Source organism: Capnocytophaga genosp. AHN8471, assembly GCF_016806945.1.
Taxonomy (GTDB): domain Bacteria; phylum Bacteroidota; class Bacteroidia; order Flavobacteriales; family Flavobacteriaceae; genus Capnocytophaga; species Capnocytophaga periodontitidis.
This window is the reverse complement of the sequence record NZ_JAESPJ010000006.1, coordinates 229,154-286,824: the sequence shown is the minus strand read 5'-3', so window position 1 is coordinate 286,824 and position 57,671 is coordinate 229,154. Positions and strand designations below refer to the sequence as shown.

General features: G+C 40.2%; 56 protein-coding genes and 1 pseudogene (1 of these 57 cut by a window edge). 45 read left to right on the top strand and 12 right to left on the bottom strand.

Annotation, left to right across the window (positions count from 1 at the left end; all coding sequences use genetic code 11):
* Positions 1-119: 119 nt before the first annotated feature.
* The 3 genes from JMN12_RS03080 to JMN12_RS03070 all read right to left on the bottom strand — a co-directional run bounded on the left by JMN12_RS03080 (position 120) and on the right by JMN12_RS03070 (position 4,154).
* Positions 120-683: a hypothetical protein gene (locus tag JMN12_RS03080; protein ID WP_198465772.1), complete on the bottom strand. Its 564-nt coding sequence runs from the start codon at positions 681-683 to the stop codon at positions 120-122.
* A gap of 301 nt (positions 684-984) precedes the next feature.
* Positions 985-2,028, bottom strand: a complete 1,044-nt coding sequence (locus JMN12_RS03075) for a hypothetical protein (RefSeq protein WP_203137036.1) — start codon at positions 2,026-2,028, stop codon at positions 985-987.
* Positions 2,029-2,189: 161 nt separating this feature from the next.
* Complete coding sequence (locus tag JMN12_RS03070; RefSeq protein ID WP_203137034.1) at positions 2,190-4,154, bottom strand: alpha amylase C-terminal domain-containing protein; 1,965 nt, start codon at positions 4,152-4,154, stop codon at positions 2,190-2,192.
* Positions 4,155-4,498: 344 nt separating this feature from the next.
* Between JMN12_RS03070 and JMN12_RS03065 the strand changes: the two genes are divergently transcribed.
* From JMN12_RS03065 to JMN12_RS02985, 17 genes and pseudogenes are all read left to right on the top strand, one after another.
* Complete coding sequence (locus tag JMN12_RS03065) at positions 4,499-5,521, top strand: BtrH N-terminal domain-containing protein (protein WP_203137026.1); 1,023 nt, start codon at positions 4,499-4,501, stop codon at positions 5,519-5,521.
* A gap of 14 nt (positions 5,522-5,535) precedes the next feature.
* On the top strand, positions 5,536-6,900 hold the full coding sequence (locus JMN12_RS03060) for a tetratricopeptide repeat protein (RefSeq protein WP_203092897.1): 1,365 nt from the start codon (positions 5,536-5,538) through the stop codon (positions 6,898-6,900).
* 89 nt (positions 6,901-6,989) lie between these two features.
* On the top strand, positions 6,990-7,436 hold the full coding sequence (locus tag JMN12_RS03055) for a hypothetical protein (RefSeq protein ID WP_203137024.1): 447 nt from the start codon (positions 6,990-6,992) through the stop codon (positions 7,434-7,436).
* A gap of 74 nt (positions 7,437-7,510) precedes the next feature.
* Positions 7,511-9,982, top strand: a complete 2,472-nt coding sequence (locus JMN12_RS03050) for a DUF4982 domain-containing protein (RefSeq protein ID WP_203137022.1) — start codon at positions 7,511-7,513, stop codon at positions 9,980-9,982.
* Between the two features lie 58 nt (positions 9,983-10,040).
* Positions 10,041-10,847, top strand: a complete 807-nt coding sequence (locus JMN12_RS03045; RefSeq protein WP_203137021.1) for a toxin-antitoxin system YwqK family antitoxin — start codon at positions 10,041-10,043, stop codon at positions 10,845-10,847.
* Between the two features lie 179 nt (positions 10,848-11,026).
* On the top strand, positions 11,027-11,908 hold the full coding sequence (locus JMN12_RS03040; RefSeq protein ID WP_238423794.1) for a hypothetical protein: 882 nt from the start codon (positions 11,027-11,029) through the stop codon (positions 11,906-11,908).
* A gap of 46 nt (positions 11,909-11,954) precedes the next feature.
* Positions 11,955-12,164 (top strand): hypothetical protein, encoded by a 210-nt coding sequence (locus tag JMN12_RS03035; RefSeq protein WP_238423793.1) that lies wholly within the window; start codon positions 11,955-11,957, stop codon positions 12,162-12,164.
* Positions 12,128-12,506, top strand: a pseudogene (locus tag JMN12_RS03030) (IS1595 family transposase); the annotation flags it as partial. The gene JMN12_RS03035 and the pseudogene JMN12_RS03030, both read left to right, overlap by 37 nt.
* Before the next feature lie 29 nt (positions 12,507-12,535).
* Positions 12,536-13,327 (top strand): superoxide dismutase, encoded by a 792-nt coding sequence (locus JMN12_RS03025; protein ID WP_238423792.1) that lies wholly within the window; start codon positions 12,536-12,538, stop codon positions 13,325-13,327.
* A gap of 451 nt (positions 13,328-13,778) precedes the next feature.
* Positions 13,779-14,669: a fructose bisphosphate aldolase gene (locus JMN12_RS03020; protein WP_203137019.1), complete on the top strand. Its 891-nt coding sequence runs from the start codon at positions 13,779-13,781 to the stop codon at positions 14,667-14,669.
* Between the two features lie 25 nt (positions 14,670-14,694).
* A complete protein-coding gene (locus JMN12_RS03015) occupies positions 14,695-15,684 on the top strand; it encodes a hypothetical protein (protein WP_203137017.1) in 990 nt (329 codons plus the stop codon).
* Complete coding sequence (gene rsmI / locus JMN12_RS03010) at positions 15,684-16,355, top strand: 16S rRNA (cytidine(1402)-2'-O)-methyltransferase (protein ID WP_203137014.1); 672 nt, start codon at positions 15,684-15,686, stop codon at positions 16,353-16,355. The genes JMN12_RS03015 and rsmI overlap by 1 nt, the downstream gene beginning before the upstream one ends.
* A gap of 192 nt (positions 16,356-16,547) precedes the next feature.
* Positions 16,548-17,183, top strand: coding sequence for a tRNA (adenosine(37)-N6)-threonylcarbamoyltransferase complex dimerization subunit type 1 TsaB (gene tsaB, locus JMN12_RS03005; RefSeq protein WP_203137003.1), 636 nt, complete (start codon positions 16,548-16,550; stop codon positions 17,181-17,183).
* A gap of 78 nt (positions 17,184-17,261) precedes the next feature.
* A complete protein-coding gene (menA, locus tag JMN12_RS03000) occupies positions 17,262-18,173 on the top strand; it encodes a 1,4-dihydroxy-2-naphthoate octaprenyltransferase (protein ID WP_203136993.1) in 912 nt (303 codons plus the stop codon).
* A gap of 32 nt (positions 18,174-18,205) precedes the next feature.
* The gene (locus JMN12_RS02995) at positions 18,206-18,886 is read left to right on the top strand and encodes a metal-dependent hydrolase (protein ID WP_009412791.1); all 681 of its coding nucleotides are present in this window, start codon (positions 18,206-18,208) and stop codon (positions 18,884-18,886) included.
* Positions 18,887-19,020: 134 nt separating this feature from the next.
* On the top strand, positions 19,021-19,317 hold the full coding sequence (locus JMN12_RS02990; protein WP_009412790.1) for a type II toxin-antitoxin system HigB family toxin: 297 nt from the start codon (positions 19,021-19,023) through the stop codon (positions 19,315-19,317).
* Between the two features lie 4 nt (positions 19,318-19,321).
* Complete coding sequence (locus JMN12_RS02985) at positions 19,322-19,519, top strand: toxin-antitoxin system, antitoxin component, Xre domain protein (RefSeq protein ID WP_009412789.1); 198 nt, start codon at positions 19,322-19,324, stop codon at positions 19,517-19,519.
* A gap of 78 nt (positions 19,520-19,597) precedes the next feature.
* Here JMN12_RS02985 and JMN12_RS02980 read toward each other — a convergent pair whose 3' ends face one another.
* Positions 19,598-20,503, bottom strand: a complete 906-nt coding sequence (locus JMN12_RS02980) for a hypothetical protein (RefSeq protein ID WP_203136991.1) — start codon at positions 20,501-20,503, stop codon at positions 19,598-19,600.
* A gap of 193 nt (positions 20,504-20,696) precedes the next feature.
* Here JMN12_RS02980 and JMN12_RS02975 point away from each other — a divergent pair, with 193 nt between their 5' ends.
* The 4 genes from JMN12_RS02975 to JMN12_RS02960 all read left to right on the top strand — a co-directional run bounded on the left by JMN12_RS02975 (position 20,697) and on the right by JMN12_RS02960 (position 27,261).
* A complete protein-coding gene (locus JMN12_RS02975) occupies positions 20,697-22,343 on the top strand; it encodes an Ig-like domain-containing protein (RefSeq protein WP_203136989.1) in 1,647 nt (548 codons plus the stop codon).
* A gap of 50 nt (positions 22,344-22,393) precedes the next feature.
* On the top strand, positions 22,394-25,180 hold the full coding sequence (gene polA / locus JMN12_RS02970; protein ID WP_203136987.1) for a DNA polymerase I: 2,787 nt from the start codon (positions 22,394-22,396) through the stop codon (positions 25,178-25,180).
* 244 nt (positions 25,181-25,424) lie between these two features.
* Complete coding sequence (locus tag JMN12_RS02965; protein ID WP_203136985.1) at positions 25,425-25,958, top strand: methyltransferase; 534 nt, start codon at positions 25,425-25,427, stop codon at positions 25,956-25,958.
* Between the two features lie 19 nt (positions 25,959-25,977).
* The gene (locus JMN12_RS02960) at positions 25,978-27,261 is read left to right on the top strand and encodes a Na+/H+ antiporter NhaC family protein (protein WP_203136982.1); all 1,284 of its coding nucleotides are present in this window, start codon (positions 25,978-25,980) and stop codon (positions 27,259-27,261) included.
* 3 nt (positions 27,262-27,264) lie between these two features.
* On the opposite strand, the gene JMN12_RS02955 is transcribed toward JMN12_RS02960, so the two are convergent.
* A complete protein-coding gene (locus JMN12_RS02955; protein ID WP_088593049.1) occupies positions 27,265-27,951 on the bottom strand; it encodes a peptidoglycan-binding protein LysM in 687 nt (228 codons plus the stop codon).
* A gap of 245 nt (positions 27,952-28,196) precedes the next feature.
* Here JMN12_RS02955 and JMN12_RS02950 point away from each other — a divergent pair, with 245 nt between their 5' ends.
* The 10 genes from JMN12_RS02950 to ilvA all read left to right on the top strand — a co-directional run bounded on the left by JMN12_RS02950 (position 28,197) and on the right by ilvA (position 36,721).
* Positions 28,197-29,783, top strand: coding sequence for a glycoside hydrolase xylanase (locus JMN12_RS02950; RefSeq protein ID WP_203136980.1), 1,587 nt, complete (start codon positions 28,197-28,199; stop codon positions 29,781-29,783).
* 64 nt (positions 29,784-29,847) lie between these two features.
* Positions 29,848-30,618 (top strand): threonine/serine exporter ThrE family protein, encoded by a 771-nt coding sequence (locus JMN12_RS02945; RefSeq protein ID WP_203136978.1) that lies wholly within the window; start codon positions 29,848-29,850, stop codon positions 30,616-30,618.
* The gene (locus JMN12_RS02940; RefSeq protein WP_203083973.1) at positions 30,605-31,186 is read left to right on the top strand and encodes a threonine/serine exporter family protein; all 582 of its coding nucleotides are present in this window, start codon (positions 30,605-30,607) and stop codon (positions 31,184-31,186) included. Before JMN12_RS02945 ends, JMN12_RS02940 begins: the two co-directional genes overlap by 14 nt.
* A gap of 67 nt (positions 31,187-31,253) precedes the next feature.
* Complete coding sequence (locus JMN12_RS02935; RefSeq protein WP_203136975.1) at positions 31,254-32,075, top strand: mechanosensitive ion channel family protein; 822 nt, start codon at positions 31,254-31,256, stop codon at positions 32,073-32,075.
* Between the two features lie 234 nt (positions 32,076-32,309).
* Positions 32,310-33,107 (top strand): leucine-rich repeat domain-containing protein, encoded by a 798-nt coding sequence (locus JMN12_RS02930; protein WP_203136964.1) that lies wholly within the window; start codon positions 32,310-32,312, stop codon positions 33,105-33,107.
* A 69-nt stretch (positions 33,108-33,176) separates the two neighbouring features.
* Positions 33,177-33,992, top strand: a complete 816-nt coding sequence (locus JMN12_RS02925) for a leucine-rich repeat domain-containing protein (protein ID WP_203136963.1) — start codon at positions 33,177-33,179, stop codon at positions 33,990-33,992.
* Between the two features lie 78 nt (positions 33,993-34,070).
* The gene (locus JMN12_RS02920) at positions 34,071-34,241 is read left to right on the top strand and encodes a hypothetical protein (RefSeq protein WP_009412773.1); all 171 of its coding nucleotides are present in this window, start codon (positions 34,071-34,073) and stop codon (positions 34,239-34,241) included.
* Positions 34,232-34,534 (top strand): type II toxin-antitoxin system RelE/ParE family toxin, encoded by a 303-nt coding sequence (locus JMN12_RS02915; protein WP_009412772.1) that lies wholly within the window; start codon positions 34,232-34,234, stop codon positions 34,532-34,534. Before JMN12_RS02920 ends, JMN12_RS02915 begins: the two co-directional genes overlap by 10 nt.
* 3 nt (positions 34,535-34,537) lie before the next feature.
* Positions 34,538-35,347: a leucine-rich repeat domain-containing protein gene (locus tag JMN12_RS02910; protein WP_203080627.1), complete on the top strand. Its 810-nt coding sequence runs from the start codon at positions 34,538-34,540 to the stop codon at positions 35,345-35,347.
* A gap of 192 nt (positions 35,348-35,539) precedes the next feature.
* On the top strand, positions 35,540-36,721 hold the full coding sequence (ilvA, locus tag JMN12_RS02905) for a threonine ammonia-lyase (RefSeq protein ID WP_203136961.1): 1,182 nt from the start codon (positions 35,540-35,542) through the stop codon (positions 36,719-36,721).
* Between the two features lie 68 nt (positions 36,722-36,789).
* Here the strand turns inward: ilvA and JMN12_RS02900 are convergent, their stop codons facing one another.
* The gene (locus JMN12_RS02900) at positions 36,790-37,497 is read right to left on the bottom strand and encodes a tRNA1(Val) (adenine(37)-N6)-methyltransferase (RefSeq protein ID WP_203136959.1); all 708 of its coding nucleotides are present in this window, start codon (positions 37,495-37,497) and stop codon (positions 36,790-36,792) included.
* A 456-nt stretch (positions 37,498-37,953) separates the two neighbouring features.
* On the opposite strand from JMN12_RS02900, the gene JMN12_RS02895 reads away from it, so the two are divergent.
* From JMN12_RS02895 to JMN12_RS02835, 13 genes are all read left to right on the top strand, one after another.
* A complete protein-coding gene (locus JMN12_RS02895) occupies positions 37,954-40,995 on the top strand; it encodes a SusC/RagA family TonB-linked outer membrane protein (protein ID WP_203136957.1) in 3,042 nt (1,013 codons plus the stop codon).
* A gap of 4 nt (positions 40,996-40,999) precedes the next feature.
* Entirely contained in the window at positions 41,000-42,598 is a 1,599-nt protein-coding gene (locus tag JMN12_RS02890) for a RagB/SusD family nutrient uptake outer membrane protein (RefSeq protein WP_203136956.1), read from the top strand.
* Positions 42,599-42,620: 22 nt separating this feature from the next.
* Entirely contained in the window at positions 42,621-43,757 is a 1,137-nt protein-coding gene (locus JMN12_RS02885; protein WP_203136955.1) for a glycoside hydrolase family 18, read from the top strand.
* A gap of 12 nt (positions 43,758-43,769) precedes the next feature.
* Positions 43,770-44,924, top strand: coding sequence for a DUF1735 and LamG domain-containing protein (locus JMN12_RS02880; protein ID WP_009412764.1), 1,155 nt, complete (start codon positions 43,770-43,772; stop codon positions 44,922-44,924).
* 307 nt (positions 44,925-45,231) lie between these two features.
* Positions 45,232-46,377 carry an acyl-CoA dehydrogenase family protein gene (locus tag JMN12_RS02875; protein ID WP_203136953.1) on the top strand — a complete coding sequence of 382 codons (1,146 nt, stop codon included), beginning with the start codon at positions 45,232-45,234 and terminating at the stop codon, positions 46,375-46,377.
* 19 nt (positions 46,378-46,396) lie between these two features.
* On the top strand, positions 46,397-46,834 hold the full coding sequence (locus JMN12_RS02870) for an RrF2 family transcriptional regulator (protein WP_009412762.1): 438 nt from the start codon (positions 46,397-46,399) through the stop codon (positions 46,832-46,834).
* Between the two features lie 65 nt (positions 46,835-46,899).
* Complete coding sequence (locus JMN12_RS02865; protein ID WP_009412761.1) at positions 46,900-47,163, top strand: SemiSWEET family transporter; 264 nt, start codon at positions 46,900-46,902, stop codon at positions 47,161-47,163.
* 88 nt (positions 47,164-47,251) lie between these two features.
* The gene (locus JMN12_RS02860; RefSeq protein WP_203136942.1) at positions 47,252-47,599 is read left to right on the top strand and encodes a hypothetical protein; all 348 of its coding nucleotides are present in this window, start codon (positions 47,252-47,254) and stop codon (positions 47,597-47,599) included.
* Between the two features lie 40 nt (positions 47,600-47,639).
* Complete coding sequence (gene serS, locus JMN12_RS02855; RefSeq protein WP_203136940.1) at positions 47,640-48,911, top strand: serine--tRNA ligase; 1,272 nt, start codon at positions 47,640-47,642, stop codon at positions 48,909-48,911.
* Between the two features lie 212 nt (positions 48,912-49,123).
* The gene (locus JMN12_RS02850; protein WP_088593031.1) at positions 49,124-50,035 is read left to right on the top strand and encodes a site-specific DNA-methyltransferase; all 912 of its coding nucleotides are present in this window, start codon (positions 49,124-49,126) and stop codon (positions 50,033-50,035) included.
* A 2-nt stretch (positions 50,036-50,037) separates the two neighbouring features.
* Positions 50,038-51,162 carry a DNA methyltransferase gene (locus JMN12_RS02845; RefSeq protein WP_088593030.1) on the top strand — a complete coding sequence of 375 codons (1,125 nt, stop codon included), beginning with the start codon at positions 50,038-50,040 and terminating at the stop codon, positions 51,160-51,162.
* Positions 51,159-52,964, top strand: coding sequence for a hypothetical protein (locus JMN12_RS02840; RefSeq protein ID WP_088593029.1), 1,806 nt, complete (start codon positions 51,159-51,161; stop codon positions 52,962-52,964). Before JMN12_RS02845 ends, JMN12_RS02840 begins: the two co-directional genes overlap by 4 nt.
* Before the next feature lie 368 nt (positions 52,965-53,332).
* Positions 53,333-53,503, top strand: a complete 171-nt coding sequence (locus JMN12_RS02835; protein ID WP_009412753.1) for a hypothetical protein — start codon at positions 53,333-53,335, stop codon at positions 53,501-53,503.
* Positions 53,504-53,752: 249 nt separating this feature from the next.
* Here the strand turns inward: JMN12_RS02835 and JMN12_RS02830 are convergent, their stop codons facing one another.
* The 6 genes from JMN12_RS02830 to JMN12_RS02805 all read right to left on the bottom strand — a co-directional run bounded on the left by JMN12_RS02830 (position 53,753) and on the right by JMN12_RS02805 (position 57,210).
* Entirely contained in the window at positions 53,753-54,349 is a 597-nt protein-coding gene (locus JMN12_RS02830; protein ID WP_088593027.1) for a ribonuclease HII, read from the bottom strand.
* Positions 54,350-54,361: 12 nt separating this feature from the next.
* Entirely contained in the window at positions 54,362-55,558 is a 1,197-nt protein-coding gene (locus JMN12_RS02825) for a beta-ketoacyl-[acyl-carrier-protein] synthase family protein (protein ID WP_203136938.1), read from the bottom strand.
* A gap of 2 nt (positions 55,559-55,560) precedes the next feature.
* The gene (locus JMN12_RS02820; RefSeq protein ID WP_002674344.1) at positions 55,561-55,818 is read right to left on the bottom strand and encodes a phosphopantetheine-binding protein; all 258 of its coding nucleotides are present in this window, start codon (positions 55,816-55,818) and stop codon (positions 55,561-55,563) included.
* A gap of 191 nt (positions 55,819-56,009) precedes the next feature.
* Positions 56,010-56,369, bottom strand: coding sequence for a type II toxin-antitoxin system RelE family toxin (locus tag JMN12_RS02815; RefSeq protein WP_002677648.1), 360 nt, complete (start codon positions 56,367-56,369; stop codon positions 56,010-56,012).
* Positions 56,359-56,595, bottom strand: coding sequence for a hypothetical protein (locus tag JMN12_RS02810; RefSeq protein WP_203136936.1), 237 nt, complete (start codon positions 56,593-56,595; stop codon positions 56,359-56,361). The genes JMN12_RS02815 and JMN12_RS02810 overlap by 11 nt, the downstream gene beginning before the upstream one ends.
* A gap of 72 nt (positions 56,596-56,667) precedes the next feature.
* On the bottom strand, positions 56,668-57,210 hold the full coding sequence (locus tag JMN12_RS02805) for a 3-oxoacyl-ACP synthase (RefSeq protein ID WP_203136933.1): 543 nt from the start codon (positions 57,208-57,210) through the stop codon (positions 56,668-56,670).
* Positions 57,211-57,361: 151 nt separating this feature from the next.
* On the opposite strand from JMN12_RS02805, the gene JMN12_RS02800 reads away from it, so the two are divergent.
* Positions 57,362-57,671: the beginning of a serine hydrolase domain-containing protein gene (locus tag JMN12_RS02800; protein ID WP_203136931.1), read on the top strand. Its footprint extends 845 nt past the window's final position; the window shows 310 of its 1,155 coding nt (coding positions 1-310); its start codon is at positions 57,362-57,364; its stop codon lies beyond the right edge, outside the window.

Sequence of the window (57,671 nt, the reverse complement as noted above, 5' to 3'; positions counted from 1 at the left end):
ATTAACAATTTAGGTTGTAGTATATACTTTGCCAGCTTCGCTGGAGTGTCTCGCACAGATTTCACCGATAGCGCGAGCTTGTAGCTCGTGCCTAACACACAAAGAGCTTGTAGCTCTTATTATTTATTTTTTCTTTTATACTCCCATCGCCCTAATTCTTTTCGTTTCTCAAGTTGGTGCAAGGCTAATTTTTTTATTTCTACATCGTTAGTTTGAGAAACTAATTGCTCTAAAGCTAAAAAACTCTCAGGTTGTGGCTGGGCACCTATAGCATAAATGATTTTTCGGACATAAGGATACTTAAAATATTCTGGTTCTAAATATTTAGGAACGTTGTCTATTGCTTTTAGTAAGATAGGAATGTTTTCTATATTATTGTTAAAAGTCGACTGAAAAGCACTTGCCATATTCTCGTGTTCAGAGTGAAAATCACATAATAAAAACTCTTGAAATAAAGCTTCATCTTCTTCTTTACTCATACTATTAGGTAAATCCCAAAGAATGGTAGCAAAATACTGATTGTAATCATTCTCGTTTAGATAATCCTTAACACTCAAAAGCAAATATTTTAACTGCTCATAATTAGCTTTAAAAGCAGTTTTTTCTATAAACTTTTCTCTATTGATTTTCCAATCACATAAATCTTTGATGAGTTGTTGGTTTTTTGAACTTATGATTTCCATTTTCTTGTTTTTTGATTACTTAGAGCTGTGAAAAAATATATAGGATATTAGAGCTCTTGTCTAAAAAAACTGTTACTCACTTGTTAATTGATTAGATGGTAAATCAATGATTTCAAATCTTTCATCTGTTATCATTTTGATAATGCCTTTTTGTTCAAGAGTTGGTAGAAATTTTTTCATTACTTCTTTTCGAACTTCATTTTGAGAAAAATCACAAATAGACCATTCACAAGCTCGCGCCAGCGGTGCGTTTACACTACAAACCTTGTTAATTGTTCATTATTAATTGTTCATTGATAATTTAACTTTCGTCTCTCCCAAAATTTGCAATCTTTCCATCGATGATTGTAAAGTAATAGATTACCGATGATTCTACTACTACATCGTGTTCTTTTAAGTAGTAGGAGTACAGCAGATGCAGCGTGAAATCACAGCTTTTGGGGTAAAAACTCAAATAGATTTTGTTTTTTGCATTGCTGGCTTGCTTGGCAAACTCTGGAGGTACTAACTTGTAATGGTATGTTCTTTCAAAAGTTGTTGTATCAGCGACTTGTGTGCTGAGGTCTTTCTCAATATCACTTAAATACTTGTTGAGTATCGCTGGGGTGATATTCACCGTTTCATCTCGGTTTCTTTCAGCGTATTGTTCTGCGGTTGTTGAATTAATCTTTCTAAAGAGCTCGGCTTGCAAGGTTTTGTTTTTTAATGATAAAATGTTCTTTACCTTACAATGATAACTGCTCTCTCGCAAACGTCTTTTTGCCTCTCGGGGTGAAAGTATCTTCTTGTCAGTTTCGAACAAATCATAATTGTTGGTAATGATATCGCAATACCCCCCTCTGTTGTTATAAGTGCGGTGGATGATATAGTCTCTACCAAAAATATCATTGTGATAGTATTTTGTTTCTACAAGTTTGCCGTCTTTATAGAAAAAGCGAGTGCCAACGCCTATTCCTGTGCATACATCTTTATTGCATTCGTCACCCATACAAGTGCGTTCTTCTATTTTGCCATTGTTGTCGTACGATATATGCAAACTATGACATCTTACTGTGTCACAGTCGTAAATGATGCTATCTTTTTTGCTGAAATAATAGATATATTCTGATAGTTTTCCCTCGGTATTGTACCAATATTCTACTAAAGGTTGTAATCCCCACGATTCACGATTGTAAAGCTCTTCTCTATACAATTTGCCATTAGGGTAATAATATTGGCGGAGCTCATTGCATACTAAAGTATCTTCTCTTCTGTAGAAAACACTATCTTTAAAGAAAGTATATTTTTTTCCATAAAGCTCTTCGTTGGTATAGAGGTCTACGCTATACCGATACATACTGATCATATCAGGGCTAAGTTTTCCTTTTATAGTAAAAGTAGCTTTCTCTGTCGTTTTTTGCTCACAACTGAAGCACAAAACAGCTAATAAGAGCAATATGTAATTGACAATTGACAATGAATAATTTTTAATAATAGGTTGTACACCTTTGCTAATTTACAAATTTGCTAATCTACTAATTTCAACACAAAACCAATTCTCGCTGGTATATACAACGACAGCAAATTCTCTTTGCCGGTGTACTGCGTAAAATGCTCTACGCTCTCATCAATGCGGTTATCACCTCCAAAGGCGGGGTTATCGGTGTTGAGTATGGTGGTGTACTTGCCTGCTGGCACATCAAACTGATAATCGGTGTAAGAGGTGGTGGGGTTGAAGCTGAAAACAAATAAATAACCACTGCGCTCGAATATGAGTAGCTGTCGCTCGATGTCGCGCACCAATATATGAGGTTCTCGGTCTAGGAACTTACTATCGGCGGCAAAGTGTATCATCGCGCTATCAAAAGCGTTGAGGTATTTAAACTTCAAGTCGGTATTGTCTACCAAACTCCATAGCCTGCGTGCGTGGGCATAACTCCAACCATTACCTTGGCGAGGAAAGTCAATCCACTCAGGGTGTCCCCATTCGTTGCCCATAAAGTTGAGGTATCCCCCACCTGCGGTGCCAAGAGTTACTAAACGTATCATCTTGTGCAAAGCCATTGCACGGTCGATGATGAGACTGTGGTCGAACACGCTCATACCCGTATACACTTCCTTATCAGTGAGCCAGAAAAATATCGTTTTATCACCTACGAGGGCTTGATCGTGGCTTTCGGCATAACTGATGGTGCGTTCTTCGGCGCGTTTGTTAGTCAGTTCGTAATAGATATTGCCTACGTGCCACTGCTCATCGGGGACTTCTTTGAGGAGCTTAATCCAATAATCGGGAATACCCATACTCAGTTTGTAGTCGAAGCCTACGCCTTTTTCAGCAATAGGCGAGGCAAGGCCTGGCAATCCGCTCATTTCTTCGGCAATGGTGAGCGCTTCGGGGTAGAGCTCGTGTATAAGTTGGTTAGCGAGAGCAAGATACACCAAAGCGTCGTCGTCCTCATTGCCATCATAATAGAAACTATAATTGGTAAAGGCTTTGCCTAAACCGTGATCGTAATAAATCATACTGGTAACGCCGTCGAAGCGGAAACCGTCGAAGCGGAACTCTTCAAGCCAGTATTTGCAGTTAGAGAGTAAGAAGTTGAGTACTTGGGGCTTACCATAGTCGAAACAGCGAGAATCCCAAGCGGGGTGTTTACCGCGCTCACCGCGGTGGAAGTAAAGATAGTCGGTACCATCGAAGAGGCTGAGCCCTTCTGCCTCATTGCTCACCGAATGCGAGTGTACAATATCAAGCAGTACACGTATGCCTAAGCCGTGGGCAGTATCGATGAGTTCTTTGAGTTCTTCGGGGGTGCCAAAGCGGGAACTCACCGCAAAGAAGTTAGCCACCTGATAGCCAAAAGAACCGTAGTAAGGGTGTTCTTGTATTGCCATCAGCTGGAGGGTGTTATAGCCCAAAGCAGCGATACGGGGGAGTACATAGAGGCGGAACTCTATAAAGGTACTCACGCGCTGGTGCTCAGTACTCATCCCGATATGTGCTTCGTAGATAAGCGGATGTGGAGCAGCTTTGGGGCGCGGGTGTTGCCATTGGTAGGGGTGCTCGGGGCACCACACTTGGGCAGAAAACACTTTGGTATAATCGTCCTGCACAGCGCGGGTAGTATGTGAAGGAAGTCGCTCACCACTGCCTCCTTCCCATTCCACAAGTAGTTTGTAGAGCATTTTGTGGCGGAGGATATTGGCAGGGAGACGCAATTCCCAGTCTTGATCGTTGATTTTAGTAAATGAAAAGTGATTGTTTTTTTGCCAGTCGTTGCTATCGCAAAGAAGAAAGATAGCTGTTGCATTTGGAGCCCACTCACGTAGCACCCATTCTGTATGAGTACGGTGCAGACCGTAATAGAGGTGCGAATTACAAGCATCGGCGAGGCGCGAAGCGTCCCCTTGCACTCTATGAAGGACATCGATAAAGTGCTGATGTCTTCCCTGAATAACAGGGAGGTAGGGTAGTAAAAGTGGGTCGTTCATAATGTTTGGTATTCTGGCTACGGAAAAGTCAAGTTGTTGGCTTTTAGGTAAGTCAATTAAATTCGGCGTAAAATTAATATATTTTTTTGAATACTACCAAATTTTTCTGAGAATTTTTTTTATAATTTTAAGTTTATAGGTTGTAAAATGCGGTTTTTCAGGAAGAGAGACTAAAGGAAATGTTAATTATTATAGATTTTTATAGGGATTGTAATAGGTGTTTTTGATAAAAAAGGATAGATTTTTTAAAAAAAAGCACTTGATGGTAGAATGGGCGTTTTTCCATTTGCTAATTTACTAATTTGCTAATTTGCTAATTATCTCCTATCTTTGCCCGATTTTATATGGCAACAATAGATTTTAAACATCGACAATCGGCACACTGTGAGAATGGTGTAGCCTCTAATTTGTTATATTTCAATGGCGTTCAGCTAAGTGAGCCTATGGTTTTTGGTATTGGCTCCGGACTCTTGTTCTTCTATTTTCCTTGGATAAAAGTCAATGAAGCTCCCGCTATTAGCTACCGCACGATGCCGGGGCATATTTTTAGTAAAGTAGCTAAAAGATTAGGTTTTAAGGTGAAACGCCAAAAGTTTTCTTCCCCCGAAAAAGCACAACAAGCCCTCGACGACAATCTGGCAAAGGGTATCCCTACGGGTTTGCAAGTAGGAGTGTTCAACTTGCCTTATTTCCCCGATGAATACCGTTTTCACTTCAATGCTCACAACTTAGTGGTTTATGGCAAAGAAGACGGCAAGTACCTCATCAGCGATCCCGTGATTCCACACGTTACCACGCTTACCCCCGAAGAACTCACCAAAGTGCGCTTCCCCAGTGGAGTGTTAGCTCCTAAAGGACATTTGTATTATCCCACTCATCTGCCTAAAGAACTTCAGTTAGAAAAGGCAATATGGAAGGGTATCAAGCAAACGTGCAGTACGATGCTCGCTCCCGTGCCTATAGTGGGTGTGGCGGGCATTAAGACGGTTAGCAAGGATATACTGAAATGGTACCGCAAGAAAGGTGCGAAAACTACCAATCACTACCTCGCCCAGCTGATACGTATGCAGGAAGAGATAGGCACTGGGGGTGCAGGTTTTAGATTTATCTATGGCGCTTTCTTGCAAGAAGCCGGCAAACTCCTGAAAAACGATGCCTTAATAGAACTCTCTAAAGAAATTACCGATATCGGCGATGCGTGGCGCGATTTTGCAGTAGCCATAGCCCGCGTATACAAGAACCGCAGCACCCAAGCCGATGTCTATAATGCCCTCTCACAGCAGTTGTACGCTATAGCCGAGAGAGAGGAAGCGTTTTTTAAGAAACTGAAAGCGGTAGGTCGTAGCACGACAAACAAACATAAATAATACAAATAAACGATATGAAAAAATGCATCATTTTCTTAGCACTATTTTGTTGTTCTTTTAGTTGGGGACAACGGAAAGTAATCTTGGATACCATTCAGAAGTTCATCAAAGCACGTATTGACGACCCAAAAATTAAAGCCCCTGTTGATGAATTTTTTGCTAATTACCTCAGTGCCAAACCTATTAGTGAGGGTGAATTATGGGAAGACAAAGTAGGTATTTGTATGGATGTACTTAATGAGAAAAACCGTGTGGTATATTATCCCGCAAAGTTTGATGTAAGTTATATCAATATAAGTTTCAATGCTTTTAGCATAGAAGACCAAGAAGACCCTGCAGGAAGAGAACAATATATACAACAATTTCTGAAAAACGAAAGAAGCAAGATACAGAAATCGGCCTACTTTAACCACGTAAAATACCAATATTTAAACTATAAAACTAAGAAATTTGAAATTAATACAGGTGATATTTTGATTGAAAATAAACGCCATAGTACTTTTTTTAGAAGCAAAGGCGACTATGTTTATGGATTAGCCGTAGCTAATACACACCTCGGCAATATGGGTAAGGCTATTTTCAAATTGTATATCTTTGATAAAAAACTACTTTCTCCTGAAGCCCAAAGTGAAATTCAGCAAAAACGAAACACCTCTTCTACAGTTGACAAAACCGATTTCCCTCTGTATCACGACAAACGTATAAACGAATTAATTACGCTGCTCAAAGACCTTCTCAAAAGCGACCCTACCTATAAAAAAGACCAAAAACTGGTAGGTATTTATAACAAACTGAAGGAAGAAGAACCTTTAGATAGAGAGAATATTAGGTTAGTACAAAATGACCTTGTTTACCTCGCTGATTTGAAAATAAAAGAAACCTCAGAAAATAAGTGGTACGTATACGATTTGCGCAATATCGCCCATTTGGCAGCCCACTCATTAGCTGATATCTACTATGGTAATAAGGACTACCCAATGGCTGAAAAGTATTTCTTGAAAGCCTTGTACGATGCCCCTTATGAAGACAGAAGTGCTACCACCGTAAAAAAAGATAACGAACGCATTTTCCTCGATTTAGTGGATATTTATGAAGCACAAAACAAAACAGATGCTGCGATTGCTCACTTGTTGCCTCTCTTAGCATCATATTATTATGAAAAGAAAAGCAATGAAAAATTAATAGCTTATATTCCTAATGAAAAATCATCTCACGCTACATTTGAGAAAGATATACGTAAAGCTCTACTTTCAGCACGCACCACTGATGATGGCAATATCGAAATAACGTTTAGAGGACATAAAGTAGCTTTTTGGTATCATAACATACCACAATTTTTAGAGGTAGTGAGGAATGGCGACTTTTATAAAAATTTGTGATTTTATGCGAGAAAGCAAAAATCAAAAACTTGTAAGTAAAAAATAAATCCTTATATTTGGAGAATTAATAATTTAAAAACATCATAAAAATGAAAAAGCTGATAAGCGTAACGTTTGCATTATTGCTACTCTGCTCAGCAGTTACCTTAGTTTCTTGTGGAAAAGACGATGATAAAAAAGGCGGAAGTGAAGCCCCAGAAGGCACTCGAGAACTCACCCAAAATGGAATTACTGCCAAAATAGATCAAGAGCGATGGGGAGGAGATGGAGGTAACACGGTGTTGTATGTAAACTTGTTATTGACAAAGTCTGATGCCAACTCCAAACCAACAGGAAAAGTTTATGTGCAAGCGAGAACTACCGATGGACAAGTTTTGCAATCTTGGAGCAATGGTGTTGAAGGGCAAGGCGCAGAATTTGGAAGTCGTTGGATTGGAAATGAACACCACCTTGAATTTTCATTTTCCCTCCTCAACGGGAAACAAATGAAAGCAAACTCTGTAACTATTTCAAAAATTGAGGTGTATTCAAATTAAGCGAGGAGTGAAAAGATAAACGAAAGCTATAAGAAGCTTCCAGAACTCCGATTAAAAACTACTGATTTATAAAAATGAATAAAATCAACCTTTTACTTTTATTAGGCGTTGTCGCTACAAGCTGGGCGCAACAACAGCAAACCCTCGAAAAAGGGTGGAAATTTACCCGTGAGGACAAACCGGTGTTCTCGCAAACTAACTACAACGATGCCAAATGGCAACGCGTAACCGTGCCTCACGATTGGGCTATCTATGGTCCTTTTGATATCGAAAACGATATCCAGCGCACTGCCATCAAGCAGGACGGACAAAAAGCAGCTATTGAACACACAGGGCGCACAGGTGGGTTGCCTTTTGTAGGTGTAGGCTGGTATCGCACGCAGTTCAACGTGCCTGAACTTACGTCTGATAAGCAAGTGTTTGTACAGTTTGACGGAGCGATGAGTAACCCCGAGGTGTTTGTAAACGGACAAAAAGCCGGCGAATGGCACAACGGCTACAACACTTTCTTCTTGGATATCACTCCTTACGTAAAAGCTAATAACAACACTTTGGCAGTGCGTCTCAACAACCTTACCCAGATGTCGCGTTGGTATCCAGGGGCAGGCTTGTACCGCAATGTGCATATCATCACTAAAAATAAGACGCATATCCCTATTTGGGGCGTACAGATTACCACCCCCGAAATAACAAATAACTTCGCCAAAGTAGTAGTAAATACTGAGTTTGTAGCTGATAAGAAGACTTCAGTTGCAGCAGAGACTGTTATTTTCGACGAGCGAGGTGAAAGAGTAGCGTATGCTAATACCAAAGCGACTCCTTACACTACCGATAAGATTTCAGCAGAACTGTATATTGATAATCCTCGCTTGTGGGACATCGGTAAACCTTACCTCTATAAAGCGGTTACCAAACTCTATGAAGGCGATACTGTAAAAGATGAGGTAACCACTACTTTTGGGGTTCGCTCTATCGAACTCAAGCCTAATGATGGGCTATACCTCAACGGACGCAAAATCAAAATACAAGGGGTGTGTATGCACCACGATTTAGGGGCGCTGGGCGCTGCCGTAAACGAGAGTGCTATACGCCGACAAATGGTAATCTTGAGAGATATGGGGGTGAATGCTATCCGCACTTCGCACAATATGCCCGCCCCTGAATATGTGCGCGCTGCCGATGAAATGGGTATGCTACTCGCCGTAGAGAGTTTCGACGAATGGGCTATCCCCAAAGTGGAAAACGGTTATCATTTGTACTTCAAAGAATGGGCTGAAAAAGACCTTACAAACCTCGTAAAACACTACCGCAACAACCCTAGCGTGCTGATGTGGTTCATCGGTAATGAGGTAGAAGAACAGAGCGTAGAAAGTGGTTCGCAAGTAGCGCGCTATTTGCAAGATATCATCAAAAAATACGATACTACCCGCCCTGTGAGTAATGGTATGGATAGACCCCACGATGTGCTTAAAAACAATATGGCAGCAACGATGCAGCTAATGGGCTTCAACTACCGTCCGTTTAAGTACAAAGAGGCTTACCGCAAGTTGCCACAACAGCTTATTTTGGGTAGTGAAACCGCTTCAACGGTGAGCTCGCGCGGCGTGTATAAGTTCCCCGTAGAGCGCAAATCAATGGCTAAATACCCCGATATGCAATCGTCGTCTTATGACGTAGAACACTGCGGTTGGTCAAACTTGCCCGAAGACGACTGGATACATCAAGAGGATTTGCCTTATACCGTAGGAGAGTTCATCTGGACAGGCTTCGACTATCTCGGCGAACCTACTCCTTACTATGTAGAATGGCCATCCCATAGTTCCTATTTTGGAGCAGTAGATTTGGCTGGGCTACCCAAAGACCGCTTCTATCTCTACCGCTCGCATTGGAATAAGGAAGCCGAAACCTTGCATATCCTCCCTCATTGGAATTGGGAAGGGCGCGAGGGTGAAGTAACTCCTATATTCGTTTATACTAATTATCCTTCTGCCGAATTGTTTATCAATGGCAAAAGTCAAGGCAAACGCTCTAAAGACCTTTCTATAAAATTAGAAGAGGAAGAAAAAGACGGCAATCCTTCAGATTTAGAACGCCAGAAACGTTACCGCCTAATGTGGATGGATACTAAGTACGAACCTGGTACTGTAAAAGTAGTAGCTTACGATACTAATGGTAAGGCAGTAGCCGAAAAAGAAATCCGTACCGCGGGTAAGCCTTATGCCTTGCGTCTTAGCAGTGAACACAAAACAGTGCTTACCCCTAATAGCAAAGACCTCGCTTTTATCACTGTGGAGGCAGTAGATAAGGACGGCAATCTATGCCCAACAGTGAATGACCTTGTGCAGTTCAGCGTTAAAGGTGCTGGCTTTTATAAAGCAGGTGCTAATGGTGACCCTACTTGCACCGACCAATTCCACTTACCTAAAATGCACCTTTTCAACGGGAAATTAGTGATGATGATACAAGCAGGTGAAAAAGCAGGTGTAATAAACATAGAGGCTAAGACTAAGAAATTGAAAGGGAAAATTGATATAATGGTAAGATAATCTCAGTACAACATATTTACTGATTGTTAATTGTTAATTGTTAATTGTTAATTGAAATATGAAATCTCTATTTTTATCCATTAGTTTGCTGTTTGTCAGCACTTCATTCGCCCAAAAACTACTCCCTGAAAGAGATGTCCGTCAGCAAGTATTTGCAGGTGAGAAGTTTTTCAAACTCTACACTACCGATGAACCTCTTGATGGGACTTACAAAGTAGTGATGAGCGGTGGCGCCTATTATGAAGCTACTTTTGTAGAGGGGCGTATCAATGGTGCTTACAAACGCTATAATGGTGAGGGTAAACTCACCACCGAGGAACACTACAAGAACGGTAAAAACGACGGTACTTGGAAATATTACAACGATAAAGGAAAACTCATATCCCTCAAAAATTACAAGGATGGAAAGCCTTGGGGCAAATGGCAACTTTGGGATGACGATGCCGAGTGGTTGCAGTCAGAATCTGATTACAAAGGCGAAAAAAATTACACCCTGCGCATATATTACGATAATGGCAAACTCTCCGAAGAACACACTTACAAAGAAGGTAAAGAAGATGGCTCTCAAAAGTATTACCAAAGAGAAGGCTATTTGTCAAAAGAACTTTTGAAAGAAAATGGTGAGCTCGTTTTGTATAAAACCTATCATTCCAATGGTAAGTTATATTCTGAAATGCCCTATAAGGATGGTAAGAAAAACGGAAAAAACGTTATCTATTATCCTAATGGTAAAATTACCGAAGAAGGTACTTATAAAAACAACAGAAAAGAGGGTGTTTGGAAATACTATAACCAAGCCGGCCGACTCACCTCTGAAGAAACTTACGACCACGACAATATCGTAAAAACCGTTAATTACAACTAAAAATCCTAACTCCTAACACCTAAATAAATCTTTTGAGGTGTCAAAATAATTTCATATATTTGCACTCTGAAAATACTTTGACACCTCAATTAAATTTTTTGATTATCAAGTTAATGGAATAAAAATAATAACACAAAGGTAAATTCTATTTTATATTGCATAAATATCTTAAAAAACAAATGAAAAAACAAATAAAACAATATATGAAATTATTACTTATTAGTTTATTTTTAATAGGGACAGTGAGTTCTTGTGAAAATGTTGTTAATAATAACACTGAAAAAGATCCACAAAATGAATTATTAAGTATCGAATCTGATACCATATCTGATACCAAATCTGATACCATATCTGATACCAAATCTGATACCATATCTAATGCACAAGAACATTGTGATTTTGAAGATTTTATTAAGGAAGAGATTGGCTATTTAAATGGCGGTTTTAATAGCAAAGGAAGACTTGATTTAGGGAACATTAATATAAGTTCAATGCTCTCTAAACCATCTTTTCCTTATATTGGGTTTATTGATATAAAGATTAAAAGAAGATTAGAGATTAATTTTCTAAAAATAGAAAAATCAACAACAAATGATAGTCTTTATATAGCAAAAGGGAAAACAAAAGTTGGTAAAAATGTAAGATTGTTTGAAGGAGATATAAAAATCAAACATGTATATTTTTTTGCAGAGCATTCTAAAGGTTTAGAGGATGATATGGTGGGGAAAATAAAATCACGAGGAATTATCATTACTGATTATTATTTTAGAGAAGATAAAAAATTATCAGCTACGGGTATCTTTGAAGGAAAGGTTTTATTAAGATGGTATATTAACAATAAAGGAGTGTTTTTATTTGATGATATTGAAGAATATTCAGATGACTATAGCAACAACCAATTTGTAGGGACTTGGACAAGTTATAAGACAGGAGTTAAAAAAGTAGCTAATTGGGGCATTTGTCGAATTCCTTGCTCAGGAGACTTAGATATAGGTGCAGCTGAATTTTTTCCTGCTCCTGAATATAAAAAATATGGCTGGGAAGACTACTATAAACCTTAAATAAAAAAAACCTTACCTTTGCAAAACAAATAAACAAGATAGAACAATGAACAACCTACTCACCCATTATCCTGTGAATTGGATAGACGGAATGAAGCTAAGCAGCAGCCATTTTATTGCTGTGCAGGACTTTGTAACTGATAGTATTAGAGATGCCATAGCCCTGCAAACCACAGACCTTAACTATGGCTTACAGCCTATGGCTGGTGATTCGGTAAAGATGCACGTGCTGTTGGATCACTATTTCATAGACTAAAATTTGGGTTATGTAAAGCATTTTTTATATGTTTTGAAATGACAACTACAACTAAAGGTCTATCAGCCTCACAAGTTGCTCGTCGTTATGAAATTAGTCGTCAGACTGCACATTATTTTATGCAAAAAGAATTTTCCTACATTACATAAGGTAATACATCAAGTAAAGTCTTGGATACGAGGTATATATTCTTGGGTATCAGAATTTAACATAGACCGATATTTAGCGGAATACAGTTTTAGAATTAATCGCTCACAAAATAAAGATACTATCTTTAACAAATTAATGAAAAGAATTGTAGAACGTTCTCCCGTTTCCCAAAGTCAATTAGTATGTAGCTAAATAGACACCTCAATAAATTAATTTATTATATGAAACTCAAAAACGCAATCACACTCAGCGCCGTAGCTTTGGCTACAGCCTTCACTTCTGGTGACCTTTACGCTCAGAAGAAAAAATCAAAAACTAAAAAAGCACAGGAAGAGACTGTTATAGGCATCCAAAGAGGCTCTAACTACGGTGACCCTAAAGATGTAAAAGCCGAAGCAGGTGCCTTTGCTATTGTACCTCTAAAGTACAAATATTTCGGTTTAGAAGAATATATCGATGAGGAAACAATGTTCATCCATTTCTCTAAACACTATGTAGCTTATTTAAACAACCTCAACAAGGCAGTAGCAGGTACTCCTCAAGCGCAAATGAGCATCGAGGAACTCCTTCGCACGCTTGATATGAACAACGCAACCTTGCGCAACAATGCCGGTGGTTACTTCAATCACAATATGTACTTTGCAGGGATGTCACCCAGTGGCGGAAACCCTAAAGGAGCCTTAGCAGCCGCTATCGATCGCGATTTTGGCAGCTTTGATAACTTCAAAAAAGCCTTTGCCGAAGCAGGTGCCAAACGTTTTGGTTCTGGTTGGGCTTGGTTAGTAGTCAATAACGGTAAATTACAAGTCGTGAGCACTGCCAATCAAGATAACCCATTGATGCCAGGTTTAGGTGTATCAGGTATTCCTATATTAGCAATGGATGTATGGGAACACGCTTATTACTTGAAATATCAAAACCGCCGTGGCGATTACATCAATAACTTTTTCAACGTAATCGATTGGGATGTAGCCGAACAACTCTATCAAAAAGCAATTACCCCTAAACCCTAATTGCACAAAACACTATATGTTCCCTCATCAAAAAAGTCACTTTTGCGGCTTGCCCCTTCCCTTCGGGAGGGGAACGAGGTAGGCATTTAATAATCAATTGTTTTTTGAACTATCTTGTGTACGGACGTTTTCCAAACGCCCTTACAAATATCAATATATGTTCCCTCATCAAAAAAGTCGCTTTTGCGGCTTGCCGCTTCCCTTTGCGAGGGAAACGGGGTAGGCATTTGATAATCAATTACTTTTAGAGAATGTTGTGTAGGGGCGTTTTGTAAACGCCCTTACAAATATCAATATATGTTCCCTCATCAAAAGAATTGCTTTTGCGGCTTGCCTCTTCCCTTTGGGAGGGGAACGGAAGTAGTCATTTTAAAACAAGTTGTTGGATTAATTTTTTTTATTTGAAAAATAAGTTGTACCTTTGTAGCATAATTTTAAAAACTTAATAACAATGAACGCAAAACAATTTGAACAAATGAAAAATAGCAAGGGCTTTATTGCAGCTCTTGACCAAAGTGGTGGTAGTACCCCTAAAGCCCTTAAACTCTATGGCGTAACTGAAGACCAATACAGCAACGAGGAACAAATGTTCGACCTCATTCACCAAATGAGAACACGAATTATCAAAAGCCCCGCCTTTTCTCACAAAAAAATTATAGGCGCTATCTTGTTTGAGCAAACTATGGATAGACAAATCGATGGTAAATACACCGCCGACTATCTTTGGGACGAAAAACAAGTCGTTCCTTTCCTAAAAGTAGACAAAGGATTGGAACCCCTCGATAACGACGGCGTTCAACTGATGAAACCTATCACAGGACTCGCCGAACTATTAACCCGCGCTAACGAACGCCATATCTTTGGAACTAAAATGCGATCAGTGATTAAAAAAGCTTCTTCCGAAGGTATCGCACGAGTGGTTGACCAACAATTCGAGGTCGCTAAGCAAATAATAGCCGCTGGTTTGGTGCCTATCATAGAACCCGAAGTAGATATCAACATCCCCGATAAATCTCCCGCCGAGGCTATCTTGCGCGACGAAATTAGAAAACATTTAAATACCCTCCCCGCCACTGCCAATGTGATGCTCAAACTCTCTTTGCCTACCATCAACAATTTGTACAAAGAGTTTACTCACCACCCCCGTGTAGTGCGCGTAGTAGCTCTTTCAGGAGGTTATCCACGTGAAAAAGCCAATGCCATCCTCGCCGAAAACAAAGGGGTAATTGCAAGTTTCTCTCGCGCCCTTACCGAGGGGCTCTCAGCAACTCAAACCGATGAGCAGTTCAACAACACCTTAGCTCACACCGTCGAAGGAATTTACGAAGCCTCTGTGAAATAATATCAAAACTAAAATAGTAACGCGAATGAAAGAAGCATTAGAACACGACCTCATCACTTTAGCTACCGAAATCCTCGCTAACGAAGGTGAGTGGAACCTCGCTCAACTAAACAAACAAGCTCACAAAATTACCGAGAAAATCGCTATTCTCACTTTTGTGGAAAAATACTATCAAACACTTGGAGCTTCAGAAGACCGTATGCACCGCACTATGCGAAAAGTATCCGATTTTATCGATGAAAATCAAGAAGAAGATATCTTTGATATACAAGTAGAAGCTTCCGAAGTGCACCCTCTCACTGCCCCTGAAACAGCCGCTAAAGAAACTCCTAAAAAAGAACCCGCTTCTCAACCTGCCTTTGTGGCAATGGAGCCTGCCCCTATCACAAAAGAGGAAAAATCAGCTCCTGTCGAGAAACCTATTGTTAAACGCATTTTGCAAGAGGAATCCTATTCAGAACCTAATTGGGCAAAGCCAACAAGTCGATTACAAACTGCAACAGCCGATCAACCAATTGAAAAACCTCAACCAATTGAAAAACCTCAACCAATTGAAAAACCAAAACCTGTCGAAACTGCTGCAGTAGCATTTGAAATCGAGCAACCCGCCATCGAACAATCTGAACAGTTTATCCAGCAACCTCAGTATACCGATGAGCAACGCCTCCTTAAGCAAACTCCTTCCTTAGAAGAGTTCATCTCTCAAAGCAAAAACACTGTTTTCGATAAAAAAGATACTACCGATGATGTGAAACCCACACAATCACTCAATGATAAGTTTGGAAAAACTCTCCAAATAGGTTTGAATGATAAGTTAGCCTTTGTGCAAAGACTCTTCTTCGGTAGTGAAAGTGAGTATAATAAGGTAGTAAAACACTTGGGCGAATTAAACTCTATGCAAGACGCCGTTCTCTATATCGAGCAACAAGTAAAACCTACTTACAACTATTGGAAAGGCAAAGAAGAGTACGAACAACGCTTCCTCGACCTCGTTCTTAAACGTTTTGAAGTCTAATGAGCAAACTCTATTTGATTCCTACCCCTATTGGAAATTTAGAGGATATAACACTGCGTGCCCTCAATTTACTCAAAGAAGTAGATGTCATCTTAGCCGAAGATACTCGCACCAGTAGCAAGCTCCTCAAACACTACAATATTCACACCCCTATGCAAAGCTACCACCTGTTCAACGAACATAAGGTGGTAGATAGTTGGGTGCAGCGTATCAAAGGAGGAACAACTGTCGCCCTCATTACCGATGCCGGTACCCCTGCCATTTCCGACCCTGGATTTCTGCTCTCTCGCGCTTGTATTGCTGAGGGAGTGGATGTGGAATGCTTGCCAGGTGCTACAGCTTTTGTCCCCGCCTTAGTAAATAGTGGATTGCCCAACGACCGCTTTGTGTTTGAAGGTTTCCTACCCGATAAAAAAGGTCGCCAAACTCGACTCTCACAGCTCGCCACCGAAACCAAAACAATGATTTTCTACGTTTCCCCTCACAAACTCCTCAAAACCCTCACCGATTTTATCGCTACTTTCGGTGCCAACCGCCCCGCAAGTCTATCGCGTGAACTCACCAAAGTCCACGAGGAAACCAAACGCGGAACCCTTCAAGAATTGTTGGATTTTTATAAAGATAAAAACGTAAAAGGTGAAATAGTGATGATTGTTTCAGCTAACAAGTAACAGTGTCGCTTTTGCATCAATTCGATATAAAAGAATATTGATTTACAGCTTTGTAACATAATATATTCACAATTTTAGATATGTAGAAGATAAAAATCCAAAAATATGGATTAACTTTCATTCGTTTTTTAATAGAGGAATTGAAACGAGAAAAAAACATTGTAGTTGTTTTATTAGATATTATTCAAAAAAATGCTTTTATTATCTATAGAAACCTCAGGACTTAACTGTTCTGTAGCCTTGTCAAAGGATAATCATATTCTCGCTGGAAAGTCCGAGAATACGGGTAAATTTACTCACTCTGAGAATCTACACCTCTTTATAGAAGCCGTGATGCAACAAGCCTCATTGCCCCTCACCGCCTTAGATGCAATAGCGGTAAGTGCTGGAGCAGGTTCATATACCGGTTTACGCATAGGGATTGCTACTGCTAAAGGTCTCTGTTTTGCCTTAGAGAAACCCCTTATAGCAATTCCTACCCTCCAGATTCTCGCTCATCAAGCCCAAGCCGATTGCATTATCGCAATGCTCGATGCCCGCCGTATGGAAGTGTATAGTGCAGTCTTTAATAGCCAATATGAGTTCGTAACCCCCACCGAAGCCAAAATCCTCGATGAACACAGTTATCAAGAAGAATTAAATAAAGGAAAAGTAACTTTCTTAGGTGATGGAAGTAATAAATTCGCTGCTATTTGTAAACATCCCAATGCCGTTTTTATTCCCAATGCTTTTCCTCAAGCCAAAGATATGCTCCCTTTTGCTATCGCAAAATACAACGCTCAAGACTTTGAAGATATTGCTTACTTCGAACCTACCTACTTAAAATAGACGTTTTTTGTTAAAATTGTTAATTATCATAGCTACAAATTTGCTAATTGGCAAATTATTTATACTTTTGTGCCTTAAATGAAAGTAATTACACTCATCAAAGCAGCGCGACTCCGCACTTTGCCCCTTTCAGTAGCAGGAATTATCACAGGGAGTGCGTTAGCTTATCGCTATGACCCTTCGGCGTTTAGCTGGCAAATATTCGCTTGGGCATTGCTTACAACTATACTGTTTCAAGTGCTTTCTAATTTTGCTAATGACTATGGCGATGGTGTGAAAGGCACCGATAATGAACATCGTTTAGGGCCTCAGCGCGCTTTACAAAGCGGAGCTATAAGTCGCTTGCAACTCAAGCGCATTATACTCATTACCGCAGGACTCTCTATACTCTCAGCATTAATACTTATCTACTTAGCTTTTGGTTGGGAAAACCTGCTCTATATAGTGATATTCTTTGTGTTAGGATTATTGTGTGTAGTAGCAGCTATCAAATACACAGTAGGAAGTTCAGCTTATGGCTATTGCGGTTTAGGCGACCTCTTTGTGTTCGTATTCTTTGGATTGGTGAGCGTGGTAGGCAGTGAGTTTCTCTACTCACAAACCCTCCAATGGATTACTTTTCTGCCTGCTATCTCTATAGGATTGTTAAGTGTAGCAGTGTTGAACCTCAACAATATGCGTGACTACGAGAACGACCAGCGTTCAGGCAAACACACTTTAGTAGTGAAAATGGGAATTTCGCTTGCTAAGTACTATCATTACTATTTAGTGGTGTTGGCAATGCTTGCCCTACTCAGTTTTTCAGTACTGCGCCTCCAAATGCGTTGGGAATTGCTCTATCTGTTAGCTTTCTTTCCTTTGGTAGTACATTTGCTTTCAGTAAAGCGCAACAACGATCTTAAGCTTTTGGACAAAGAACTAAAAGTAGTCGCTCTGAGCACCTTTTTGCTCTCAGTACTCTTTTTTATAGGAATATATATCAGTAAATAAAATACTCATACTTAAAGAATTATCTAATTACTATGGAAATTACTTTTTACGGACACGCCAGCATAGGGATAAAAATAGGTGAAACTCACTTACTCGTCGATCCTTTTATTTCCGAAAACCCTTTAGCGAGTGATATCGATATCAATCAAATAAAAGCTGATTATATCCTCATCACTACGGCTGGGCAAGATCATACTTGGGATGTAGAGAAGATTGCCAAGCGCACTAAAGCTCAAATCATCTCTAATTTCGAGATTGCTCGCTACTTTTTCAATCTTGGTATTGAGAACAGCCACCCTATGGATTTAGGTGGAACTTTCAATTTCCCTTTTGGTTCTGTGAAAATGGTATCGGCGTTGCACTCTTCTACCTTTGAAAATGGTAGTGATGGAGGTGCTGCTTGTGGATTTGTGATCAAAACCCCCGATAAAACAATTTACATTGCGGGCAGTACCGCCTTGCATTTCGATATGCAACTTATTCCAGTGCGTTACAAGCTTGATTTAGCTGTATTACCTGTAGGTGGTAACTTCACTATGGACGTAGAAGATGCTATTATGGCTTCCGATTTCGTAAAGTGTAATAAAATATTAGGATATCACTACAATACAATGTCGCATATCAAAATAGATAAAGATGCCGCCGTACGTAGCTTCAAAGCCAAAGGCAAAGAACTCATACTTTTAGGCGTAGGACAAATTGTAGTAGTATAATTTACTTAGTGTACTAACCCTCTAAAAACGCCAAAGGTCATAGCATAACACTATGACCTTTGGCAAAGTTTTTTATAGTTCATTGTTAATTGAAAATTATTTATTACTTTTGCCATAACTTTATAACCACTCAAATGAGAATTATAGCTAAAAAAACCATTGTTGAATTTTACACACAACATTCCGAAGCTAAATTTCCTTTGGAAGATTGGTATAGAAAAACTATTGTTGCCGAATGGTCTTGTTTTGCAGATATTAAAAAAGACTTCAATAGTGTAGATGCTGTAGGAAATGGTAGATTTGTTTTCAATATCAAAGGCAACCACTTTAGAATAGTAGTACATATACTATTTGTACCTAAAATAATATATATCCGTTTTATCGGTACTCATAAAGAATATGATAGAATTGAAAATATAGATAAAATATAACATTATGATAAAAAATGAAATGCAATACAACGCTATAATGAAACGCATAGGTGAGCTTTTGCAAATAGTAGATGATAATACTCACGAAAGTAACCCTGATTATATAGAATTAATGATTCTTACAGATCTTGTAGAAGCCTATGAAGATATGTATTACCCTATAGAAAATACACTATCAAGTCAGTCATTACCTGTCTCCTAACTCCGAATCTCTAAAAACGCGAAAGGTCATAGCATAACTCTATGACCTTTCGCGTTTTTCTTACTTCTTAACTCTTACCTAATAAGTAAATTCCTTGCTTCCTACTATCACTCCATCTCTCTTTACAACAGCTTTCTGTGGGTATTCATTTTTGAAATACTCGTAAGTGGTCTCTTCCACGTAATCTTGTCCCGAAATATTAGGGTATTTCACTGTTTTCTTAGTGATATTGTTACGACTATAACCTTCTTGTAAGAAAAACTCTGGGTGGGTCATTCTATACGAAAAAAGTAAGTAACGAGGGTTAGTCTTGTTGTCGTAAGTGTAAGTAGTAATTGAAGTCTTACCATTTTCAGTACGTGTGTGCTCTTTCACGGTTTCGTTGTAGTTGAGCACATACTTATCGGTAGCAACTATAGTAGTTTTAGGTCTATACCCTACCGTTTCTGTACGAACAGAAGTTTCTGTATTCACTTCATTAAGACCAAACTTGTAGGTAATGATTGTATAAACCGTAGTTTCAGATGATGTCTTTTTAGTTTTAACATACTCCGAAAGCAGACGACCATCATATTTATACTCCTCTATGATAGGATATGCCCTACCTACTTCAGTAGTTGTTTTTTTCTTGACACTTCCCCTTTGAGTATACTCGTTGTACACAGTTTCGCTCTTTTGTATACCGCTTTCTTTGTATACAGTTTTAGTGGGGAAAGACCCATCGTATGAGTTTTCAAACTCCGAAGTAGGGATTTTACTCGTTGCAACTGTATCAACAGTCATTTTCTCTAATAAGCCTATACCAGTGTTGCGATATTTATACTCGCTGGTAATGCTCATTGTGTGGGTGCCTTGCACAGGTAAGATGTTTTCTACAATCTTATCTGCCAAATAAATAGGGTCTTTTTCTGGTTGATAGTCATCTTTGTCATTACAAGCGACTAATAGCCCTACTGCCAAAAGTAATAAACTCACTCGTCTCATTGTATATACTATTTAATTGATTTTCTTTTAGAAAGAATATAGGTCTATATTAAAATAAATTATCTTATAAGTACTTGTTTTTTGAAGATTGTCCCTCTTCGAAGGGACGGAGGCTATACTATAAAAGCCGCAAAAATCTTGCCATATTCACATTATTTATTACTTTTGCAAATTAGAAATTCGTATTTTAGCTATGAAACATCGTTTACCCATACTCCTCTCTCTCCTTATTGCCCTCACCCTTTGGCAATGCGCCCGCCGCGGCTCTCCCACTGGTGGTCCTAAAGATGTTACCCCGCCGGTACTCTTGCAATCTGTGCCCAAATCGGGGGCTATGAAGTTCCACGGCAAGAAAATACGCTTGCAGTTCGATGAGTTTGTGGTAACTAAAGACGTCCGTAAGCAGCTCATCATCTCTCCTCCTATGAAAACTTTTCCTATCATTTCGCCTACTTCGGCTTCTAAATGGTTGGAAATTAATATCGCCGATACTCTTAAACCTAATACTACCTACGTGCTGAACTTCGGTAATAGCATTCAGGATTACAACGAGGGCAACCCGATTTCCGATTTCAAATATGTGTTTTCTACCGGTAGCACTCTCGATTCACTGTGGTATGAGGGCGACATCGCCGATGCAATCGCTCCTAAACCCGATAATTTCGTGACTGTAATGCTCTATCCTTACAACGAGCAGTATAACGACTCATTGGTGTATAAAACGCAACCTACTTATGTAACCAATACCCTCGACAGCCTCGATAGTTTTGTGCTCGAATACCTCAAAGAAGGCAAATACAAACTCATCGCCCTCAAAGAAAAAAGCCCTAATTATATCTTCAATCCTAAGGACGACAAAATTGCTTTTATGGACGAACCTATCACCGTTGCCGATTTGAAAGGCAGTCCACAAGGTTTTTACCCTAAATTGCGCTTGTTCAAAGAAGTGCCTCCTTACAAGGCTCATCGCCCTACACAAGCTGCTGGCAACCGCGTGCAATTTGGCTTTGAAGGCAAAACCGATAGTGTACAAATCAAGCCTATCTCGCCCGTAACTCCCGATTTTAAATATACTATCTCCAAAGACCCTAAGAAAGATACACTCAACTTTTGGTATACCCCTAAACAAAAAGATTCTTTGGTATTTACTATTACCAAAAAACAGAAAACCGATACGTTTAAAGTCCGTTTAAAGGAGATGAAAAACGATAGCTTGCAAATAGAAAACCTCTTTTCGGGCGACTTGCCTATGTACAAGGACTTTGGCTTCAAGAGCAATATCCCTATCGTAAAAACTGACCCCTCTAAACTAAAAGTTTTCGCTGGCAAAGACTCTACAGCGGTGGCTATTCCGTTCAAAACGCGCTTAGACCCCAATAATTTAGAGTACTATCTCTTATTCGATAAGAAAAACGACGAGACCTACCGCATTGAAGCACTCCCTAATGCCCTCACCGATTTTTTCGGACATACGAACGATACCCTAAAAGTAACCGTGCGCACTAAAAAACTCGAAGAGGTAGCTATCCTAAAAATGCACCTCAACACTGCCGAAAACACACTGCAATATCCACTTATACTGCAACTTACCAATGAGAAGGCAACGGAAGTGCTCCGCGAAATTTATATCGAAAAACCTCTAACCGAATATCTGTTCGAGAATGTAACACCTGGTAAATTCCGCTTGCGACTCATTGAAGATAAGAACAAAAATCACCAATGGGATACCGGTAGTTTCTTAGAACATCGGCAACCCGAGCGGGTGTGGTATATGCCTAAAGAAATAGAACTCCGCGCCAATTGGGAAGTTGAAGAAAATTGGCAAATCACTAACCCCTAACAAACTACGTACGGGCGAATTGCAATTCGCCCCTACCAATGATATATAAAATGAAAAAACGCCTTTTCCTCCTCGATGCTTATGCCCTTATTTTTAGGGGCTACTACGCCTTTATCAAGAACCCGCGCATCAATTCCAAAGGATTGAATACTTCGGCGATTCTCGGCTTTATGAACTCCCTTTTCGAGGTGATTAAAAAAGAAAAACCCGACCATCTCGCTGTCGCTTTTGACAAAGGAGGGAGCGTAGCACGCACCGAACTCTTTACCGACTATAAAGCCAATCGCGAGGAAACCCCCGAAGCGATTCGTTTAGCTATCCCCTATATCCACGAAATACTCAAGGCTTTGCACATCCCTATCATCGAAAAAGAGGGGTACGAAGCCGATGATATCATCGGAACGCTCTCTAAACAAGCCGAAGCTCAAGATTACCAAGTGTTTATGGTAACCCCCGATAAAGACTATGCGCAGCTGGTGAGCGACAATATCTTTATGTACCGACCTGCGCGCTCGGGCAATGATATCGAAATTTGGGGTGTGAAAGAGGTGCAAGAGAAATTTGAAGTGCAAAACCCTTTGCAGGTGATTGATTTCCTCGGTATGATGGGCGATGCTGTCGATAATATTCCTGGGCTGCCTGGGGTAGGCGAGAAGACCGCCAAAAAGCTACTCGCCGATTTTGGCTCTATGGAAAATCTCCTCGCTAATACTGATAAACTGAAAGGAAAACTCCGTGAAAATATAGAAAATAACAAGGAAAAAGGCTTGCTCTCCAAACAATTGGCAACCATTATGCTCGATGTGCCGGTAACTTTTGATGAAGCCGATTTTGCAATGTCTCAACCCGATTTTGAAGCGGTGGGCAAGATTTTCGATGAGTTAGAGTTCCGTCAGTTGCTACAAAATTTCCTAAAAACCTACCAACCAGAAGCTGTGGTACAAACTCCCCCTAAGGCTGCTTCAGGGCAGCTGGATTTGTTCTCGCAAGGCGACCTCTTTGCGCAACCGCAATTGGTGAGCGATAAGAAAAACAGCAGCAACACTCCTCATTTCTACCAATTAGCCGATACCCCAATGGCACAACAACTCTTGTTGCAAAGCCTATTGCAACAAACTGAAGTGTGTTTTGATACCGAAACTACTAATATAAACGCTCTCGAAGCCGAATTAGTAGGGATATCCTTCTGCTGGGCAGCTCATAAAGGGCATTATTTGCCATTTCCTAAAGAAAAAGAAGCAGCTACTAAGCTCATAGAGCAATTCCGTCCGTTTTTTGAGAATGAACAGATAGCTAAAGTAGGTCAGAATTTGAAATACGACCTCAAAGTGTTGCAAAACTATGGAATTGAGGTACAGGGCGCTCTCTTCGATACGATGATAGCCCATTACCTGCTAAATCCCGATATGCGTCACAATATGGATATCCTCAGCGAAACCTACCTGAACTATACACCTATTGCTATCGAGAGCCTTATTGGCAAAGGGAAAACCCAGCGATCTATGCGTACCGTGCCTATCGATGAGGTAAAGGAATACGCTGTGGAAGATGCCGATGTCACTTGGCAACTCAAAAAAGTGTTCCAAACTCAAATGTCTCAAGTAAATGCCCAAAAAATCTACACCGATTTAGAGGCACCTCTCATCAAAGTGTTGGCGGCTATGGAACGCGAAGGGATAAACCTCGATGTGGATTTTTTAAAAGAATACGCTAAAACCTTAGATGCCGATATTGCCCAACTCGAAACAACTATAGCTGAGCAGGCTGGCGAGACTTTCAATTTGGCATCGCCTAAACAACTCGGCGACATTCTCTTTGAAAAACTGAAGATTGACAGCAAACCGAAAAAAACGAAAACCGGTCAGTATGCTACTTCCGAAGAAGTCTTAGCGCCTTTTGCTGCCAAACATAAAATCGTAGCCGATATATTGGAGTGGCGACAAGTGCAGAAACTCAAATCTACTTATGTAGATGCCTTGCCTTTAGAGGTAAATAAAAGTACGGGTCGTGTGCATACTACCTATATGCAAACAGTAGCTGCTACAGGTCGACTCAGCAGCAACAACCCTAACTTGCAGAATATCCCTATCCGCACCCCTCGTGGGCAGCAGGTGCGCAAGGCGTTTATCGCTCGCAATCCCGATTATGTGCTCCTCTCTGCCGACTATTCGCAAATAGAACTCCGCATCATCGCTGCCCTCAGCGAAGAACACAATATGATTGAGTCCTTCCTCCGCAATGAGGATATTCACCGTTCTACCGCGGCAAAGGTGTTCCACGTGCCTTTGGAAGAGGTAACCCGCGAGCAACGCAGCCACGCCAAAACCGTGAATTTTGGGATTATATATGGCGTATCGGCATTTGGGCTATCTGCACAAACCGACCTCTCCCGATCCGAAAGCAAAGAACTGATAGACACCTATTACGCTACCTATCCTAACCTGCGCAACTATATCAATAAACAAATAGAGTTTGCTCGCGAGCACGGCTATGTAGAAACCATTTTAGGCAGACGCCGTTATCTACCCGATATTCATTCGCATAACCAAGTAGTGCGTGGAGGCGCTGAGCGCAACGCTGTGAATGCCCCTATACAAGGCTCAGCAGCCGATATTATCAAAATCGCAATGATACGCATATACAACCAGTTGCAAGCCCAAAAACTCCAAACCCGTATGCTCCTCCAAGTACACGACGAGTTAGTGTTCGATGTGCCTAAAACCGAATTAGAACTCGTAAAACCCCTTGTCAAAGAAGTGATGGAAAACGCCTTCACCCTTGCCGTTCCCCTCGTCGCCGATTTAGGTGTAGGCAACAACTGGCTCGACGCGCATTAATTGTGTCGCCGCCGGCGACACAATTTCAAAAATATTAAAAATATGTCCAAAAAGAATGTCACTACACTTTGCCAAAGTTTTAATTGCTCGTCGTGCTACGACCTTTGGCAAAGTTGACCTCTCTGATTATCAATAATTTTTGAAGTATGTTGTGTATGTACGGGCGTTTTGCAAACGCCCTTAAAGAAAAAAATCGGATAACTTCTTTAAAATTAAACGTTATTCCCTTGTTAATTGTTAATTTATGTACAAAACCCTTCCTAAAAAACGCTATCAAAAAACCTTGAGTATTCTCAAGCGATATGCTCCTCAGGGGAGTACAATCCTCGATATAGGGGTAGAAAATCCTTTTTCAACGATTATGAAAGAGGAAGGTTATACGGTGCTTAATACTACCGGTCAGGATTTAGATTTCGAGGCAAATACCCTTCAGAATTTTCAATCCGATTTCACTACCGCTTTAGAGATTTTAGAACATTTGGTGAACCCTTTGGCTGTACTGCAAAATGTCCCTACAAATAAAATATTGATTACAGTACCTTTGCGACTTTGGTTTGCCAAAGCTTACCGCAATACTGCCGACTCCCGCGACTGTCATTACCACGAGTTTGAAGATTGGCAATTAGATATGCTTGTTGAAAAAGCAGGATTTCGGATTGTATATAGAGAAAAATGGACGCACCCCGTGAAGAAGTTAGGCTTACGTCCGCTGTTGCGGTATTTCACTAATAGGTATTATGCCGTAGTAGCCGAGAGAATTAACAAGTTAGAAAATTAGCAGATTAGCAAATTATAAAATGACGAAAAAAACAACAATAGTAAGTATTATCCCGCTACTCATATTCGTAGCTATATTTTTGGGTAGTGGTATTTATTTCGATAATTTCTATTCATTGCCAGCACCTATTATTGCGCTTTTTGCAGTGGTAGTAGCTTTGCTTATCTACCGCGCACCTCTCAACCAAAAGATAGCCCTTTTCTTCAGAGGGGCAGGCAATAGCAATGTGTTGCAGATGTGTGTAATAGCCCTTTTGGCAGGTGCTTTTGCTTCGGTAGCCAAAGCCTCTGGCAGCATTGATAGCATTGTAAATATGGGGATGTACTACATTTCACCCGAATACTTCCCCGTAGGTATTTTTGTAATTGCCTCTTTCCTCTCGTTTGCAACAGGGACCTCGGTAGGTACCATTATGACCCTTTCACCTATTGTCTTCAATTTAGCTTTTGAAAGTCATTCCGATACCGCCCTTATAGGGGCTGCTTTGCTTTGTGGTGCGATGTTTGGCGACAATCTGTCCCTCATTTCCGATACTACTATTGCCGCCACTCAGTCGTTAGGTTGCAAGATGAGTGATAAGATGAAAACCAATGCTCAAATAGCACTTCCTGTTGCGCTGCTATCGGCGGTGATTCTCTTCTTTATAGGAAACCCAGGTGCTACCACCTTCACTCATAGCGAAGCCTATCACACCTTCAATCCCTTGCTCATTTTGCCTTATGTAGCAGTAGTGGTCATTTCGCTTTTTGGAGTAAATGTATTCGTATCACTGTTCTTGGGAGTTGTGTTCTCAGGTGTTATGGGATTCTCCTACAACAAGTTCTCTTTCTTAGAATTTACCCAACACACTTACAAAGGCTTTATGGATATGGCTGATATCTTCTTCCTCTACTTCATCATCGGTGGATTAGCCTTTTTAGTAGAGCGCTTTGGCGGCATTCAGTTTCTGATGAACCTCGTTGCCAAACGTATCAAGAGTGGAGCTTCAGCCTTGCTGGGAATGGGCTTTTTAGTAACTGTTGCCGATGTGTGTGTAGCGAATAATACGGTGGCAATTCTCATCGTTTCTAAAATAAGTAAGCGCATAGCCGAGCAGTTCCAAATACCCCTCCGCAATGCGGCTTCAGTATTAGATATCTTCTCGTGTTATGCGCAAGGTCTCATTCCTTATGGAGCACAAGTAATCGCCCTATACCAATTTGCCCATACGATGGACTATTTATCTTTGGTAGGGTACTCAGTCTATCTTCACCTTTTACTTATAGCTACTTTAGTGTATATAAAAGTAAGAGGAAAAGTTTAATAACTATAATGTTGCTAAAGAAAGAGAGGTGGTTTCAGGGGCTTCCCATTGAGGTTTTTGTATTGCTTCAATGTGTGAGGTATCGTAACCCGCAAACGCTTTAAGGTAGTGTTGCAAGGTAACGCCATTGCCATCGGCAAAGTTATATCCCCCTTGATGTTTGAAGAATTTCTTCACTGAACTCTCACCAGCCAAGTGAGCGGCTGCCAATATCCCCGATTCAGTAATGTGAATCCCGTTGATAGTTTTGCCTACATATTTTTTAATTTCTTTGCGCAAAAACCATTTAGTGCGCTGTAAGCTCAACACAAACACTTGTTCTTGTTGTTCAGGAGAGTTCAAAAATTGTTGGGTATCAGTTACGCCATAGAAGCGAAGGGCGCGTTTCCCAAATTGATATTTCCCCATATAGCCAAAACGGTTTACAATAGTGTAGTTACCGCGTGATTCGCGATAGGCTAAAGCTTCTTTAAATCCAATAAATGTTTTTCCTGTGTGGAGAGTAAAAGAAGTGGGAAGTAGTGTGCTATTCGCAGTTGCTTCTGCTGGCATAGCGGTGGCCATTTGAGGTACATCAACTACAAAAGTAGGTGGAATTGTGATTACTTTTGTCTCTTCATCTTTGATCGTAAAACCTAAAAAGGCAAAGACCATTACTGCAAAAAAATACCTCTTTTTAACTAATTTCATAAATTTTGTTTTCTTTAAGACTGACGGTTTTCTACAAGAGAAAAAGCCTGCTTAAAATTATTTCGGCGGCAAAATTACAAAAATTATGCCAAGTACCAAAATTTAGAGTTCGTTTTTTTTTTATTTTCCCCGTCCCAAAACCAATTTGCTAATTTTCTCATTTGCTCATTTGCTAATTTTCTCTATCTTTGCACCGTGTAACATCAGCTTGAAGTTTCGGCTTCTGCTTAAAAACTTAATTTACAATGAAAAAGATATACGCTTTATGTGTTCTTTTTCTTGCTTTAGCGTGCAAGAAAGACAACGATGAAACCCCTTTGTTAAGTAGTGAAAAAAATATTCTTTCATTTACCTTTATTGTAGAAGGTACTACTTATACTAGTACAATTAGCAATACCGCCATTACTGCCCAATTACCCGAAGATACCAATCTTACCACTCTTACCCCTACCATCACCTTCTCTAAAGGGGCTACTGTAACTCCTAATAGCGGTGTAGCTCAAGATTTCTCTAAAGAAGTAAGCTATACCGTAACTGCCGAAGATAAAAGCACTAAAATCTACAAAGTGCTCATAACTACCGAAAAAACACCACAGCCTAATGAGCCTATACAAATTGGCCACGTCCCTAATGAATATACTACAAATAAAGCAGGAGGCGAGGTAGTTTATTTTGATGTCAATACCTTGCCCGTTAAAAAAGAACAGATAAAAGTAGAACTCGTTAAACGCCGCTCTCCATTTGATACTTACTCCCTTAAAGTACAAAAAATCGATAAAAAAGAAAGACGTGTATATGTAGTATTACCTCCCACTTATAAAAATGGCGAATACTACTTCAAGGCAACTTTTGATAAAGAAGAAGTAGAAAGTGGCGTTTTTACCTTAGATAGCGGTGAGATAGTACTAAATGTGTTAGATGTTATTATGTTCGAACCTGTTACTTCCTTAGCAACTACCGAATTGCAAACCTTTAAAACAGTGGTATATGCTAATACTGAAGCCTTGAAAAAATATACTTATTATCTGAGAAAAGGCACCCACGACTACCAACTTACAGTGAGTGACATCTCCAATTATAACATTCAATTTAAGATGTTCAATACACCTGCAGGAGCATTTAGCGGAGGTAACGACTTTAAGTTTGTAGTAAAAGGTGGCACTAAAGAACAAGTACTTCCTTTTGTGAATAGTGAAAAGCAACCTATAACAATAGAACCCGTTTACACACCCATAATCAAAACGCTTTCTAAAACAACACTCAAGGCAGGTGATGAATTAACAGTTACAGGAGAGTATTTTGCTTATACCGGTATGAACTTTGATAGAAACTATAGATTTTGCACTTTGCTTTTGATGCAAGGTAATGAAGTGAAAGCAACACTTTATCCTTCGTATAAAACACCTACTGAGGCTACTTTTAAAGTAGAAAATGAGGTTCCTGCAGGCAAATACAAGGTTGTACTCTCCTCTCAAATACAGCTGAAATCAGAGCCTTTTAGCCAAGAAATTACTATTCAAAAAACGACTGCTACCTCCTCCGCGCGTCTAAAAATTACTAAAGCTGAGGTTATAGATGAGAATGCTACTTTCTTCCGCAAGCAAGTGATGATTACTTTTAATGAAACTATAGATAGTGCTCGTATAGAAGCCATTGTATTCCCTAATTTGAGAATAGAAAATGTTATAAGATACCCTAAAACTATAAGTTCACATACTCTATCAGATAATGAATACAACTATTTAGTAAACGAACTCCCCAAAGGTTATGTAATCATTAAGGAAAATGGCAAAGAATACCAAGCAGAGTTTTCTTTGGTAAAAGGAAATTAAATCTCATTTTCTCAGAGCCTCTCAGAGTCTCTCCCTACTATCAACAAATCGATAAATTAACTATATGAAACCCATTGAACGAGCGGCACGTCTATTTGCCGACATCAACGAACTGCTGATTTCCAGCGGTGCCAATACCCGTAGAGTAGAACGCAATGTAGAACGCATCTCTAATGCCCTTAACTACCATTGCGAAAACTTCTATTCACACGCTGCTATTGTGCTTACTGTGCAGGATAAAGCTACAGGCGAAAAGGAAACTATCGTACGTACAATCCCTCATCACGGAGTAAACTTCAGCGCTATTTCTGATATTAGTATCCTTTCTTGGGAAGCTACTGAAAAGAAACTCCCTATCGAAGAAATTGAAGAACAAGTTGCAACGATTAAAGCCAAACCTCATTACAATATGTATGTGATGTGGTTCTTCGTATCGGTAGCAGGAGGTTCATTAGCCTATGTATTTGGTAAAGAACAAGCTAGTTATACCGAGTTTGCAATGTCGTTTATAGCAACCTTATTAGGTTTAGCGGGACGTCGTATCCTGCAGTTGCGCAAGTTCAATGTGTATATCTGTTGGGGGTGGGCTGCTTTTGTGTCGGTAGCCGTGATGAGTATCTTCCGTTTGGCGGGAGTAGAGCAGTACCATAATGCCTTGGCGGCTTGTGTATTGTGGTTAGTGCCTGGAGTACCTCTTATCAACGGATTTATCGATATGCTCTCTGGCTGTATTGTAGCAGGGATAGCTAAACTCACACACGCTGCTATCTTGGTTTTTATGATTTCATTAGGTTTTTATTTAGCTTTACTATTATTTGGTTATGAACTTCCTTGATGTATTTTTAGGATTAGCCGAACGCATCTTTTGGTCGATGTGGATTTCTATTGGCTTTGCTTTATTGTTCAACACTCCCCGCCGTGCCTTGTGGATTACAGGGGTGTTAGGCGGTATAGGTTGGGGGATTAAGTTTATACTTTTAGGTACTATAATGCCCGAGCAAATTGTGATTACCTCCTTTTTAGGAGCTTGTGCCGTGGGGCTCTTGGCGGTCTATTTCGCTCATCGCGTACATACACCTCCTATTGTGTTTACGATACCTGCCGTTATCAATATGATTCCTGGTAAATATGGCTATGAGTTTATGATGAAAATCATCCAAATAGTAACCGTTGAAACCCGTCAGGATGAAACCCTCGACCTGCTTTATCAAACTTTTAAACTCGGTTTGCAAACAGGTTTTATTACTATGTGTTTAGCCTTTGGAGTGATTACCCCTATGTTACTCTTCAATACCTATTCGGTAAAAGGTAAAGACCTCAACGATTTTATCAAACGCCGCTTAACACGCAAAAAAACAAAAGCCGAATTAGAAGGAAAAGTAGAAGAAAATGAACCCGTATAACATCAATTGTTAATTGTGTAACGTGTTAATTGTTAATTGTTAATTGTTAATTGTTAATTGAATAAATATGCCTGAATTCTCAGCTATTGATTTTGAAAGTTTGATTAAAGATTGGATTAAAGGACTCATCAATTTCGCCCCTACTATGATCGGGGCTATTGCCCTCTATTTTATAGGGCGTTACATCATCCGTTTTATTGTAAAACTCCTCAAAGGATTGATGGAACGCCGTGGAGTAGACCTCGCTTTGCAAGGTTTTTTGTTACAAGTAGTCCGCTGGATACTCTATATTGCCCTCTTCCTCACCATTGTACAGGTGATAGGCTTGCCCGCAACCCAGTTTATCGCAATCATCACCAGTGGTTTTGTAGCAGTAGGCTTGGCGTTACAAGGGTCGTTGTCTAACTTCGCTAGCGGGATAATGATACTCATTTTCAAACCTTTCCGCGTAGGCGATGTAATCGAAGGTAATGGCGAAAAAGGAACCGTGAAAAACATCGGTCTCTTTGCTACAACCCTCAACAAAGCCGATAACGAACAAGCGATAATCCCTAACACCCAGCTGTTTAGCAATAGTATTATCAACTACAGCAGGGAAGAAAAACGCCGTGTGTATGTGCTTGTAGGTATAGGGTATAGTTCCGATATCCAAAAAGCCCGTGAAGTGCTCTTGCAAATTGCCAAAGAGGAAGTCAAAGCCCTTCCTGATCCCGCTCCTGTGGTTTATGTAGATGCCTTAGCCGATAGTTCCGTAAATATGTCGTTGCGCTATTGGTGTCTCACTCCCAACTATTGGGAGTGCTATTTCCGCACTATAGAAGCTATCAAAAACCGCTTCGATGCCGCCGGTATAGAAATTCCATTCCCTCAAGTGCAAGTACATCAATAAAGTAAGAAAGCGGCTCGCTCCTTTGGCAAAGTTGATTACCTGATAATCATTCGCTTTTTCAGTATATTGTAGGGGCTAATGGCAATTAGCCTCACTATTTAATTACAATCTTATATAAAGGAATTATCAAAAAGAAATTAGTAATTAAAGTGTTAAAATAATGTTAAAAAATTTTTTTATTGCTAATTTATATATACTTTTGTTTCATCTTAACATCTAAAAAAATAAGTCATAATGAAGAACATTTTATTATTAGCTACGGTAGCCTTAACATTTGCCAGCTGTAGCAAAAGTGATGACAATATCTCTTCGGATAACTACGAGCTAAGTAATGATGGTCGTACTCTTGTGAAGTGGACAAATAGCAATACTACCACTCTTGATATGCAAGCCGATGGTAACTTGCAGAAAGTAAATTTTATAGGGGATAACGCTTTCAGAATGAAAGAAGCTCTTACTTCTATTACCTTTCCTAAGGACTTATACCGAATAGGAACAGAGGCTTTTTATGCAACTAACCTCAGTGGAGGGGTGAAGTTCAATGTCAATTCAGAAACTGAAGTTAATTTTGGATCACGAGTTTTTGCTCGTACTAATATTACAACAATAGAACTTCCTAATGCCAATGGAATAAGTGATGAGATGTTTGATTCTTGTCAGTCTTTAAAAGAAGTTAAACATCAAAGAATGATAAGAGTAATAGGTAGTTATGCTTTTAGTAACTGTAGATCTCTTGAATACTTGTTTTTTCACGATTCATATCTTACAAAGGTAGAGCAAGGAGCTTTTGCAAATTGTGAAAAGTTAAGAGTTGTAACTTTGCCTCTATTGGTTACTGAGATAGGAGATGTAGCCTTTGCTAATTGCAATGCTTTAGAGTCAATTACTATTAATGCTAAAACTCCTCCAACTTTGGGTGAAGATGTATTCTATGGAGTGAAGAATATTCCTAGAATTTATGTATTTAGCAGAGATGCTTACATAAATGCTCCAGGTTGGAGTAAATATGCCAATAGAATATATTCTAAATAATATTTTGTTGTTAATTGCTCTTTATTTACTACCTTTATGGTGTTTTTAATATCATAAAATGATTATGCAATGAAAAAAATCTTCTTTTTGGTTTTCATAACTATCGCTTTAGCAGCTTGTTCCAAAAGCAATGGCGACAGCGCAAATGTGCCCGAAACCGACTACCAGCTCAGTGCCGATGGCTTAACCTTAGTCAAATGGCTCAATCCTCTTACCTCTGGTATCAATATGCAAGCTGATAGCCGTTTGCGTGAAGTGAATACTATTGGCGAAAAAGCCTTTAAAGATTGCAGCCGACTCCAATCCGTCATCTTCCCCGATAACCTCAAAGAAATCAATACCGAAGCCTTTGCTGGAACCGATCTCCGCACTTCAGTAGTCTTCAATTCTTATTCCGATGTAGTGTTTGGCGAAAGAGTTTTTAGCAATACCCGTATCACCTCAATAACACTTCCTAAAACCAAAGAGTTGTCAGCTGAAATTTTTGCAAATTGTACTGCCTTGAAAAACATTACTTTTGCAAAAACAGGTAAAATCGGCAGAGGGGCTTTTAAAGGCTGTACAGCCATTGAACAAATCGACCTCTCTCAAGCTGAAGCTATTGCCATAGGTGCAGAGACTTTTGCCGGTTGTAAACGCCTCAAAAAAGTGATTCTCTCGGTAACAATGAACCTCAAACCTATAGGTGACAAAGCTTTTGCCAACTGTGAGTCCTTAGAAAATCTCACCGTACTCGCGCTTTATCCCCCCTATTTTGAAGGTAACCCTTTTCAAGGCATCTCTTATCCCACAGTTTACGTGCCCGCTACTCCCGATGATTTGATTGATATATACAAAAGAGATTCCCAATGGAAAGCATTAGCTGATAAAATTCATAAACTATAGCTAAAGCATTCATTTTTCTTACACTAACATTGCTAATTGATTTTTATTCCATACATTTGCAACAAAATTATAGAAACTATGGAAGCAGAACTTATAAATGATGTCCTAACTGAAGATACACTTCTTTTTGAACAACAAAAAGAGGCCAAAAGATATAGCATACAAAAAGGATTAGAGGAAGATAAAGCAGGGCTACATATTCCTCAAGACGAAGTAGAACGTGAAATGGAAGCGATATTATGGTCGTAGTTTGGACTCCTAAAGCAAAGGAAGAACTAAAAGAAATCCTTGTCTATTGGAAAAAGAGAAATAAAAGTAATGCTTATTCTGTTAAACTAAATGCTGAAGCGCAAAAAGTAGCTAAATCTCTTATTAAAGATCCATATATTTGGCCTATAGAAGAAGATTATGAAGATGTTCGCTCTGTTTTAGTGTTTTACAATTATTCTATGTTTTATAGAGTAGAGGAAAATATTATCCGTATTCTTTCTTTTTGGGACAATCGTAGAAATCCTGATAGTTTAGATTTATTTGATTTTTAAAAAATGAAAAACCTTACCCTTTTTACTCTTATCTTTGTCGCTTTGGCAAGTTGTTCTAAGAGCGATAACAGCAATACCCCTGCCCCTCATCGCTCTACCCCCGATTACGACATCTCAGCCGATGGTCGTACCCTCATCAAATGGAAAAACCCTAATACTACCGAGTTGGATATGCAAGCAGATAGTGAGTTGAGGCGCGTCAATACTATTGCTAAAGAGGCTTTTAAAGAACATCAAAATCTCCAATCAATTACTTTCCCTAACAACCTCAAAGAAATAGAAGAAAGTGCTTTTGAAGAAGCTAGCCTCAGTGGTACTGTTACCTTCAATACCAACGCTACAGTAGTTTTTGGCGATAAAGCTTTCTTCAAAACAAAAATTAGAAAACTCTCCCTTCCTAATGTAAAAAGACTGCCCTATAGCGTATTATCAATGTCTTATAATCTCGAAGAATTACACTTCAATAAAGTAGAAATATTAGGATTTGGCGCTATTGGGTGGAATTATCTAAAAGAAATTAACTTAGAAAATACAGGTATTACCGAAATAGAAACTGTCGGTATTTCGGGCTGTACTGAGGTAGAGAATATCGTCCTTCCCGCTACAATCAAAGTCATAGGATACGATTCTTTTTGGCATTGCAAACGTCTCAAAACAATTACTATTAATGCTGTAAATCCCCCTACTTTAACCAATTACCCTTTCAAAGATACTAATTTGCAAAAGGTATATGTACCCCAAGCCTCAGTAGAGAAGTATAAGGCAGCACCCTTTTGGAAAGATTTCGCTGCTAAAATTCAAGCAAAACCATAATAATTAACATCAATTCGATATAACAGAATATTGATTTACAGCTTTATATCATAATATATTCACAAAATAATTCACCGTCAGGTGAAAATTCGTGTTTCACATACCCAGCTGTGAGCCCTCGCTGGCTTTGTGGGAGATTAAAAATATTTTACTAATTGTTAATTGTTAACTATCAATTGTTAATTGAAAATTATGAACTTTACCACAGCTCGTGAGCACCTTAAAAATGTGCTCCTTCCCACTCCCCTCATCTACAGTCCTATCTTCAGTGAAGAATCAGGCAACAATATCTACATCAAACCCGAAAATCTCCAAAAAACAGGAGCTTTCAAAATTCGTGGCGCTTATAACAAAATGCTCAAACTCACCGAAGCTGAAAAACAACGGGGGGTTATTGCTTCTTCGGCGGGCAATCACGCCCAAGGGGTTGCTTATGCAGCCCGCGAGTTGGGTATCAAAGCGGTGATTGTAATGCCTAAAACTACCCCGCTCATCAAAGTGCAGTCTACTAAAAAATACGGTGCTGAAGTGGTGCTCTACGGCGATGTGTACGATGATGCTTACCAAAAAGCCAAAGAGTTAGAAGAAAAAGAAGGCTATGTATTTGTGCATCCTTTCAATGACCCCGATGTGCTTGAAGGTCAAGGTACTATTGCCCTCGAAATCCTTGAACAGTTACCTCAAACCGATGTGATAGTCGTACCTATAGGTGGTGGCGGACTCATCTCGGGGATTGCCTGCTCTGCTAAACAAATAAAACCCGAAATAAAAATCGTAGGAGTAGAACCCTCAGGCGCTGCTTCGGCTACCGAAGCGCTTAAGAAAAATAAACTCGTTACCCTGCCCGAAGCCAATACTATCGCCGATGGAACTGCCGTAAAACGCATAGGGGAACTCAATTTTGAGTATATCAAAAAATACGTAGATGAGGTAGTAACTGTCGATGATTATGAACTTACTGAAGCCTTCTTGTTACTCACTGAAAAACACAAAATTATCGCCGAAAACTCAGGGGTTTTGCCTTTGGCTGCCCTTAAAAAACTCACAGACCGCAATAAAAATGTCGTGCCTGTAGTGAGTGGCGGCAATATCGATGTCTTGATGATTTCCTCAATGATAAACAAAGGATTGGTGAGCCGCGATCGTATTTTTAACTTCTCAGTAAGCATCCCCGACCGCCCTGGTGAACTCGCTAAAATTACCCACATCATTGCCGATGTAGGCGCTAATATTGTCAAACTCGCTCACAATCAGTTTAAAAATCTTTCTCGTTTCCGCGATAAAGAAGTACTTATCACCGTCGAAACTAATGGTACCGACCACATCCAGCAGTTAGTACAAGCCTTTGAAGAAAAAGGTTACGCAATCAAATAAGAGATAAGAGGTATGAGGTATGTGAGTAAAGCCTGTGAAGAGCATAGTAACCTTCTATCCCCTATCTCCTAAAATCCCAAATAGAACTCTTTTGTAAGTGCTTTATATTCTTCGGTATATACCCCTCGTTCTTTTTCAATAATGAGAATATGGATGGGGTAGGAGGGGAGTGAGGTTCTGCCAAAGAGCATCATACTGCGTTTGAGTTCGCTTTGTGCATTGCCGCGTGTATGAGTGATTTGTTGGGGGAAAAGTCCGAAAGTAACTGCCAAAGTGATAAATCTTTCACTTTCGGTATATGGAAGAATAACGCTAAACTTCCCTTCAACGGCTAACAAACGATTTACTCCCTCCAAGAGTTGTTCAGGAGGTAGCGCATCGCTAAAACGAGCGGTGTTGCGCGCTTTTTCAGGAGTTTTATAATCAGTAGGGTAGAAGGGAGGGTTAGAGATAATCAAGTCGTAAGGCTCGTCCATTTCAGTAAAAAATTCTTCAAACGATGCGTGATAGCAAAAAAGTCGGTCGCCCCACGGACTTGCTTCAAAATTTTCAGTACATTCTATATAAGCACTTTCATCAATTTCCACAGCATCAATAGTCATTGCCTCAGATCGTTGGGCGAGCATTAGGGCGAGTAAGCCTGTGCCAGCCCCAATATCCAAGATACTTTGAGGCTGCTCTATAGTTGTCCACGCGCCGAGAAGTACGCTATCAGTGCCTATTTTCATTGCACTTTGAGTCTGCTTTACACTAAATTGTTTAAATTGAAAGGTCATAGTTGTCAGGTGTTAGGGGGTCAGGGTTCAGAGTTTTCGCCGCAAAAATAGCAATAATCCCCAAACCTTCAAATCTCTAAATCGTTATTTGTCACTCCCACTGCTCCCACTGCTACCGTTCCCACCATTCCCCCCCTCTCTTTTCCAGATAGTCATTCGTCTCTCGTCATTCGTCATTCGTCTCTCGTCATTCGTCATTCGTTTCTCGTAATTTATATGGTTTTTCTGTTAAAACTGCTCCTTTTATTGTTATTTCTGTGTTAAAAAGAAAAACATCCCAACTTCCTTTTATTTGCTAATGATTTATATTATGTAAATGCTTTTTTCATCTTCTTTTTTCTATATAAATTAACAAATATAACTTTTTTTCGTTATCTTTAAAAATCATTTGCTTTTTCCTTGTTTCGTTTTAGGTAAATTTATACTTTTGCACCGTCAATTTTTAACATTTATTTTATGAATTACCCTAAGCTATTCTTTGTGTTTAGTGTCTTTTTCTTACTTTTGGGAGGACTCTATGCACAAGATAAAACGGTAACGGGTGTCGTTACTGATGAAAGCAAAACCCCGCTTATCGGGGTGAGTGTAGTGGTTAAAGGCACTACTCGAGGCGTTTCTACCGACTTTGACGGGAAATTTACCCTCCAAGCCAAAGAAGGTGAAACAATTGAATTTAGTTCAGTGGGATATGTCGCTCAAGACAAGAAAGTAACAGGAGCTGGCAAAACACTGAATATGAATGTTGTCCTTAAAGAGGAAACCCAGCAACTCTCCGAGGTGGTGGTAACCGCTTTAGGTATCAAACGCGAAGAAAAAGCGTTGAGCTACAATGTGCAACAGGTGAAATCCGAAGAACTCACCAAAGTGAAAGCTCCTAACTTTGTAAACAGCCTCAATGGTAAAGTTGCAGGGGTTACTATCAACAAAAGTGCTTCAGGGCCAGGAGGTGCTACTCGTGTGATAATGCGCGGTGAGAAATCTATTGAAGGTAGTAACAACGTGCTTTATGTGGTAGACGGGATTCCGCTTTTCAACACCCAAGCTGGTGGCGACAATAGTGGTATCAAAGGTGAAGGTCGTGTAGGTAGTGAAGGTATCGCCGACTTCAACCCTGAGGATATTGAGAGCATCTCGGTGCTCAGTGGCCCTTCGGCAGCTGCCCTCTATGGTAGTAATGCCGCCAATGGGGTGATTCTTATCAATACCAAAAAAGGTAAAGAAGGCAAAATGCAAATTTCACTCTCTTCTACTACCGAGTTTAGCAAACCTTTTATATTGCCTGAATTCCAAAACACTTATGGCAACCGCAGTGGGCAATATAGCAGTTGGGGTAGCAAATTGGCAATTCCTAGCAGCTACGACCCCGCAAAAGACTTCTTTGAAACAGGTACTAACTTTATCAACTCACTCACCCTTACAGCGGGTAACAAAACCAATCAAACTTTCTTCTCAGCTGCGAGTACTAACAACAATGGCGTAGTGCCTAACAATAGTTACCACCGTTATAACTTCACAGTGCGTAACACTACTTCGCTATTTGAAGATAAAGTACAATTAGATTTGGGTGCTTCGTATGTCAAACAGAAAGATATGAATATGGTCTCTCAAGGTGAGTATTGGAACCCTATTGTAGCCGCTTATCTCTACCCTCGTGGTGAGGATTTTGAAAAGATAAAAACCTTTGAACGTTACGATACTTCTCGTTATTTCGCTACCCAATATTGGCCTCTCAGCGAAAGTAGATTTGCTCCTCAAAACCCTTATTGGACAGCTTATCGCAACTTGGCGTCTAACAACAAAGACCGATTTATGTTCAATGCAGGACTTACCTACAAAATCACTTCTTGGGCAAATGTTGCAGCACGCGCTCGCTTAGACAAAAGCTATATCAATTTTGAACGTAAACTCTACGCCTCATCAAATGAGATTTTTGCCAAACCTAATGGTGCTTATGAATATGCGAATTACAACGACCACCAATTCTATTCCGATGTGATTGGAACCATCAACAAACAGTTTTTTGACGATTGGAGTCTAATGCTCAACCTTGGGGGTAGCTATTCCGATTTTGATGCTATAGAACGCGGCTACGGTGGTAACTTGCAATTAGTGCCTAACCTATTTGCTATCCAAAATATTACACCTTCCGAAGGTAAAATAACCGAAAGATATGGCGATGTCCGCCGACGCAATGTAGCAGTGTTTGGAAATGCCGAAATTGGGTTCAAACGTTGTGCTTACCTTACTCTCTCAGGGCGTAATGAGTGGGATTCTCGCTTAGTAAATTCAGCGGAAGAATCTTATTTCTATCCTTCAATTGGTTTTTCTGCCGTGATTTCCGAAATGGGTGAGATGCCTGCTTTCTTGAATTATTTCAAAGTCAGAAGTTCATATACCGAAGTGGCTTCCCCTATCGCGTGGTCAGGTCGTACTCCTGGTACTATTACCCAAAAAATCGTCGGTGGGGTAATCAAACCCGAAGAGATATACCCTTATGCCGATTTCAAAGCCGAACGTACTAAATCCTACGAATTAGGGCTTAGCTTGCGCCTCTTCAAACACTTCAATATCGAGTCTACTTGGTATCGCTCTAACACTTATAACCAAACCTTTATCGCTAACCTGCCAGAATCTACAGGTTATAAATATATCTATTTGCAAGCAGGTGATGTACAAAATAGTGGTATAGAATTAAGTGTAGGCTATCGCAACCAAATAGGCGGTGTAGATATTGCTAGTTCAGTATCTTATACTCGTAATAAAAACGTGATTAAGAAGATGGTGAAAAACTATAAACATCCTTTCATTCAAGAACCTTTCAATATCGATGAAGTGAGCAAAGAAAATGGTAGAACTATCTTGAAAGTTGGTGGAAGTATTAGCGATGTATACGCTTCTAAATTCTTGAAAAAAGACAATCAGGGGTATATCAATATTCCTGAAAGTGGCGATATCACTCTTGAAGATACTAAACCGGTGTATTTAGGCAAAACTACTCCTGATTTCCTTTTGGGTTGGAACAACTCTTTTGGCTATAAAGGTTTTGGTTTGAGTTTCCTTATCAGCGGTCGTTTTGGAGGTATCGTAACCTCTTCTACCCAAGCGATTTTAGACCGTTTTGGAGTCTCTAAAGCCTCTGCTCTTGCCCGCGACAATGGTGGGGTAGCACTCCCTGGTCAAGGTAAGTACGACACTAAAAAATACTATGAATTAGTGGGTACAGGCGAAAGTAATTTGGCAGGATATTACACTTACGATGCTACCAATGTACGCTTGCAAGAGTTATCAGTGAGCTATACTTTCCCTACCAAATGGTTTAAAAAGAAAATCGATGAGCTCACAGTATCAGTTATCGGCAACAACGTGTGGATGATCTACAACAAAGCTCCTTTCGACCCTGAACTTACCCCTTCTACCGCTACTTATGGTCAAGGTAACGACTATTTTATGCAACCTAGTTTGCGTAGCATAGGATTTAATGTAAAAGTAAAATTGTAATGTTATGAAAAAGAGATTATTTATATATACCTCTATAGCTCTTGCAGCGATTTCTTGTAATAAATTTGAAGAAATCAATACCGATGCCTTTGGGGTAACCCAAGAAATGGGTAAGAGAGATGGTATTACTATTGGGGCAAAAATTACCTCTATGCAAGCCCAAGTAGTACCTGTAGGTACGCAAGCTGATGGTACAAGTGTTATAAACCAATACCAAGTTGCTTACCACTTAGCAGCCGATACTTGGAGTGGCTATTTCGCCCAAAACCAAGATTGGGACAACGGGAAAAACAATACTACCTATTTCCTATTAGAAAGATGGTATGAAGCCTCTTATAGTAGCTCTTATACTAAAATGTTGCCCCTCTGGAGCAGTGTGAAAGAAGATGCTGAAAAGAGTAACTTTCCTGAAGCTTTTGCTTTAGCTCAAATACTCAAAATTTCCGCTTGGCACAAAGCTACCGATATGTTCGGTCCTATTCCTTACAAACAAGCTGGTAAAGGCTTGCTAAGAGTGCCTTATGATAGCCAAGAAGAGGTATATCAAGCATTTTTTGACGACCTTACTGCGGCTATTGCTGTATTGCAAACCAAATACAACCAAGGAGGTGCCTTGTTGCCTAACTACGATGCTGTATATGCAGGCGATGTAGGCAAATGGATAAAATATGCTAATTCACTAATGTTGCGTCTGGCAATGCGCATACGTTATGCCGCTCCTGCCAAAGCACAACAATATGCCGAACAAGCTATCAATCAAACTTTAGGAGTAATGACCGATAAAGCCGAGGAGGCTAAAATGAGAGAAGGTGCGGGACTTAGTTTTGTAAATAATATCGAAACCTTTGCAAACCAATATGGAGAGTGTCGTATGGGTTCTTCTATGTTCTCTTATTTAGTAGGTTATGAAGATCCTCGCTTGATGAAATATTTCAAACCTAGCGATAGTCCGTATGCTCAAAATGTACCTTTTGCAGGAGCTAAATATCAAGCTTTACCTACGGGAGCAGGTTGGAAATCAGCATCTTTTAAAAGTTTCTCTATGCCTAATATAGAAAAAACTACTCCTACCTATTGGATGCGCGCTTCCGAAGTGTATTTCCTAAGAGCTGAAGGCGCTTTAATGGGTTGGAATATGGGCGATACTGCCGAAAACTTGTATACCAAAGGAGTCGAAACTTCTTTCGCCGAAAACGACATCAATGCAGGACAAGTAGCCCCTTATCTCAGATCAGGTAAAGAACCTGCTGACTATTATGCTAGCTGGTTAGGAAATGCCGATGCCCCTACTCAAGCTACTACTCAGTGGCAAGGTACTACCGAAGAAAAATTAGAAAAAATTATCACTCAAAAGTGGATTGCTCTTTACCCTAATGGTCAAGAAGCGTGGACTGAATGGCGTCGTACAGGTTACCCTAAATTGCATAAAGTAACCCAAAATGCTAGCGGTGGAGTCATCTCTTCCGAAAAAGGAGTACGTCGTATCCCTTACCCCGAAAGCAAACTCACTGGCGAAGATAGAGCCTATTTAGCACGTGCGCTACAACTCTTAGGCGGCGCCAATACCGGTGCTACCAAAGTTTGGTGGGACAAAAAGAACTAACGTTTAAAATACTGTGAAAGTTATGAAGTATATATCTAAAGCTATTACTATAGCAATACTTGCAATAGGGCTATCCCTCACTTCTTGCAGCAAGTGGACGGAAATTGAGCCTAAAGAAATAGACCACAACGGGGGAGCTAATACCCTCAGTCCCGACGAGCGCGATGCGCATTATGCTTCCTTGCGCGCTTGGAAAAAAACTGCCGAAAACTACGGTCGCCCCGTGTCCTTTGGTTGGTTTAGTAACTGGTCGCCCGAGGGTAGTGTGCGCAAGGGCTATTTGTCTGCCTTGCCCGATAGTATCGATATGGTGTCAATGTGGAGTGGACCCTTTGGTATCAGCGAAGCTAAAAAAGCTGATAAAGCCTATGTGCAAAAGGTAAAAGGTACTAAAGTGTTTGTGTGCTTTATCTTGCACAATATCGGTACAGGTATTACCCCTTCTTCAATCGCTGATAAAATAAAAGCCGAAAACCCAGGTGATTCTCAGGCAGTACTCAACGATAAAATTAAAAAAGCGCAAGAAGCCTATTGGGGCTATACCAGTGGTGTACAAAGCTCTACCGACCATATTGCCGCTATTAGAAAATATGCTAAGGCGCTCTGCGATACTATCGTAAAATACGATTACGATGGTCTTGATATCGATTGGGAACCCGATGGTGCTGGCGATGGTTTTGGTAACCTAAAAGGTGGTTATGAAAGAGGTGAGTATTTGCACGTTTTGGTAGAAGAACTCGGCAAATACTTAGGCCCTAAAGCTACTGTCGATACAGGCAAACGCCGCTATTTATTGGTAGATGGTGAATTGTGGAATGTGAAAAAAGAATCAGCCCCTTATTTCGATTATTTTATCTCTCAAGCCTATGGTGATAGACATCTAGATTATAGGGTACAAGGAGTTAAAAATGCTTTTGGCGAGTATTACAATACCCGCAAACACATTTTTACTGAAAACTTTGAGTCTTATTCAAAATCAGGAGGAGCACTGCTCGACCAAGCTGAATATAATTCATCTGAAGGACCTAAAGGAGGTGTAGGCGCTTATCGTATGGATAACGACTACGACAATCAGCCCGATTATAAATGGATGCGTAAAGCGATTTACCTAATGCATAAATCCTATGCCGAGTATATAAAAAAACATCCACAACCCTAAAATTATAGCCTTATGAAATACCTAAAATATTGTATAGGAATCTTCGCTTTCTTGGCTCTAAACGCTTGTAAAGACAAAGAAAACGAATTGTTGGAAACCAAAGTCTATTTTGAGCAAGCCCAACAACGACTCAAATTAGAAGATAATGTTAGTAGTCACGCTTTCAACATCACAGCTCGTGTCTCTAATATCAGCGATAGCGATGTGAACGTAACCTACCAAATAGGTGATGCCCAAATGGTAGCCGACTATAATGCTAAAAACGGCACCAAATACCAAATGATGCCAGCAAATAACTTCAGTTTACAGAAGAATAGTACTGTAATTAAAAAAGGAAGTGTCTATGCCGAACCTTGCCAGTTAGCTCTTAAAAACCTTTCAACTATCCAAGAGGGGAATACCTATGTAATTCCTGTAACTATAGCCGATGCAAGTGTTCCTACTATCGAAGCTAAAACCTTATTTGTAGAGGTAGCTAAACCTATTGTTATCAACAAAGTATTCGATTTTAATGGTAGAAAATACCTTTCTATCCCAATGGACGAAAAGGCAAAATTCAATGCACTTACTTATGAGGCAATGATTTATGTAGATACTTTTGTAAAACTCAGTACAATAATGGGAGCTGAAGGAAATCTTATCTTCCGCTTTGGTGATACTACTGTGCCTAAAGACCAAATACAAGTGGCTGGAAATGTACAGTTCAACCCCTCCAAAACCTTTGCCGCTAAACAATGGTATCACGTTGCCCTTGTGTTTGATGGCGCTACCAAACGCACTGAAATCTACGTAGATGGTGAACGCGTAGCCGAAAAAACTGCCTCAGTAAATAGCTTCAATCTCAATGGTAACTTCTTTATAGGTTATGCTTATGATTACGATGGTTCTCGTACTTGGAGAGGTAAAATGTGCGAATGCCGTGTGTGGAGTGTAGCACGTACTGCCAACGAGCTTAAAAACAATAAATTAGGGGTAGATCCTAACAGCGAAGGACTCTTTGGTTATTGGAAACTCAACGGTGCTGATGTATATCAAAAAGATGGCAACTACTATGTGAAAGACCAGTCTAAAAACCATCGCGATGCCACCTCACGACGTGGTGCTTATCAAAATGGAAGAGGTCTCTCAGTAGAACCCGATGTTGTCGAAATGAGAATTTCAGAATAATTGTAATATTGTAAATCACACACTTTACCAAAATCAATTATTCTGATAACCAATTGTTCTAATCAATTGTTCTAATAATCAATTATTCTAATCAATTGTTCTAATAATCAATTATCTTTGAACTATGTTATATAGGGGCGTTTTGCAAACGCCCCTATATATTTTGCAACCACCCCCTTCGTAATTCGTCATTCGTCCCTTGTAATTCGTCTCTCGTCATTCGTCATTCTTTTTTCTCATTAATCATTCGTAATTCGTAATTATTTTGTACCTTTGCCCCTTGGTATTAGATATAAGCATATAACGAATGAATTTTAACATTTCTGAAACACAACAGATGGTAGCCGAAGCCGCTAAGGACTTCGCCGAAAAATATATCCGCCCGCACGTGATGCAATGGGATGAAAGTCAGGAATTTCCAGTAGAAGTATTCCGTAAAGCTGGAGAACTCGGTTTTATGGGCATATTAGTCCCCGAAATCTATGGAGGTTCGGCCCTCGACTACCACGATTATATTGCTATTGTTGAAGAAATATCAAAAATCGACCCCTCCATAGGGCTCTCTATAGCTGCACACAACTCCCTTTGTACCAATCACATCCTCAGCTTTGGCAACGAGGAACAAAAACAACGCTGGTTGCCTAAATTAGCTTCAGGTGAGTGGATAGGAGCGTGGGGCATCACCGAACACAACACTGGCTCCGACTCTGGTGGAATGGCTACTACCGCTGTGAAAGACGGCGATGAGTGGGTGCTCAACGGCACCAAGAACTTCATCACCCACGGCAAAAGTGGCAACATCGCTGTAGTGATTGCTCGTACGGGCGAAAAAGGCGACAAGCACGGTATCACTGCCTTTGCCGTAGAACGCGGTACCAAGGGCTTCAGTGCAGGTAAAAAAGAAAACAAACTCGGTATGCGCGCCAGCGAAACCGCCGAAATGATTTTCCAAGACTGCCGCATCTCCGATGCCAACCGACTCGGCGAAATAGGCGACGGTTTTATCCAAGCGATGAAAATATTGGACGGCGGACGTATCTCCATAGGGGCACTTTCTTTGGGTATCGCCAAAGGCGCTTACGAAGCCTCTCTCAAATACGCCAAAGAACGTATGCAATTCGGCAAACGCCTAATTGATTTACAAGCTGTTGGCTTCAAACTCGCCGATATGGCTACCGAAATCGAAGCCTCCGAACTGCTCTTGCACAAATCCGCTTTTCAGAAAAATAACGGTCAGCGTGTAACCCTATCAGGAGCAATGGCTAAAATGTACAGTTCCGAAGTGTGTGTGCGTGTAGCTACCGAAGCCATTCAAATTCACGGAGGCTATGGCTATACCAAAGATTTTCCGGTAGAAAAATTCTTCCGTGACTCTAAATTATGTACCATAGGTGAAGGTACTACCGAAATACAAAAGTTAGTCATCACTCGTCAAATAGATAAAAACTCATAATAAACGAAAGCAATTAATTATGTTATCCAATTCTAGTAAGTACGCCATCAATGCAGTAATCTACTTAGCACTACACGCTTCACCTACCAAGAGGTTAGCCCCCAAGGACATCGCCGAAGCGTTACATATTCCTACCTCCTTTTTGGCAAAAATATTACAAATATTAGCCCGAAAAAAGGTTATTAGCTCCAATAAAGGACCAGGAGGAGGCTTTTGGCTTACCGATGAAGAAAAAGAAGCCCCTTTGATGAACGTCGTAAAGCATATTGGCGAAGCCGAGAAATTCACCTCTTGTGCTATGGGCTTCAAAGAATGCTCGTCCGAAAAACCCTGTCCGCTGCACAATTCCGTACAGCCTTTCAGAGACAATTTTATGCGCGAACTCGCCGATAATTCCATCGCCTCTTTCGCTAAAAAAATTGCTGATAAAACTGCATTCCTATCCCCCACAGAGTAATTTGCTAATCAACATTACACTTTACCAAAGGCTAAAATAAAGAAACTTAAAAACAATTATATATTATGGAGAACGGAAAACTCTTTAACATTTTAGGTTGGGTAGCAATGGCTGCCTCTATTAGTATGTATGTGTCATACATACCACAAATCAGTGATAACCTTGCAGGACACAAAGGAAACCCTATACAGCCTTTGGTGGCAGCAATTAACTGCTCGTTATGGGTGATATATGGATTTTTCAAAAAACCCAAAAGAGACTATCCTATATTATTAGCTAACTTACCAGGTATTGTCTTTGGTCTATTTGCCTTTGCAACTGCTTTGTAATTAGGGTATCACACACTTTACCAAAGTTTCTTGCCAGTGTGGCTCGAAACTTTGGCAAAGTTGAAATACATATCCCCTGCTAAATAAAATGAAAAGAATCACTACCGATGAGTATCACGCTCCCGTCGTTTTAACCCTCCCTGAGATTAAAACCCTTATCGATGAATTGCCTTATAGCGGACATCGTTTTGTCGTTTTCTCAGAAGATGGCGATACCGGCAACTACGTGCAGACGATTTTAGAAAATGAAGAACTCGACGAAAAAAGCCGTTATCAAGTAGAAGCGCGCGTGTACCACTCACCCGATGCCTTCACACATTACCGTACCTTTGTAGAAACTGCCGATGAAGCCTTTGCGCCTTTTGAAGCCTTCTACAACAACACCCCCTACAGCTATGATAGCTGGAATAACGTCACCGACGAATTTGCCAATTAACCAATTTGCTAATTTTCTAATTTGCTAATTTTCCAAAGATATGTTACAACTAAACACTATTAGAGAAGAAAAAGACCGCGTACTTAGCGGACTTAAAAAACGCAATTTCAAAGAATTGCATCTCATAGACAACATCATCGCCTTAGACGAAAAACGTCGTGCTACTCAGCTTTCATTAGATGAAACACTGGCGAAATCTAACAACCTCTCTAAGGAAATTGGAGCTCTTTTCAAAGCAGGAGAAACCGATAAAGCCAATGCGCTGAAAGAGCAAACAGCTACCCTTAAAGAGGATATCAAAACCCTCACCGACACCCTCAACACTACTGTAGAGCAGCTCAATGATTTGCTCTATCGCGTGCCTAATATCCCTAATGAGTTAGTGCCCGAAGGTACTTCCGAAGCCGATAACGTAGTAGTATTCGAGGCAGGTGAAATTCCTAACTTGGGTAAAGATGCTTTGCCACACTGGGAACTCGCCAAAAAATACGACCTCATCGATTTCGAGTTAGGCGTAAAACTCACCGGCGCAGGATTCCCCGTATACAAAGGCAAAGGTGCTAAATTACAACGCGCTCTCATTACCTACTTCCTCGACAAGAATACCGAGGCAGGTTACAACGAATTCCAAGTGCCTCATGTGGTGAATGAAGCCTCAGGCTATGGTACCGGTCAGTTACCTGATAAAGAAGGACAGATGTACCACATAGGGGTCGATAATCTCTATCTCATCCCTACTGCCGAGGTGCCTGTTACGAATATCTTCCGCGATACATTGTTAAACGAAAGCGATTTGCCTATTTGCTGCACAGCCTATACCCCTTGCTTCCGCCGCGAAGCTGGTAGCTATGGCGCTCACGTACGCGGACTCAACCGCTTGCACCAGTTCGACAAAGTAGAGATTGTGCGCATCGAGCACCCCGATAATTCTTACAAAGCATTAGAAGGAATGATAGAACACGTGAAGGGAATCCTCAACGAACTGAAACTCCCTTACCATATTTTGCGTTTATGCGGAGGTGATTTAGGCTTTACTTCAGCCATAACCTACGATTTCGAGGTATATTCCACCGCTCAAGAAAAATGGTTAGAGATAAGTTCAGTATCAAATTTCGAAACCTTCCAAGCCAACCGACTCAAATTGCGCTTCAAGGACTCCGACGGTAAGAATCGCTTAGCGCATACCCTCAATGGCAGTTCATTAGCCCTTCCGCGTGTATTAGCAGGCATTTTAGAAAACTACCAAACCCCCGAAGGTATTGTAGTCCCCAAAATCCTCAGAAAATACACCGGCTTTGATATTATCAACTAATAAGCAAATATAAAAATCAACAAATCACACACTTTGCCAAAAGTCCTAGCCATACAACTCGTACCTTTGGCAAAGTTTTTTTGTATTCACCAATTTGCTAATTTTTTCTCTTGCTCCCTAATCTCTATCAAATCATCAAAACAATGAGCTAATTAGTAAATTGGCTAATTTGCAAATTATCCCTACCTTTGTCCCCAAAAAATATATTATTAATGAGTACTCAAACTGTAGAAAGAGAATTAGCAAAAGAAGAAAAGAAAACTAAATTAGGCTTCAATGGGCTTACACCCTCCGAGTGGGCTCTACTCTCTAAAAATGTAATCACTGAAGACGATATCCTAAACCCCGTTTGGAACGATCTCTCTTCACCCAGAAACCAATACCAATTAGAACACGGTGCCGTATACCCTGTAAAGTTATGCGAACGCCTTATAAAAATGTATTCCAAAGAAGAAGATACCATATTCGATCCCTTCTTGGGCATAGGCTCCACTATGATTGCTGCACAAAGCCTCAATCGCCATTGCATAGGCACCGAGCTCAACTCCAAATTCGCTCAAATAGCCCAAAATTGGCTTGACGATGTACAAGGAATTTTCGCCAACACTATGCATTATAAAATAGTTAATGACGATTGTCGCAACCTATTACAACACGTACACCCCGATAAAATACAACTCACTGTAACCTCACCTCCTTATGCCGATTTTATCCAAAAATCACTCAAAGACCGAGAAACAACTCACAAAACCTCCGTACTAAAATACGAAAACAATAGCACCGTAAAACAATATAGCCAAAATGATAATGATTTTGGCAACCTACCCTACCCCGATTTTTTAGAACAGATAAAGCACATTCTTAAAGATAACCTTGTCATTACAAAAAAAGGAGGCTATTCCTGCTGGGTAGTAAAAGACTATCGAGACACCAAAAACAAAATCCCTTACGTCCCCTTCCATTCCGATTTGGCCCGCGCAGGTGAAGAAGTAGGCTGGAAATACCACGATCTTATTATTTGGGACCAAACAGGACAACGCCGCTTAGTACTCTTAGGCTACCCAAGCGTGCTTTACACCAATCAAAACTGTTCCTTTATTGTAGTATTCAGAAAGCCTAAATAAATATGAATTTTAATATAGATTTCAATTTTACCAACGCCGACACCACCTATCTTACCCATTCCCTGCACCCTTACCCAGCAAAGTTCCCACCCCAATTACCCCATACCATTATCAAAAACTTTGCCCCCGAGAATGCCACCATACTCGACCCCTTTTGCGGGTCAGGAACCACCCTTGTAGAAGCCCGACTCTTGGGGTACAATGCTATAGGAGTAGATGTCAATGCCCTTTCCATTCTACTTTCCAAAGTCAAAGCTACCCCACTTACAAGCCAAGAGCAGATACAAATAAAATCCTTCTTAGAAACCCTTTCTATAGAAAACCAAAATTGGAAACAAACCCGACCTTCTTCTATTGTTGTAAAACAAATAGAAGGGTTAGACCACTGGTTTCAGCATAATGTAGCCCAAGAACTTACCCATATCCTTAACCTTATTGCCCAAGAAGAAAATCAAAATATAAGTGACTTCCTCAAGATTGTCCTCTCCTCCATCATTGTGAGAGTCTCCAACCAAGAAAGCGATACACGTTTTGCTGCAAAAAATAAAAATATACCTGATAACTTTACCTTTGAAGCTTTCCTGTCCAAAGCTCAAGAATACCTTGTGCGTATTACCGAATATTCTAACAAAGTAGATGACAACAACACGCTTCAACTCTATAATACCGATAGCCGTAACCTCTCTATGATTGATGAAAATAGCATCGATATGATCATAACCTCCCCTCCTTATGCCAATACTTACGACTATTATCTGTATCACAAGTTCAGAAAACGTTGGCTTGACCTTGATGTAAAGTTTGCCCAATATAACGAAATAGGTTCTCGTCGCGAATACTCAAGCCTAAAAAAACCAGCTTCCCAATGGACAGATGATTTGGTCAAATGCTTTAAAGAAATGTACCGACTACTAAAACCCAATGCACTTGCTTTCATTGTTATTGGTGATAGTGTTATCAAAAAAGAACTCATCAAAATTGACGAAGTTATTTCTAACTTTGCCCCCAATTTGGGTTTTCAAATAAGCAATATCATTTCCTCCGATTTAGCCAAACATTCACGCATCTTTAACCCCTCTTTCGCCCAAAAAGACAAAAAAGAACATCTAATTATATTAAAAAAATGAAACAAATACGCATCTACTATGAGTGCCTCGAACAGGCAGAAAACTATATAAAACCGATTATTGAACAAATTACCAAAAATCAAAATACAGAAATCATACTTGTCAAACGCCCAAAAACAGCTTCCGAACTCAATCAAGGAGCACTCTCTGCCATTCTTACACTCACTACCCCCGATGCCCTTATAACAGGCATCACCATCGAAGATAACCAAGAGATAGAATACCCACTAATCCTCATCGAGTTTACCGAAGCTGTAACCACTGAAGACCACGAACTACAGCGCACCTATGGTGCCATAGCTGCCTACCTATCAGGAGCTTATTATCTGAAAATTGCAGGTGAAAAATATTCCGAAAAAGAATTCGGAGGAGCTCAATACAACCCCTTTTCTACTCCAAAAATCTTTATAGAAGAGCTCAAGTATTATGGTTATATCATCGCCAATTGGGAAACTGAACCTAACAATCCTTATACACTACAGCGAAACCCTAATTATCCCTCTTGCCCCTCCAACATCCCTATCCTTACCGATACCCTACAAAAAGTAGTAGCAGCATTTATCACCAATACGGAACAATGGTTTGATAAAAGCCTTTCAGAGCTGAGCAGAACAACCTCATATCAGCAATACCGCTCAGAAGTAAATAAAGCCACAGGTGCCCAAGCACTCCTTGAAACGTGGAAAAACCGCCGAAAAAGCAACCTTAACAAACTGCGTTATTTCGTAACTCAAAATAGCATTTCTGCTAAGATTAATCGATTTAGCCACGCAATGGATCCCGACAGAGGAATCCTCACCTTTATCGCCGCTCTATTCTCTCAAAAATACCAAATATATGGCACCTACGCCCTTGTACGACCTCGTGGCAACGATTTAATGAAACAAGAAATGTCTTCCCTCTCCCTACTCAGGCAAAAACTCACCAAAGCCCTCGAAATGGATAAAGGAGGAATCCCCACTTGGCTTATTACCGAACTCAATACAATAGCACAAAATGCACAGTCCATCAATCAAGAAATTGATATCCAATACATATGGGGAAAGTATAAAAACGAACTCCCTAAAAACAAAGTAGTCCTAACCATTGCCTATTTCCTTGACGGACTTTACCTAAATCATAACGGTATCCTCCTAAAGTGGGACAAACGAAAACTTATAAATACCACCCAAAAAGACTTCCTTCCACACTTCTCCTCATTCTTTGGCTTTAAAAAATTCACCACTCCTACCCCTATTGCTGAGGTACAAAATGAAGTAGATGAAGACGAAGTTACCTATACAATCGTTCACAAAGTACTTATCCCTAATGGTTTTAAAATAGTATCCGTATCCTACCCAGGTTCTCAAGGAGGAGGGGCAATACTCCCCAATCCCGAATTAGGAAAAGCACAACCCCGTGAATATCCCGATGTTATCGCCCTCCCCCCCGATAACACCAATATAGATGTTGTATTAAACGAAAGTAAAGGAATGTTTTCTAAAGCAAGTGTTGAGCCCGATGTAAATAAAACCCTAAAATATAAAACAGACCCCTCTAAAATCACCGCCTTAAGAGAAACCCTTTGTGTAGCTCAAGTAATAGACCCCAACAAGCAACTCAAAAATATTATCATTGGAGTAGCTTTCGGTGTAAAGAGCAATACCAAAACTACTTGGCAACCCGACAATGTAGATTTCATCTTCAGAATCGTAGACCGTAACCATTGGGCAATAGGTATCTTTTCCCAAGAAATGAAAAACCTTATAGACAAGATAGAAGGAGAAACCTCTTTCCCAAAACTCTTTAAACTCAATAAATAACATTTCCCCTCCCCGCACCCTCAAAAGCCAGCCCCCCAGCTGGCTTTTCCATTTCCTCATTTCCTCATTTGCTAATTTCCCCATTTCGTAACACCCTCTCCCCAAAACGTTACAACCATTTGCAACTCCACTTTTCCCACCCTACCTTTGCACCGTCAAACCAAAAAAACTAAATCAAAATGGGAAAAAGCAAAGCAAACTACGCCATCACAGGACTCAGCGGTAAAGTCGGCAAAATATTCGTATACCGCCAACGCGCAGGCGGGACTATCGTTGCCACACTAACCCACATAAAAACAAATTCTATTGTACTGCCATCTATGCAAAAACGCCCTTTTAGACGAATCCTTCTTACATAACTATCTTTTATGGAAGAAAAATCTGATTTTAAAACTAATGTATATTATGAGTTTATTTTTAAAAGGGGTAATATTAGAGAAACTCTTTCAAAGTTTAACAATGAAAAAGAACTGTTTTTACAAGGTTCTTTCAAAAAAGAAGAGTTATTTAATAACTATTTAAAAGTAATTGTAGAATAAGCAAAGCCTTAATATCTAATGAATTAGAAACTAAGGCTTTACTCTGGTAGCGACTTGGATTTCTCCGCATCGCGGTCTAATAATCACTTGTTAGACACTGCAAAAGTACAAAACATTTTTTAATAGCAAAATAGGTCTTTAAAAATCTTTTTCAATCAGTAGAATTTTACCTTCACTTTCCACTATCCTGTTTTTTATAGTTCGCACAAACAACAAAGCCAGCTCCCCAGCTGGCTTTTTTCTACTTCCCTAAAACAAACTCAACTGTTCCACGGGCAGTAGCTGAAACGTTTTGCGGTGGTGCTCAGTAGCGCCGTGCTCGGCAATAGCTTTGCGGTGTTCGGGGGTGGGATAGCCTTTGTTTTGCTGCCAATGGTACTCAGGAAACTGCTGGGCAAGATCTTCCATATAGGCATCGCGGTAGGTTTTCGCAAGTATCGAAGCTGCCGCTATGGTTTGTATTTTGCCGTCGCCTTTCACCACACAAGCATAAGGTATTTTCTGGTAAGGCACAAACTTATTACCGTCTACCGCTATAAAATCGGGGGTTATTTTGAGCTGAGCAATAGCGCGGTGCATAGCCGTGATAGAAGCGCGGAGGATATTCAGCTCGTCTATTTCGGCAGGGAGTACGTGACAAACAGCATACGCTACCGCCTCGCGCTCGATGATAGGTCGCAGGAGGTTGCGCTGTTTTTCGGTGAGTTGTTTAGAGTCGGTGAGGAGGTCGTTTTTGAAGTCGGGGGGCAATATCACAGCTGCCGCCGTTACAGGACCCGCCAAACAACCGCGCCCCGCCTCGTCAGTACCCGCTTCTAATGAAGAATGATAGAATAATTGTAACATATCTCTTACCTCTTATCTCTTACCTAAAATAAGTGTTGAGCAGTTGCCTCCAAAACCAAAGGAGTTAGAAAGAACGTGCTGTATAGGTTTGTATTTCAGTTCGGTTTGTGGGCGGATAGGCACTTCTTCCATTGGAGTGCTGAAGTTGAGATTAGGGAATACCACCCCGTGTTGCAAGGCTAAAACGCTAAATACCGCTTCTACTGCCGAAGCTACTGCCAAAGTATGCCCCGTAAAGGCTTTGGTAGAACTAAAATCGGGGACGTGCTCACCAAAGATACGCATTAAGGCGCGACTTTCGGAGAGATCGTTGTTTACGGTAGCCGTTCCGTGCGCATTGATATAATCGATATCTGCAGGGGTTAATCCTGCTGTTTGTAGGGCTTTCTGCATTGCTAAAAACGCACCTTCACCATCGGCGGAAGAGGCTGTTTGGTGATAAGCATCATTGGCATTGCCCCACCCTTTGATTTCTGCTAATATAGTAGCCCCGCGTTGTAGGGCATTTTCTTCAGTTTCCAATACCAAAAAAGCACCTGCTTCCCCTAAGTTTAAGCCCTTGCGATGTTGGTCGAAAGGAGTGCAGTCAGTATCCGAGAGAATCATCAGGGTATTAAAGCCGTTGATAGTGAATTTAGAGAGCGCATCGGCACCACCGGCAATGAGACAGTTGGCTCTGCCTGTACGAAGTAGGTTGATAGCTGTTATGATGGCATTCGCCGAAGAAGAGCAGGCAGTGCTCACGCTACTTACAACGCCTTTTATGCCTACATAATCGGTGATTTGGTGAGTTACCTCACCTATGTTGTGAGTAGTAATATAGCGTCGTAGGGGTTCTTCATCGCCGTAGCGGAAGAAATAGTTTTCGGTCATATCCATACCGCCCACAGTAGATGCCATAATAAGTCCGCTATGTGAGAGGTCTTTTGGGGTAAGACCCGCATTGGCAATCGCTTCTTGTAAGGCGATAATCCCCAAGAGAGAGGTGCGTGAATAGGCGTTCACTTCGGGTAATTGCAAAGCAGTAATAAGTTCAGCGTTCGTGCGTTTGATTTCGCCTACCTTGATGTGGTCGGCGTGAATGGTTGCTACATTTTCAATCCTGCTGATACCTGCTTGGCGATGGGTAAGGGCATAAAAATGCTCTCCGACAGTGTTACCTATCGAAGAGTTAATACCCATTCCCGTGATGACTATTTTTTTCAGCATCGCTATTTGGTGCGGTGAGCGGTGATGTAATCGGCCATTGTTTTCACCGATTGGAAGATTTCTTTTCCTTTTTTAGGGTCGTCTAAGCGGATACCGTAATTCTTGTCGAGTAGTACAATAAGTTCGAGAGCATCGATAGAGTCGAGGGCTAAGCCAGTGCCGAAGAGGGGCTCGTTTTCATCGATATCCTCAGGGGTTACTTCTTCTAAGTTGAGTACTTCAATAATTTTGTTCTTGAGTTCTAAAATAAGTGCGTCCATTATAAATATATTAATATCAGGGGGCAAAGATAGTGAAGAATTAGCAAATGAGCAAATTTCAGAAATTAGCTAATTGAGCGACAAAAGAGGTGTTTAAGAAGTATCAATTGTATTTATATCACAGAAGAAACTTGTATTAAGTATTTCTATCTTTTATTTTTGCCAAAAAGTTCCGATTGGCTTCCTAATCTTTATGATTCTTCAGTGTAATACTCTTCCACTACTTCTTTAATAATTTTCATATCAACTGAGTCTGTTTCACTTTTATCATACAAAGCGACAAAAAGTACATTTTTTGTTTCATCTTCTGTGTTTACATTTACGAGTATTTCGTGTGTGATAACACGACCTCCTCCTCTTTTACCTTGAGCCTTAGAAGTAATGTTGATCCGAATTTTCTTAAATCCCTCTCCTAAGTCAGTCCCTAAGAAAGGATTTTCTTGTATTTCTTCCTTGAGTTTTTTAAAGTCTTCTTTGAGGCTTTTGTACTTCTTGCCTAGCTTCTTAAGGTCTTTTTCAAAAGAAGCCATTGTTCTAAAACTATAGTTCATCGAGTACTTCGTCTAAATCACGTGTTTGTACTTTGCCAGTTCTCACGGCTTTTGCTTCTTTTACTCTCTCTGTAATCATCTCTTTAAAAGCTTTTTCTTTAGCTGTTAGTTCTTTATTAGAGAAAATAGAAGATTTAGTAACACGGGCAAAATCAAGACTTTTGGCGTATTCTACAAATAATAAAGCTTGTTTGCTACTATCGTCTATGGTAATGGTATAAGGCATAATAATCTATTTTTTTTTGCAAAGATAGTGAAGAATTAGCAAATGAGCAAATTTGAAAATTAGCTAATTTTACTAATCTATTAAAGTTGCTATGGCCCTATAATCATCGTCTAAAAACTCAACCCACGCCATTAGTACACTTTGGGCTTTGCCTTGCGCTAAAAGCGAGTTGCTGTATTGCTCTAAAAAGGGGTGTGCCTCCTCGTAACTATCGAATACAAAAAAACTGTTCTCGGTTTTCAGTTGGTGACGTATGCTTATTTCACCTAAACAGATGTTGGGCAGGGTGTAAACAAATACCGCCGGACTGGGGTAATATTCTTGCGGATTGGCAATAGATGCCTGATGTTTGCGGTCGGTATCGAGGCTGGCAGAGCGATTCGCAAATACTAAGGCGACACCGTTTTTCTCGGATTGTGAAAACGGACGTAACAATACTTCGGCGGCTAAGAAAGCGAGCTTGCTGAGGTTATCCATTTTGAAGAATTTAGGATACTCCATTTGCAAGGCTTTGAGGGCTTTTTTGGAGAAATCGGCAAATGAAGTGCTTTTATCGGAGAAAAGCACTGAACCGTTTAGAGTGATGGTGTTGTTTTCTATAGTGCAGGTTTTCATAAGTGAATAGTGAAAAGTTGTTATTTGTGGGCAAAGGTAGGAATAATTTGCCAATTTGCTAATTAGCTAATTCACTAATTTACAAATTTACCGATTTGTTAATTCGCTAATTATGTAGTATCTTTGTCGGCAGTAACAAAAATGCTTCTCTATGAAAAAGTTTTTATTAGGCTTGCTTTGCTTCTTGTGTTTAGTGATAGGTACGCTCTACCTCACCGGCTATGGCTATATCCTCAAAGCGGTGGCAATGGTCTATGGTACAGGGCATACCACTACTTTCCTCGATGATTATACGTATTTTGACAATCGTACGATTGCTAAAAGTTCCGCCGCTCAACCTTGGGCGATTTCTTTGGATTACAACAAAACTCCCGAAACCCCCGAATTGCAAAATGCACATCAAAAATATGGCACTGTGGCTTTTCTCATCATCAAAGGGGATAGCATTTGGCACGAACAGT

Coding starts and splice junctions, on each gene's coding strand:
- JMN12_RS03080 (WP_198465772.1), bottom strand. CDS start 683: ATGGAAATCATAAGTTCAAAAAACCAACAACTCATCAAAGATTTATGT.
- JMN12_RS03075 (WP_203137036.1), bottom strand. CDS start 2,028: ATGATCAGTATGTATCGGTATAGCGTAGACCTCTATACCAACGAAGAG.
- JMN12_RS03070 (WP_203137034.1), bottom strand. CDS start 4,154: ATGAACGACCCACTTTTACTACCCTACCTCCCTGTTATTCAGGGAAGA.
- JMN12_RS03065 (WP_203137026.1), top strand. CDS start 4,499: ATGGCAACAATAGATTTTAAACATCGACAATCGGCACACTGTGAGAAT.
- JMN12_RS03060 (WP_203092897.1), top strand. CDS start 5,536: ATGAAAAAATGCATCATTTTCTTAGCACTATTTTGTTGTTCTTTTAGT.
- JMN12_RS03055 (WP_203137024.1), top strand. CDS start 6,990: ATGAAAAAGCTGATAAGCGTAACGTTTGCATTATTGCTACTCTGCTCA.
- JMN12_RS03050 (WP_203137022.1), top strand. CDS start 7,511: ATGAATAAAATCAACCTTTTACTTTTATTAGGCGTTGTCGCTACAAGC.
- JMN12_RS03045 (WP_203137021.1), top strand. CDS start 10,041: ATGAAATCTCTATTTTTATCCATTAGTTTGCTGTTTGTCAGCACTTCA.
- JMN12_RS03040 (WP_238423794.1), top strand. CDS start 11,027: ATGAAAAAACAAATAAAACAATATATGAAATTATTACTTATTAGTTTA.
- JMN12_RS03035 (WP_238423793.1), top strand. CDS start 11,955: ATGAACAACCTACTCACCCATTATCCTGTGAATTGGATAGACGGAATG.
- JMN12_RS03025 (WP_238423792.1), top strand. CDS start 12,536: ATGAAACTCAAAAACGCAATCACACTCAGCGCCGTAGCTTTGGCTACA.
- JMN12_RS03020 (WP_203137019.1), top strand. CDS start 13,779: ATGAACGCAAAACAATTTGAACAAATGAAAAATAGCAAGGGCTTTATT.
- JMN12_RS03015 (WP_203137017.1), top strand. CDS start 14,695: ATGAAAGAAGCATTAGAACACGACCTCATCACTTTAGCTACCGAAATC.
- rsmI (WP_203137014.1), top strand. CDS start 15,684: ATGAGCAAACTCTATTTGATTCCTACCCCTATTGGAAATTTAGAGGAT.
- tsaB (WP_203137003.1), top strand. CDS start 16,548: ATGCTTTTATTATCTATAGAAACCTCAGGACTTAACTGTTCTGTAGCC.
- menA (WP_203136993.1), top strand. CDS start 17,262: ATGAAAGTAATTACACTCATCAAAGCAGCGCGACTCCGCACTTTGCCC.
- JMN12_RS02995 (WP_009412791.1), top strand. CDS start 18,206: ATGGAAATTACTTTTTACGGACACGCCAGCATAGGGATAAAAATAGGT.
- JMN12_RS02990 (WP_009412790.1), top strand. CDS start 19,021: ATGAGAATTATAGCTAAAAAAACCATTGTTGAATTTTACACACAACAT.
- JMN12_RS02985 (WP_009412789.1), top strand. CDS start 19,322: ATGATAAAAAATGAAATGCAATACAACGCTATAATGAAACGCATAGGT.
- JMN12_RS02980 (WP_203136991.1), bottom strand. CDS start 20,503: ATGAGACGAGTGAGTTTATTACTTTTGGCAGTAGGGCTATTAGTCGCT.
- JMN12_RS02975 (WP_203136989.1), top strand. CDS start 20,697: ATGAAACATCGTTTACCCATACTCCTCTCTCTCCTTATTGCCCTCACC.
- polA (WP_203136987.1), top strand. CDS start 22,394: ATGAAAAAACGCCTTTTCCTCCTCGATGCTTATGCCCTTATTTTTAGG.
- JMN12_RS02965 (WP_203136985.1), top strand. CDS start 25,425: ATGTACAAAACCCTTCCTAAAAAACGCTATCAAAAAACCTTGAGTATT.
- JMN12_RS02960 (WP_203136982.1), top strand. CDS start 25,978: ATGACGAAAAAAACAACAATAGTAAGTATTATCCCGCTACTCATATTC.
- JMN12_RS02955 (WP_088593049.1), bottom strand. CDS start 27,951: ATGAAATTAGTTAAAAAGAGGTATTTTTTTGCAGTAATGGTCTTTGCC.
- JMN12_RS02950 (WP_203136980.1), top strand. CDS start 28,197: ATGAAAAAGATATACGCTTTATGTGTTCTTTTTCTTGCTTTAGCGTGC.
- JMN12_RS02945 (WP_203136978.1), top strand. CDS start 29,848: ATGAAACCCATTGAACGAGCGGCACGTCTATTTGCCGACATCAACGAA.
- JMN12_RS02940 (WP_203083973.1), top strand. CDS start 30,605: ATGAACTTCCTTGATGTATTTTTAGGATTAGCCGAACGCATCTTTTGG.
- JMN12_RS02935 (WP_203136975.1), top strand. CDS start 31,254: ATGCCTGAATTCTCAGCTATTGATTTTGAAAGTTTGATTAAAGATTGG.
- JMN12_RS02930 (WP_203136964.1), top strand. CDS start 32,310: ATGAAGAACATTTTATTATTAGCTACGGTAGCCTTAACATTTGCCAGC.
- JMN12_RS02925 (WP_203136963.1), top strand. CDS start 33,177: ATGAAAAAAATCTTCTTTTTGGTTTTCATAACTATCGCTTTAGCAGCT.
- JMN12_RS02920 (WP_009412773.1), top strand. CDS start 34,071: ATGGAAGCAGAACTTATAAATGATGTCCTAACTGAAGATACACTTCTT.
- JMN12_RS02915 (WP_009412772.1), top strand. CDS start 34,232: ATGGTCGTAGTTTGGACTCCTAAAGCAAAGGAAGAACTAAAAGAAATC.
- JMN12_RS02910 (WP_203080627.1), top strand. CDS start 34,538: ATGAAAAACCTTACCCTTTTTACTCTTATCTTTGTCGCTTTGGCAAGT.
- ilvA (WP_203136961.1), top strand. CDS start 35,540: ATGAACTTTACCACAGCTCGTGAGCACCTTAAAAATGTGCTCCTTCCC.
- JMN12_RS02900 (WP_203136959.1), bottom strand. CDS start 37,497: ATGACCTTTCAATTTAAACAATTTAGTGTAAAGCAGACTCAAAGTGCA.
- JMN12_RS02895 (WP_203136957.1), top strand. CDS start 37,954: ATGAATTACCCTAAGCTATTCTTTGTGTTTAGTGTCTTTTTCTTACTT.
- JMN12_RS02890 (WP_203136956.1), top strand. CDS start 41,000: ATGAAAAAGAGATTATTTATATATACCTCTATAGCTCTTGCAGCGATT.
- JMN12_RS02885 (WP_203136955.1), top strand. CDS start 42,621: ATGAAGTATATATCTAAAGCTATTACTATAGCAATACTTGCAATAGGG.
- JMN12_RS02880 (WP_009412764.1), top strand. CDS start 43,770: ATGAAATACCTAAAATATTGTATAGGAATCTTCGCTTTCTTGGCTCTA.
- JMN12_RS02875 (WP_203136953.1), top strand. CDS start 45,232: ATGAATTTTAACATTTCTGAAACACAACAGATGGTAGCCGAAGCCGCT.
- JMN12_RS02870 (WP_009412762.1), top strand. CDS start 46,397: ATGTTATCCAATTCTAGTAAGTACGCCATCAATGCAGTAATCTACTTA.
- JMN12_RS02865 (WP_009412761.1), top strand. CDS start 46,900: ATGGAGAACGGAAAACTCTTTAACATTTTAGGTTGGGTAGCAATGGCT.
- JMN12_RS02860 (WP_203136942.1), top strand. CDS start 47,252: ATGAAAAGAATCACTACCGATGAGTATCACGCTCCCGTCGTTTTAACC.
- serS (WP_203136940.1), top strand. CDS start 47,640: ATGTTACAACTAAACACTATTAGAGAAGAAAAAGACCGCGTACTTAGC.
- JMN12_RS02850 (WP_088593031.1), top strand. CDS start 49,124: ATGAGTACTCAAACTGTAGAAAGAGAATTAGCAAAAGAAGAAAAGAAA.
- JMN12_RS02845 (WP_088593030.1), top strand. CDS start 50,038: ATGAATTTTAATATAGATTTCAATTTTACCAACGCCGACACCACCTAT.
- JMN12_RS02840 (WP_088593029.1), top strand. CDS start 51,159: ATGAAACAAATACGCATCTACTATGAGTGCCTCGAACAGGCAGAAAAC.
- JMN12_RS02835 (WP_009412753.1), top strand. CDS start 53,333: ATGGAAGAAAAATCTGATTTTAAAACTAATGTATATTATGAGTTTATT.
- JMN12_RS02830 (WP_088593027.1), bottom strand. CDS start 54,349: ATGTTACAATTATTCTATCATTCTTCATTAGAAGCGGGTACTGACGAG.
- JMN12_RS02825 (WP_203136938.1), bottom strand. CDS start 55,558: ATGCTGAAAAAAATAGTCATCACGGGAATGGGTATTAACTCTTCGATA.
- JMN12_RS02820 (WP_002674344.1), bottom strand. CDS start 55,818: ATGGACGCACTTATTTTAGAACTCAAGAACAAAATTATTGAAGTACTC.
- JMN12_RS02815 (WP_002677648.1), bottom strand. CDS start 56,369: ATGAACTATAGTTTTAGAACAATGGCTTCTTTTGAAAAAGACCTTAAG.
- JMN12_RS02810 (WP_203136936.1), bottom strand. CDS start 56,595: ATGCCTTATACCATTACCATAGACGATAGTAGCAAACAAGCTTTATTA.
- JMN12_RS02805 (WP_203136933.1), bottom strand. CDS start 57,210: ATGAAAACCTGCACTATAGAAAACAACACCATCACTCTAAACGGTTCA.